General features: G+C 67.4%; 52 protein-coding genes (1 of these 52 running past the window's edge). 42 read left to right on the top strand and 10 right to left on the bottom strand.

The window, feature by feature from the left end; all coding sequences use genetic code 11:
• Position 1 precedes the first annotated feature (1 nt).
• Positions 2-88, top strand: coding sequence for an IS3 family transposase (locus tag ACI3KU_RS07045; RefSeq protein WP_404921683.1), 87 nt, complete (start codon positions 2-4; stop codon positions 86-88).
• Between the two features lie 66 nt (positions 89-154).
• On the opposite strand, the gene pknB is transcribed toward ACI3KU_RS07045, so the two are convergent.
• Positions 155-2,320 carry a Stk1 family PASTA domain-containing Ser/Thr kinase gene (gene pknB / locus ACI3KU_RS07050; RefSeq protein WP_404921594.1) on the bottom strand — a complete coding sequence of 722 codons (2,166 nt, stop codon included), beginning with the start codon at positions 2,318-2,320 and terminating at the stop codon, positions 155-157.
• Positions 2,321-2,391: 71 nt separating this feature from the next.
• Between pknB and ACI3KU_RS07055 the strand changes: the two genes are divergently transcribed.
• Complete coding sequence (locus ACI3KU_RS07055) at positions 2,392-2,742, top strand: Rv2175c family DNA-binding protein (RefSeq protein ID WP_404921595.1); 351 nt, start codon at positions 2,392-2,394, stop codon at positions 2,740-2,742.
• A gap of 23 nt (positions 2,743-2,765) precedes the next feature.
• Here ACI3KU_RS07055 and ACI3KU_RS07060 read toward each other — a convergent pair whose 3' ends face one another.
• Positions 2,766-3,455 carry a helix-turn-helix transcriptional regulator gene (locus ACI3KU_RS07060; protein WP_404921596.1) on the bottom strand — a complete coding sequence of 230 codons (690 nt, stop codon included), beginning with the start codon at positions 3,453-3,455 and terminating at the stop codon, positions 2,766-2,768.
• 73 nt (positions 3,456-3,528) lie between these two features.
• Here ACI3KU_RS07060 and ACI3KU_RS07065 point away from each other — a divergent pair, with 73 nt between their 5' ends.
• Complete coding sequence (locus tag ACI3KU_RS07065) at positions 3,529-4,254, top strand: alpha/beta fold hydrolase (RefSeq protein WP_404921597.1); 726 nt, start codon at positions 3,529-3,531, stop codon at positions 4,252-4,254.
• A 24-nt stretch (positions 4,255-4,278) separates the two neighbouring features.
• On the opposite strand, the gene ACI3KU_RS07070 is transcribed toward ACI3KU_RS07065, so the two are convergent.
• On the bottom strand, positions 4,279-5,352 hold the full coding sequence (locus ACI3KU_RS07070) for a polyprenyl synthetase family protein (RefSeq protein WP_404921598.1): 1,074 nt from the start codon (positions 5,350-5,352) through the stop codon (positions 4,279-4,281).
• Positions 5,353-5,446: 94 nt separating this feature from the next.
• Here ACI3KU_RS07070 and ACI3KU_RS07075 point away from each other — a divergent pair, with 94 nt between their 5' ends.
• The 10 genes from ACI3KU_RS07075 (at position 5,447) to ACI3KU_RS07120 (ending at position 16,638) form a co-directional block, all read left to right on the top strand.
• A complete protein-coding gene (locus ACI3KU_RS07075) occupies positions 5,447-5,860 on the top strand; it encodes a DUF3040 domain-containing protein (RefSeq protein WP_404921599.1) in 414 nt (137 codons plus the stop codon).
• A gap of 345 nt (positions 5,861-6,205) precedes the next feature.
• Positions 6,206-6,637, top strand: a complete 432-nt coding sequence (gene mraZ, locus ACI3KU_RS07080; RefSeq protein ID WP_404921600.1) for a division/cell wall cluster transcriptional repressor MraZ — start codon at positions 6,206-6,208, stop codon at positions 6,635-6,637.
• A 100-nt stretch (positions 6,638-6,737) separates the two neighbouring features.
• Positions 6,738-7,691 (top strand): 16S rRNA (cytosine(1402)-N(4))-methyltransferase RsmH, encoded by a 954-nt coding sequence (rsmH, locus tag ACI3KU_RS07085; protein ID WP_404921601.1) that lies wholly within the window; start codon positions 6,738-6,740, stop codon positions 7,689-7,691.
• On the top strand, positions 7,688-8,347 hold the full coding sequence (locus ACI3KU_RS07090) for a hypothetical protein (RefSeq protein WP_404921602.1): 660 nt from the start codon (positions 7,688-7,690) through the stop codon (positions 8,345-8,347). Before rsmH ends, ACI3KU_RS07090 begins: the two co-directional genes overlap by 4 nt.
• Before the next feature lie 41 nt (positions 8,348-8,388).
• A complete protein-coding gene (locus ACI3KU_RS07095; protein ID WP_404921603.1) occupies positions 8,389-10,197 on the top strand; it encodes a peptidoglycan D,D-transpeptidase FtsI family protein in 1,809 nt (602 codons plus the stop codon).
• A 30-nt stretch (positions 10,198-10,227) separates the two neighbouring features.
• Positions 10,228-11,640, top strand: a complete 1,413-nt coding sequence (murF, locus tag ACI3KU_RS07100; protein WP_404921604.1) for a UDP-N-acetylmuramoyl-tripeptide--D-alanyl-D-alanine ligase — start codon at positions 10,228-10,230, stop codon at positions 11,638-11,640.
• Positions 11,637-12,770, top strand: a complete 1,134-nt coding sequence (mraY, locus tag ACI3KU_RS07105; RefSeq protein ID WP_404921605.1) for a phospho-N-acetylmuramoyl-pentapeptide-transferase — start codon at positions 11,637-11,639, stop codon at positions 12,768-12,770. Before murF ends, mraY begins: the two co-directional genes overlap by 4 nt.
• Positions 12,767-14,269, top strand: a complete 1,503-nt coding sequence (murD, locus tag ACI3KU_RS07110; protein WP_404921606.1) for a UDP-N-acetylmuramoyl-L-alanine--D-glutamate ligase — start codon at positions 12,767-12,769, stop codon at positions 14,267-14,269. Before mraY ends, murD begins: the two co-directional genes overlap by 4 nt.
• A 20-nt stretch (positions 14,270-14,289) precedes the next feature.
• Positions 14,290-15,522, top strand: coding sequence for an FtsW/RodA/SpoVE family cell cycle protein (locus tag ACI3KU_RS07115; protein ID WP_404921607.1), 1,233 nt, complete (start codon positions 14,290-14,292; stop codon positions 15,520-15,522).
• Between the two features lie 42 nt (positions 15,523-15,564).
• Positions 15,565-16,638, top strand: coding sequence for a UDP-N-acetylglucosamine--N-acetylmuramyl-(pentapeptide) pyrophosphoryl-undecaprenol N-acetylglucosamine transferase (locus ACI3KU_RS07120; protein ID WP_404921608.1), 1,074 nt, complete (start codon positions 15,565-15,567; stop codon positions 16,636-16,638).
• A gap of 1 nt (position 16,639) precedes the next feature.
• Here the strand turns inward: ACI3KU_RS07120 and ACI3KU_RS07125 are convergent, their stop codons facing one another.
• Positions 16,640-16,993 (bottom strand): GntR family transcriptional regulator, encoded by a 354-nt coding sequence (locus ACI3KU_RS07125; protein ID WP_404921609.1) that lies wholly within the window; start codon positions 16,991-16,993, stop codon positions 16,640-16,642.
• Between the two features lie 121 nt (positions 16,994-17,114).
• On the opposite strand from ACI3KU_RS07125, the gene murC reads away from it, so the two are divergent.
• From murC to ACI3KU_RS07195, 14 genes are all read left to right on the top strand, one after another.
• Positions 17,115-18,515 carry a UDP-N-acetylmuramate--L-alanine ligase gene (gene murC / locus ACI3KU_RS07130; RefSeq protein WP_404921610.1) on the top strand — a complete coding sequence of 467 codons (1,401 nt, stop codon included), beginning with the start codon at positions 17,115-17,117 and terminating at the stop codon, positions 18,513-18,515.
• 2 nt (positions 18,516-18,517) lie between these two features.
• Entirely contained in the window at positions 18,518-19,726 is a 1,209-nt protein-coding gene (locus tag ACI3KU_RS07135; RefSeq protein WP_404921611.1) for an FtsQ-type POTRA domain-containing protein, read from the top strand.
• Between the two features lie 185 nt (positions 19,727-19,911).
• A complete protein-coding gene (gene ftsZ, locus ACI3KU_RS07140) occupies positions 19,912-21,066 on the top strand; it encodes a cell division protein FtsZ (protein ID WP_404921612.1) in 1,155 nt (384 codons plus the stop codon).
• Entirely contained in the window at positions 21,063-21,749 is a 687-nt protein-coding gene (locus ACI3KU_RS07145) for a YggS family pyridoxal phosphate-dependent enzyme (protein ID WP_404921613.1), read from the top strand. Before ftsZ ends, ACI3KU_RS07145 begins: the two co-directional genes overlap by 4 nt.
• A gap of 35 nt (positions 21,750-21,784) precedes the next feature.
• Positions 21,785-22,270, top strand: a complete 486-nt coding sequence (locus tag ACI3KU_RS07150) for a cell division protein SepF (protein ID WP_404921614.1) — start codon at positions 21,785-21,787, stop codon at positions 22,268-22,270.
• A gap of 7 nt (positions 22,271-22,277) precedes the next feature.
• Complete coding sequence (locus ACI3KU_RS07155) at positions 22,278-22,592, top strand: YggT family protein (RefSeq protein ID WP_404921615.1); 315 nt, start codon at positions 22,278-22,280, stop codon at positions 22,590-22,592.
• Positions 22,593-22,683: 91 nt separating this feature from the next.
• A complete protein-coding gene (locus tag ACI3KU_RS07160) occupies positions 22,684-23,313 on the top strand; it encodes a DivIVA domain-containing protein (RefSeq protein ID WP_404921616.1) in 630 nt (209 codons plus the stop codon).
• A gap of 10 nt (positions 23,314-23,323) precedes the next feature.
• On the top strand, positions 23,324-24,154 hold the full coding sequence (gene lspA / locus ACI3KU_RS07165; protein ID WP_404921617.1) for a signal peptidase II: 831 nt from the start codon (positions 23,324-23,326) through the stop codon (positions 24,152-24,154).
• A gap of 2 nt (positions 24,155-24,156) precedes the next feature.
• The gene (locus ACI3KU_RS07170; RefSeq protein ID WP_404921684.1) at positions 24,157-25,077 is read left to right on the top strand and encodes an RluA family pseudouridine synthase; all 921 of its coding nucleotides are present in this window, start codon (positions 24,157-24,159) and stop codon (positions 25,075-25,077) included.
• Positions 25,078-25,187: 110 nt separating this feature from the next.
• A complete protein-coding gene (gene dnaE / locus ACI3KU_RS07175; RefSeq protein ID WP_404921685.1) occupies positions 25,188-28,658 on the top strand; it encodes a DNA polymerase III subunit alpha in 3,471 nt (1,156 codons plus the stop codon).
• Positions 28,659-28,665: 7 nt separating this feature from the next.
• The gene (locus ACI3KU_RS07180; protein ID WP_404921618.1) at positions 28,666-30,045 is read left to right on the top strand and encodes a hypothetical protein; all 1,380 of its coding nucleotides are present in this window, start codon (positions 28,666-28,668) and stop codon (positions 30,043-30,045) included.
• Positions 30,042-31,346 (top strand): histidinol dehydrogenase, encoded by a 1,305-nt coding sequence (gene hisD, locus ACI3KU_RS07185; RefSeq protein ID WP_404921686.1) that lies wholly within the window; start codon positions 30,042-30,044, stop codon positions 31,344-31,346. The genes ACI3KU_RS07180 and hisD overlap by 4 nt, the downstream gene beginning before the upstream one ends.
• An 80-nt stretch (positions 31,347-31,426) precedes the next feature.
• Complete coding sequence (gene nrdR / locus ACI3KU_RS07190; RefSeq protein ID WP_404921619.1) at positions 31,427-31,897, top strand: transcriptional regulator NrdR; 471 nt, start codon at positions 31,427-31,429, stop codon at positions 31,895-31,897.
• A 52-nt stretch (positions 31,898-31,949) separates the two neighbouring features.
• The gene (locus ACI3KU_RS07195; RefSeq protein WP_404921620.1) at positions 31,950-32,972 is read left to right on the top strand and encodes a quinone-dependent dihydroorotate dehydrogenase; all 1,023 of its coding nucleotides are present in this window, start codon (positions 31,950-31,952) and stop codon (positions 32,970-32,972) included.
• Between the two features lie 53 nt (positions 32,973-33,025).
• On the opposite strand, the gene ACI3KU_RS07200 is transcribed toward ACI3KU_RS07195, so the two are convergent.
• Complete coding sequence (locus ACI3KU_RS07200; protein ID WP_404921621.1) at positions 33,026-33,589, bottom strand: DUF3043 domain-containing protein; 564 nt, start codon at positions 33,587-33,589, stop codon at positions 33,026-33,028.
• 45 nt (positions 33,590-33,634) lie between these two features.
• Between ACI3KU_RS07200 and ACI3KU_RS07205 the strand changes: the two genes are divergently transcribed.
• The 5 genes from ACI3KU_RS07205 (at position 33,635) to ACI3KU_RS07225 (ending at position 38,830) form a co-directional block, all read left to right on the top strand.
• Positions 33,635-35,053, top strand: coding sequence for a dipeptidase (locus ACI3KU_RS07205; RefSeq protein WP_404921622.1), 1,419 nt, complete (start codon positions 33,635-33,637; stop codon positions 35,051-35,053).
• Between the two features lie 72 nt (positions 35,054-35,125).
• On the top strand, positions 35,126-35,485 hold the full coding sequence (gene erpA / locus ACI3KU_RS07210) for an iron-sulfur cluster insertion protein ErpA (protein ID WP_404921623.1): 360 nt from the start codon (positions 35,126-35,128) through the stop codon (positions 35,483-35,485).
• Between the two features lie 274 nt (positions 35,486-35,759).
• A complete protein-coding gene (gene coxB, locus ACI3KU_RS07215) occupies positions 35,760-36,671 on the top strand; it encodes a cytochrome c oxidase subunit II (protein WP_404921624.1) in 912 nt (303 codons plus the stop codon).
• Between the two features lies 1 nt (position 36,672).
• On the top strand, positions 36,673-38,412 hold the full coding sequence (ctaD, locus tag ACI3KU_RS07220; RefSeq protein ID WP_404921625.1) for a cytochrome c oxidase subunit I: 1,740 nt from the start codon (positions 36,673-36,675) through the stop codon (positions 38,410-38,412).
• Between the two features lies 1 nt (position 38,413).
• Positions 38,414-38,830: a cytochrome c oxidase subunit 4 gene (locus ACI3KU_RS07225; protein WP_404921626.1), complete on the top strand. Its 417-nt coding sequence runs from the start codon at positions 38,414-38,416 to the stop codon at positions 38,828-38,830.
• Positions 38,831-38,896: 66 nt separating this feature from the next.
• Here the strand turns inward: ACI3KU_RS07225 and ACI3KU_RS07230 are convergent, their stop codons facing one another.
• The 3 genes from ACI3KU_RS07230 to ACI3KU_RS07240 form a co-directional block, all read right to left on the bottom strand.
• Entirely contained in the window at positions 38,897-39,610 is a 714-nt protein-coding gene (locus ACI3KU_RS07230; protein WP_404921627.1) for an SOS response-associated peptidase, read from the bottom strand.
• Between the two features lie 127 nt (positions 39,611-39,737).
• Positions 39,738-40,763, bottom strand: a complete 1,026-nt coding sequence (locus tag ACI3KU_RS07235; protein ID WP_404921628.1) for an App1 family protein — start codon at positions 40,761-40,763, stop codon at positions 39,738-39,740.
• A 50-nt stretch (positions 40,764-40,813) separates the two neighbouring features.
• Positions 40,814-41,479, bottom strand: coding sequence for a DedA family protein (locus ACI3KU_RS07240; RefSeq protein ID WP_404921629.1), 666 nt, complete (start codon positions 41,477-41,479; stop codon positions 40,814-40,816).
• Between the two features lie 68 nt (positions 41,480-41,547).
• Here ACI3KU_RS07240 and ACI3KU_RS07245 point away from each other — a divergent pair, with 68 nt between their 5' ends.
• The gene (locus tag ACI3KU_RS07245; RefSeq protein ID WP_404921630.1) at positions 41,548-42,786 is read left to right on the top strand and encodes an anthranilate synthase component I family protein; all 1,239 of its coding nucleotides are present in this window, start codon (positions 41,548-41,550) and stop codon (positions 42,784-42,786) included.
• Between the two features lie 80 nt (positions 42,787-42,866).
• Positions 42,867-45,422 carry a leucine--tRNA ligase gene (gene leuS / locus ACI3KU_RS07250; RefSeq protein WP_404921631.1) on the top strand — a complete coding sequence of 852 codons (2,556 nt, stop codon included), beginning with the start codon at positions 42,867-42,869 and terminating at the stop codon, positions 45,420-45,422.
• Positions 45,423-45,489: 67 nt separating this feature from the next.
• Here leuS and ACI3KU_RS07255 read toward each other — a convergent pair whose 3' ends face one another.
• Positions 45,490-46,188: a response regulator gene (locus ACI3KU_RS07255; RefSeq protein ID WP_404921632.1), complete on the bottom strand. Its 699-nt coding sequence runs from the start codon at positions 46,186-46,188 to the stop codon at positions 45,490-45,492.
• Positions 46,188-48,518: a sensor histidine kinase gene (locus tag ACI3KU_RS07260; protein WP_404921633.1), complete on the bottom strand. Its 2,331-nt coding sequence runs from the start codon at positions 48,516-48,518 to the stop codon at positions 46,188-46,190. The genes ACI3KU_RS07255 and ACI3KU_RS07260 overlap by 1 nt, the downstream gene beginning before the upstream one ends.
• 669 nt (positions 48,519-49,187) lie before the next feature.
• On the opposite strand from ACI3KU_RS07260, the gene ACI3KU_RS07265 reads away from it, so the two are divergent.
• From ACI3KU_RS07265 to araA, 8 genes are all read left to right on the top strand, one after another.
• On the top strand, positions 49,188-49,793 hold the full coding sequence (locus tag ACI3KU_RS07265; RefSeq protein ID WP_404921634.1) for a ComEA family DNA-binding protein: 606 nt from the start codon (positions 49,188-49,190) through the stop codon (positions 49,791-49,793).
• Positions 49,790-52,102, top strand: coding sequence for a ComEC/Rec2 family competence protein (locus ACI3KU_RS07270; protein ID WP_404921635.1), 2,313 nt, complete (start codon positions 49,790-49,792; stop codon positions 52,100-52,102). The genes ACI3KU_RS07265 and ACI3KU_RS07270 overlap by 4 nt, the downstream gene beginning before the upstream one ends.
• 54 nt (positions 52,103-52,156) lie before the next feature.
• The gene (gene holA / locus ACI3KU_RS07275) at positions 52,157-53,203 is read left to right on the top strand and encodes a DNA polymerase III subunit delta (protein ID WP_404921636.1); all 1,047 of its coding nucleotides are present in this window, start codon (positions 52,157-52,159) and stop codon (positions 53,201-53,203) included.
• 128 nt (positions 53,204-53,331) lie between these two features.
• A complete protein-coding gene (locus tag ACI3KU_RS07280) occupies positions 53,332-54,030 on the top strand; it encodes an isocitrate lyase/phosphoenolpyruvate mutase family protein (RefSeq protein WP_404921637.1) in 699 nt (232 codons plus the stop codon).
• A 133-nt stretch (positions 54,031-54,163) separates the two neighbouring features.
• Positions 54,164-55,171, top strand: a complete 1,008-nt coding sequence (locus ACI3KU_RS07285; protein ID WP_404921638.1) for a LacI family DNA-binding transcriptional regulator — start codon at positions 54,164-54,166, stop codon at positions 55,169-55,171.
• A gap of 96 nt (positions 55,172-55,267) precedes the next feature.
• Positions 55,268-55,987, top strand: a complete 720-nt coding sequence (locus tag ACI3KU_RS07290; RefSeq protein ID WP_404921639.1) for an L-ribulose-5-phosphate 4-epimerase — start codon at positions 55,268-55,270, stop codon at positions 55,985-55,987.
• A gap of 10 nt (positions 55,988-55,997) precedes the next feature.
• Positions 55,998-57,584, top strand: a complete 1,587-nt coding sequence (locus ACI3KU_RS07295; RefSeq protein WP_404921640.1) for a xylulokinase — start codon at positions 55,998-56,000, stop codon at positions 57,582-57,584.
• Positions 57,585-57,601: 17 nt separating this feature from the next.
• Positions 57,602-57,671 carry the start of an L-arabinose isomerase gene (gene araA / locus ACI3KU_RS07300; RefSeq protein ID WP_404921641.1) on the top strand. The gene runs 1,454 nt beyond the window's last position, so only the first 70 of its 1,524 coding nucleotides appear in the window; it begins with the start codon at positions 57,602-57,604; its stop codon lies off the right edge, out of view.

Below are 57,671 nucleotides of genomic sequence, written 5' to 3' on the forward strand. Positions count from 1 at the left end.
CATCCGCTGGTACAACAACGACCGCATCACAGAACGACTCGAGGGCCTGAGCCCGGTGCAATACCGGATCCAGACCCTCGCCGCCTAGGCTTTACCTAAACCAGTCCAACAAACACGGACCAGTTCACAGGTGTCCGCACCCCCTCTTCTCTTCTCAGAGAACCGTGCGGATGGTGATCGTGATGTCGGTGCCCTTGGGGCGCATCTCGCCGGCGCCCGGCGTCGTGGCGACCGCCTCGGTGGAACCGTCCGGGAGCAGGTTCAGCAGGCCGTTGTAGACCGGGTTGAAGCCGTAGTCGCGCAGCTCCTGGGCAGCCTCGTCGCGTGTCATGCCTGCGACATCGGGGATCGCGAACAGCTCCGGGCCCTTCGACGTCACCAGGGTCACGGTGTCGTTGACACGCCAGTGGCCCTCTTCGCCGCGATCCTCGATGCGGATGACATCACCCTTGGCGATGCTGCTCGAGTACTCCTCGACCGTCGTCGGCGCCACGAGAAGGCCGACCCCCGACAGCGTCTCCGTGGCCTTGCTGACGGACATGCCCTCGACATCGGGGATGAGTCCGGCCGAAACGATCAGGGTGACCGTCTCGTCCGGCTGCCAGTTGCCACCACCATCGCGGTCCATGATGCCCACCACGATCGAGGGCTGCTGCTCGTCGGTGAAGATCTTCACCTGGTCGGCGCTGACCTTCAGGCCTGTATCGGTGAACGCTTTCGTCGCGGCGTCCACCGTCATGCCCGCCACAGCGGGAACGGGGCCCTTCGAGACGAGAAGTGTCGCAGCATCGCCCTCGAAGGCATCGCACCCGGTGAAGCAGTCGTAGGGATCGCCGGCCGTCGGAACCACGGTGAGGTTCATCAGCTGACCCGCCGCAGGGGTATCGGTGAACTGATAGTTCACCGTCGACACCGTGATGTTCTTATTGCCCAGGATCTCTCGCGCACTGGCCTCGTTCGCACCGGACAGATCCTCGATCTGGGTGGGAGCGGGCCCGCTGGAGATGATGAGGTCCACGGAGCTGCCCTTGTCCACGTGATCACCGCCGGCCGGGTCGGTGCCGATCGCGCTCCCTGCCGGAACCGTAAGGCTCGCCTGCTGTGAGCTGGTGACCACGATGTCCTGCGTCGCGAGGACGTCGCGGGCGTCCTGCTCGGGGAGGCCGGCGACCTCGGCGATCACGACCTGTGATCCGGGACCCGATCCGAAGTACCAGCCGATCCCGCCGGCGACGGCTGCGATGAGCAGGGTGATGAGCAGCAGCCATCCACCCTTGCGGCGGTTGCGGCGGGTGACCGTGCGCAGGCGTGCGGAGTTGTCGACAGGAGCGAGCGAGTCGGTCGCGGGTAGGGGGAGCACAGGAGCGGAGTCGCGGGGGAGAACCGCGGTGAGCCCACCGCTGGCGGCGTGATCCTCCGGGATCGCCAGCCCCGCGGTGAACGCGGGCTCGCTGCGCGTGATGACCGGGGTGATCCCGAGGTCTCGCTCGATCTCCCGCAGCCGGTCGAGCATGACCTGCGCATCGAGGGGACGATCATCCGGCGCCCGCTCGGTCGACCAGAGCACCAGCTCATCCAGCTGCTCCGGGACTCCGGGGTTGCGAACGCTCGGGCGTGGCACCGATTCCGTCGCGTGCTGGAAAGCGATCTGCATCGGCTGCTCGCCGCGGAACGGCTGTTCGCCCACGAGCATCTCGTAGAGCATGATGCCCAGGGCATAGATATCACTGCGGGCATCCGCGGTGCCGCGGGTGACGAGTTCCGGCGCCAGGTAGGCGATGGTTCCCATCAGCTGCTGGCCGGTCGCCGTGTTCGCCGTGGTGGCGCGAGCGAGGCCGAAGTCACCGATCTTGATGCGTCCGTCTTCGGCGAGCAGCACGTTCTCCGGCTTGACATCGCGATGCACGATGCCCGCGCGGTGTGCGGCGGCAAGCCCGCTCAGCACGCCATCCATGATGGTGACGGCCTGCGAGATGCTCAGCCGGCGCTGCTCCTTCAGCAGTTCGCGCAGCGTGATTCCCGGGAGGTACTCCATCACCAGGTAGGCGAGCTCGCCGTCCTGACCCTGGTCGAAGACGTTGACCACGTTGGGATCGGCGAGTCGAGCCGCGGCGCGAGCCTCCTGGATGAATCGACTCTGGAAGACCGAGTCATCGCTCAGATGACTGTGCATGACCTTCAGTGCGATCCGACGCTCAAGACGCAGATCCGTGGCCACGTATACGGTGGCCATGCCGCCACGCGCGATGCGCGCACGAACCCGATACCGACCGTCGACAAGCCGCCCGATCAGCGGGTCTGCGGTCTGGTGAGAGGTCACCTATCGAGTCTACGGAGCAATTCTGCTCAAGCCCGGGAGCGCCGCGCCTCCGCGGATGAGAGACTGGAGGGGTGACTGCCACAGGCGAATTCCCCGTTTCCACCGACTGGCTGGCGATGCCCGACCTCGTCGAGGCGCTCGACGAGTCCCTCAGCCGGGTTCGTCGACTCATCGACGAGCGCTCCCTCATCGGCAGCAAGCGCAATGGCGTATTCCAGGTGCCGTCGATCTTCGTTGTCGACGGCCGCCCGCTGTCGTCGCTGCGCGGCACGATCATCGTGCTCGGTGACGCCGGATTCTCCGACGACGAGATCATCGACTGGCTCCTGAACGAGGAGCCCACCATCGGCGACGCGCCGATCAATTCACTGCTCGCCGGTCGCAAGAGCGAGGTCCGTCGGGTCGCGGTCGGCCTCGGCTGAACTCACTACCCCTCGCGGCTCCGTCAGCGGTGCACCGATCGGGCGTTCTGCGGTGGTTCTCCGACCTCCTCGACGGTGTGGCCCCTGCACGGTATCCGGGTGACGCTCGCCCGCTCGATGCGCGACACGGCGAACCACCGCATCGCGTCGCGCAGGTGACACCACCCGACCAGATACCAGCGTCCGCCGGTGGAGGCGAACAGCACCGGCTCGACGTCGCGAGTGGTGGTGTTCCCCTCCGCGGATGTGTAGCGGATACGAAGGACGCGTTGCTCGCTCAGGGCCTCCTCGAGCGCCGAGCGAACCGCGCGTGACGACGACGGAGCCGCATCGATCCAGATGCGATCGGCCAGTTCGTCGGCCCGGGCTCGCGTGCCGGGATCGAGCACGTCCACGATCTTGCGGATACCGGCGGCCGCCAGATCGGCGTACGGAGCATCGGATGCGGCGGATGCCGCGGCCATGAGCGCCACGGCCTGCGCCGGGGACAGCGTGATCGGCGGCAGCGACGCACTCGGCGCGAGCCCATACCCGCCATTCGGACCCGGTCGTGACCAGACCGGCGCGCCGCTGTTCGCCAACCCGGCGAGGTCTCGCTTGATGGTGCGAACCGAGACCTCGAACTCTCGCGCCAGCCGTTCGGCGGAGACGCCGTGAGTGCCGCTTCGCCGCAGCATCTCGGAGACGGCGTGCAGCCGTTCGGAACGTCTCATCGGTCGAATCCGTTGAAATTCATGTCAGAAATAGTGACACACACGTGTCCGCCCCGGCGGCGAGAGTGGACAGATGACAACGACAACCACCGCTCCGACCGTCCTTCTGATCGCCGGGCACTGGCTGGGCGCGTGGGCCTGGCATGACGTCCAGGAACACCTCGAGGCGGAGAACACGATCGCGATCACACTCCCGGGTCTCGACGCGGATGATCCTCGCCGTGCGGAGGCAACGCTCGATGATCAGGCTGCGGCCATCCGCGAGGTCATCGCGCAGTGCGGCGATCACCCCGTCGTCCTCGTCGCGCACAGTGGCGCGAATGGCCCGGTCAGCCTGGTCCTCGACCGGCATCCCGAGCTCGTCTCACGAATGGTCTGGGTGGATTCGGGACCGCTCACAGACGGCAGCGCTTTTGACCCCGATCTTGCGGCCGACGTCGATGAGCTTCCCCTGCCGTCCTTCGACGTGCTCGGAGCACAGGCGAGTCTTGACGGCCTGAGCGCCGATGTCCTGGACAGATTTCGTGCGCGGGCCGTGCCGGAGCCGGCACCGGTCGTACGGCAGCGTGTGGAGCTCGTCAACGAGGCTCGGCGCGACGTCAGGACCACCGCGGTGTGCTGCTCCCTGTCGAGCGCTCAGCTGATGGAGCTGGCGCGGGCGGGTCACCCGATGTTCGCCGAGATGGCGACCCTGCGACACCTGGAGCTCATCGACCTGCCCACCGGTCACTGGCCGATGTGGAGCCGGCCCGCGGAGCTCGCTCAGATCATTCGAACGATGACGCTCCCGGCGGAGTGAGCCGCGCCCGGAGGGGGTGCGAGCTCAGAAGGTGCGCGCCGTGGCCGCGTGAGCGAGCGCGCTCAGATCGGCCACGGCGTCCGCCGCCAACACGCCCGAGGTGAGTGCCGCATCTGCCTGCGATGTGAACGCCGTGATGCGCTGTTCGACCCTGTCCCGTGCTCCGGTGGCGATGATGGCCGCCTGCAGCCTCGCCACATCGGCTTCATCGAGATCGGGGCGGCCGAGATCAGCGTCGAGCGCGGCACGGGAAGCGGCGTCCATCCGCTCGCGGGCATACGCGATCAGGAGGGTGCGCTTTCCTTCGCGGAGGTCGTCCCCGCTGGGCTTCCCGGTGACGGCCGCGTCGCCGAACACGCCCAGCAGGTCATCGCGGAGTTGGAAGGCCAGGCCGATCGGGAGGCCGAACCCGCGTAGCGCTTCGAGCTGCTCATCGCTCGCTCCGCCGATGCACGCCCCGATCACCAGCGGTTGCACCACGCTGTACCGGGCCGATTTCAGAGAGGCCACCTCGAGAGCGCGGTCCGCGTGCTCCTCGTCGGGCTGGGTGACCCAGGCCGACTCCTGCGCGATATCCAGGAACTGGCCGAGCGTCACGTCTCGTCGCATGCGCGCATACTCATGACGGGCCGAACGTGGAGCGGGGTGCGCGAGCAGCGCCTCCTCGAACAGATCGTCACTCCAGGCCACCAGCAGGTCGCCGAGCAGGATCGCGGCGGAACGGCCGAACGCCGCGGCGTCCCCGGTCCACCCGCGCGCGGCGTGCATCGCCTCCAGCCCGCGGTGCGCTGCGGGGCGACCGCGACGGGTATCGGAGTTGTCGATGATGTCGTCATGGACGAGCGCGGCCGCCTGGAAGATCTCCAACGACGCGGCGGCGTCGATGATGATGTCCGAGCCGATCGCGGGGGAGACCGCGCGCCAGCCGGCCTCACAGAACCGTGCCCGCAGTCGCTTTCCGCCGGTGAGAGCTGACGCCGCCGCATCGATCACCAGCGCTGCCTCCGGGCTGTCCGCCAGCGCTGCCTCGCGGTGCGTTGCCACGAAGCTCAGCAGACGCTGGGAAACGGCCTCGGGAACGGAGTGCGAAGAGGTCACGGACCTAGCCTAGTTCCGGCGGACGGGCGTAGACTCGTGAGTCAGGCGAAGCACAACATCTGGCCCGCCTTCAGGACGACGCAAGGGGGGCACAATGCCACTCTCCGAACAGGAGCAACGACTGCTCGACGAGATGGAGCGCAACCTGCTCCACAATGACGCTGACGTGGTCAGCGCCGAGTCCGCCGGTCGTCCGTTTACTTACCGCAATCTGGTCTTCGGCGCACTTCTCGTCGTCGCCGGCCTGGGCGCGCTGATCGCGGGGGTCTCTCTCTTCCGCGACCTCGCCTTCGTCGGGATCATCATCGGCGTCGTGGGCGTCGCGCTCATGTTCGTCGGCATCATGGTGGGCGCACGTCGCGGTGAGCCGACGCTGGAGTTCGACGAGGAGGAACTGCGCCGGGAGTCCTCGCGTCCATCCGGCCCTCGTTCCACGACGGGTGGCAACGCCGGATTCATGGACCGCATGAACGAGCGCTGGGAACGTCGCCAGGATTCAGACGACTAAAACACGCCGCAGTCTTCGGGCGCCGACCTTCGGGTCGGCGCCTTTTTTGTGCCCTCGGAGGCGATCCCCACTTCGCTCCCCGTCATCCCTCCACTCTCCTCCCCGAGTGCGTGAGTGCCGGAAAACCCGCGGAATCCCGGCTGCGCAGCCCGGACTGCTCACCGTGTGACGTCGCGAAATTCCCGGCCATCGCCAAGTCCCCTCCACCGCGCTCAGCCCCGGAATTTCGGGGTTCTCTCAGCAGAATCCCGGACTCCTGCGTCAGAAGCTCTAGGGAAGTGGAGGGAAGTGGAGTAATGTGGAGCCAACTTCTGACGGGCCGGACGACAGAGGGGGTGACGGCCGATGTTGCTGGGTACGCACACACCAAAGCTCGACGACAAAGGACGCATCATCCTGCCCGCCAAGTTCCGCGAAGATCTGGCGGGCGGTGTCGTCATCACCCGTGGTCAAGAGCGCTGCCTCTACGTGTTCTCCACCGCGGAGTTCGAGTCGGTGCACGAGCGGATCAGGCAAGCCCCGCTCAGCAACAAGCAAGCGCGTGACTTCCTGCGCATGTTCCTCTCCGGCGCCAGCGCCGAGATGCCCGACAGTCAGAACCGCATCACCGTCCCGCAGAGCCTGCGCGCATACGCGGGCCTGGAGAAGGAACTGGTCGTCACCGGAGTCGGCGCACACGCCGAGATCTGGAACGCCCAGGCCTGGAACGACTTCGTCGAGGCCAATGAGTCCAGTTACGCCGATATGGAGCAGGAGGTGATTCCGGGATTGTTCTGAGCCTGTGTTCCGACTCCCAGCTGACTCGCCCTGACGCCACTTCCCCGGTGGCAGGTCGGGTCGGAGGGGAATCAGAGCCCAGGCCCTACCCGAAGAGATCATGAGCATCGAAGACATCCACATCCCCGTTCTTCTCGAACGCTGCGTCGAGCTGCTGGCTCCGGCGCTTGCGCACCCGGGAGCCGTCCTCGTCGACGCCACCACCGGCATGGGCGGTCACTCCTCGGCGCTTCTGGGGCGCTTCCCCGACGTCGAGCTGGTCGGACTTGACCGTGACACCGACGCCCTCCGCATCGCGGGGGAGCGCCTCGCACCGCACGCCGCCCGCGTTCACCTGGTCCACACCGTCTACGACGGCATCACCGACGCGGTCTACGACAGCGGATTCGACCACGCCGACGGCATCCTGTTCGACCTCGGCGTCTCCTCGCTGCAGCTGGACGAGGCGGAACGTGGCTTCGCCTACTCCAAGGACGCGCCCCTGGACATGCGGATGGATCAGACCGCAGGGCGCACGGCAGCGGACATCATCGCGACCTACAGCGAGGGGGAGATGCGCCGGATCTTCGAGATCTATGGCGAGGAGAAGCTCGCGGGTCGATACGCCCGATTCATCATCGCCGCACGACAGGAGGCCCCGATCGAGACCTCCGGACGGCTGGTGGAGATCCTCACCGCTGCCACGCCCGCCGCCGCACAGCGGACGGGTCACCCGGCCAAGCGGGTCTTCCAGGCGCTGCGGGTCGAGGTCAACAGCGAGCTGTCGGTGCTCAGCTCCGCCATTCCTGCGGCGCTCGATCTGCTGCCCGTTGGCGGGCGGCTTGTCGTGATGTCGTATCAGTCGCTGGAGGATCGCATCATCAAGCGCGCCTTCGCTGCCGCCACCGCCTCGACCGCTCCACGCGGGCTGCCGGTGGAGCTGGAAGAGCACGCTCCCCGGTTCCGCACCCTGACGAAGGGGGCCGAGCTCGCCTCGGAGGAGGAGCGGGAGCGCAACCCCCGTGCCACTCCGGTGCGTCTGCGCGCCGTCGAACGAATCCGGGAGTCGGTATGAGCGCCACGTCGGCACTGAGCGCGGCGCCCCGCGTCCAGCCGCGCCCCGCGCGCGGGGCTGGCGCACCGCGCACGTATCTGCGTCCGGTCGATGCTCCCGCTCGTCGTCGTCGACCCCAGACCGTCTACGGTCTGACGGCGATCATCGGTGTGGTGCTGATCGTGGCCGCCCAGCTGTTCTTCTCCATTGCATCGACCCAGACGACGCACCGGATCGTCGACCTCACCGAGCAGCAGCGTTCGCTCACGGTCGACGCCCAGGCGCTGTTCGACCAGGTGGCAGGGCTGAGCTCTCCGCAGTACCTCGCGGCGAACGCGACGGCCGCGGGGATGATCAACGCGGGTTCGCCCAGCTACCTGCGGCTGAGCGACGCCGCGCTGCTGGGGTCTCCCTCCGCGGCGTCGGCGTCCAGCATCGACGCGAAGGGCCGAGCGGCGGTCGGCAACGAGCTGATTAAGGACACGCCGCTCGTCACGGAACCGGGGTCGACTCTGACCGGGCAGACTGCCCCCGTGACGGCACCGGAAGCATCGACCGAGCAAGCCGGTGGCGCGGCTACCGAACTGGCGACTCCCGAGTCCACGGCCACGCAGCCCGAACTGCCCCAGCAGCCGCCCGCCATCAGCCAGGGACTGCCCACCCCCGAGACCCACTGACCGCCATCCACCCCGCCAACGACGCGAGCAGACGAGGCAGCATGACCCCCCAGGACACACGGATCCGTCGGCGACGCACGGTGGCGGTCTTCGGCACGGTGAGCGTGCTCATGGTCGCCTTCAGCGTGCGCTTGGTGGACATCCAGGTGGTCAACGCGGCGGAGTACGTGGCCGAATCGAAGCTGAGCACCCAGCAGTCCAAGCCGATCGCCGGCACGCGCGGGGAGATCGTCGACTCCTCCGGGGCGGTCCTCGCCATCAGCAACGTCACGTATGACGCGGTCATCGATCCGCATTACCTCAACACCATCGAGCGTCTGGACAAGGACGGCAACAAGATTCCGTTGAAGGAGGAGTGGAACGGGGTCGCCGACAAGATCGCGGCGATCATCGGCCTCACGGCAGACGAGATCCGCACGATCGTCGCCGACAACGCCGCCGCCAACCCGGCGAGCCAGTACGCGCTCCTGACCACGGGCCTGTCCACGGCGCAGATGGAGAAGCTGAAGGCGCTGCAGATCCCGTACCTGGCCATGCCGTCGCACGAGTCGCGCACGTACCCCGACGGAGCGGTGGCGGGAAGCATCATCGGCTTCACGGGAACCGACCCGGAGAAAGGCACGGTGTTCGCGCAGGCCGGCGTCGAGGCGATGGAGGATGCGTGCCTCACGCCCACCGCGGGATCGCAGACCTTCGAGCGCGGCTCGCGCGGGGAGATCATCCCGGGATCCATGTCGGAGACGCCCGCCGTGAACGGCGGAACGGTGCAGCTCACGATCGATCGTGACCTGAACTGGTACCTGCAGCAGATGATCGCCGAAGAGGTCCAGAACAAGGGTGCCCAGCGCGGCAGCGTGACCGTCGTCGAGGTCGGGACCGGAAAGATCCGCGCCGCGGCGGAATGGCCGACGGTCGACCCGAACAACATCGACGGGTCCGACCCCAACGACTGGTACGGCCACATCTTCAAGGACCTGTTCGAGCCAGGCTCGACGTTCAAGGCCGCCACGGCCGCGATGCTGCTGGAGTCGGGGACGGCAACCCCGATGTCGACCATGCCGGCCGCCGGGTGGGAGGAGTTCCCGAACGGGGCTGAGGTGGGGGATTCGTTCTCCCACGACACCTATAACTACACGCTGGCCGGCGCGCTCATCGACTCCTCGAACGTGGCGCTGTCCAAGTTCGGCGACCTGATGACTCCCGAGGCCCGTCACGACTTCCTCGCGAAGTTCGGTGTCGGCTCCAAGACCAACGTGAACTTTGATGGCGAGCAGGCGGGTGTTCTGCACCCGGCTGCCGACTGGGACAACCAGACGCGCTACGCGACCACCTTCGGTCAGGCGTTCCAGGTGACGGCCCCGCAGGTGGCGAGCTTCTACCAGATGATCGCCAACCACGGCGTGAAGAAGCCGCTGCAGCTCGTGGAGAGCTGCACGTCCGCCGACGGAACCATCACCACGCCGAAGACCGCGCCCGACGAGCGACTGCTCAGCGAGCAGAACGCGGCTCAGATGAGCACGATGATCGAGAACGTCGCCGAGCAGGGCGGTGTGGCCGACCTCATCAAGATCCCCGGCTACCGCATCGCCGCCAAAACCGGAACCGCGCAGACCTATGACGCGCAGACGCAGTCGTACAAGTCGAACCTGTATGACGTGTCCGTGGTCGGCTACGCACCCGCGGATGACCCGAAGTACGTCGTGATCGTCACGCTCAAGGAGCCCACGACGGTAAGATCGTCTACGGCCGCTGCGCCCGCATTCCAGAAGGCGATGACCCAGGTTCTCAAGCACTACCGGGTCATGCCGTCTCAGACGCCGTTCACCGATCTTCTTCCCAAGTTCGGTTGAGCCGCTCCGCCACTCGGAGACCTCTTTCACATGATCGCACTCACGCTTGCGGAGATCGCCCACGCCATCGGCGCCGCTCTCCACCTTCACGGTGAGCACACCGAAGCCACCGTCGTCTCGGGAGCGGTCGACACCGACTCCCGGCTGATCACCGCGGGCGGCATCTTCGTCGCCAAGCCCGGTGAGCAGACCGACGGGCACCACTTCGTCGGAGCGGCCCGGGCAAACGGCGCCGCCGTCGCCATCGTCGACCACCTCGTCGACGAGGAGATCACCCAGCTTGTCGTCGCCGACGTGGTCATCGCCCTCGCCGATCTGGCACGCGAAGTGGTCGCGCGTGTGCGCGCGCACGGCGATCTGCGCATCGTCGGGATCACCGGATCCAACGGCAAGACGACGACCAAGAATCTGCTCGCTCGCATCCTCATCGACGAGGGCGAGACCGTCGCGCCGATCGCATCGTTCAACAACGAGGTGGGCGCGCCACTGACCATGCTGCGCGTACGCGACACCACCCGCTTCCTGGTGAGCGAGTTCGGCGCCTCCGGCCCGGGCGAGATCGCGCGTCTGGCGGGTCTGGTGAACCCCGATGTCGGCGTGGTGCTGATGGTGGGCATGGCCCACGCCGGCGGCTTCGGCGGTATCGAGCACACGGTGTACGAGAAGGGTCGCCTGATCGCGGCCGTGCGTGCCGGCGGCACCGCGGTGCTGAACATCGACGACGCCCGTGTGGCCACCATGGCGACGATCGCCGCGGAGAACGACGAGCGCGTCGTCTGGTTCGGTCACGCCGCCGACGCTGAACTGCGTGCCTCTGAGGTCGAGGTCACCGCGAACGGCACCGACTTCGCGGTCACGGTCGATGGCGAGCAGCACCATGTGCACCTGCAGGTGCTCGGTGCCCATCACGTGATGAACGCTGTGGCGGCGATCGCGGCAGCCCGTGCGCTGGGCGTCGCCGTCGCCGACGCGATCTCCCGGGTCGAGACGGTGACCATCGCGGAACGGTGGCGGATGCAGCCGATGGGCAGCGACCGCGTTCGCATCATCAACGACGCCTACAACGCGAGCCCGGATTCGATGGCTGCCGCGCTGCGCACTCTGGCGCAGATCACCGAGCCCGGTCAGCGCAAGGTCGCCGTGCTCGGAGCCATGAGCGAGCTCGGGGAGTTCGCCGGTGACGCGCACGATGAGGTGGGACTCCTCGCCGTTCGACTGCGCTTCGAGCGCATCGTCGTAGTGGGCCGCGACGCCCGCCGTCTGTACCTCTCCGCGATCGCCGAAGGCTCGTGGGACGGGGAGGCGGTGTTCTTCGAAACCGCCGATGAGGCGTACAACTACCTCCGCGGTGAGCTCCGCGACGGAGATCGCGTGCTGGTCAAGTCCTCCAACTCGGCGGGACTGCGTTTCCTGGGCGACCGCATGGGAGAATTGTTCTCGTGAGGTCACTGCTCTCTGCCGCCGCCATCTCGATGGCGTTCACGCTGCTGCTGACGCCAGTGTTCCTCAAGTGGTACGAGCGCTGGGGGTGGGGTCAGGTCATCCGCACGCCGGAGGCCATGAACAACCCGCAGCACGCGGCCAAGCGCGGCACGATGTCGATGGGCGGACTCATCTTCATCCTCGGCACCCTGGTGGGCTACTTCGTCGGCAGCTACGCCGGTGACTTCCCACCCACCCCGTCGAGTCTGCTCGTGCTGTGGATGATGGTGGGCTTCGGCGCAGTCGGATTCATCGACGACTACCTGAAAGTCAAACGACAGAACAGCCTGGGGCTGTCCGGCTGGCGCAAGATCGCGGCCCAGCTGCTCGTCGCCGTCGTCTTCGCCGTCGGAGCTCTGAACTTCCCGAACAGCCGCGGGGTCACGCCTGGCTCCAGTGCGGTTTCGCTCTTCCGCGACCTGCCGCTGCTCGATCCGTTCTCGCTCGGTACCTGGCTTCCGGTCCTGGGGATCGGCATCGCACTCGGCTGGATCATCTACCTGCTGTGGATCTCCGTCATTGGCATCGCCATGTCCAACTCCGCGAACCTCGCCGATGGCCTCGATGGCCTCGCCGCCGGTTCCGGAATCTTCGTGGTGGGCGCCTACAGCCTCATCGCCTTCTGGCAGGCGCGTCAGAGCTGTGTGGCTGAACTCGATCCGGCGTCCTACCCGGGGTGCTACAACACGCGTGACCCGATGGAGCTGGCTATCGTGTCGGCGGCATTCATCGGGGCGCTCGCCGGCTTCCTCTGGTGGAACGCGCCCAAGGCCAAGGTCTTCATGGGCGACACCGGGTCGATGGCCATCGGCGGTGTCGTGGCCGCGATGGCGGTGCTCACGCACACGGAGCTGCTGTCGATCCTCATCGCCGGCGTCTATGTGCTCGCCTCCGGCTCGGTCATCCTGCAGCGCGTGTACTTCAAGCTCACGCGCGGCAAACGTCTCTTCCTCAACAGCCCGTTCCACCACCATCTCGAGTTCCGCGGATGGCCTGAGGCCACCATCGTGGTGCGGATGTGGATCATCGCGGGTGTGCTCGCGGTGTCGGGCATCGGTCTCTTCTACGTCGAATGGTTGTCTCGCACATGAGTCGTCTGGATTCCCTCACCAGTTGGTACGCGGACTGGAAGGGACTCCGGGTGGCGGTGCTCGGCCTGTCGGACACGGGCTTCTCCGTCGCCGACACACTCACCGAACTCGGTGCCGACGTCCTCGTCGTCACCGAGGCTGCGGCCGAGGAGTATGCCCGGCTGGTTCCCGTCATTGGCGCACGCCTGCAGGTCGGGTCTCTGGAGACGCCGCCGGCGGAGCTCGTCGACTTCGCGCCCGAGGTGGTCATCGCCTCACCGGGCTTCCCCCCGCACCACCCCGTGATTCGCTGGACGCAGGAGAGCGGCATCGCGCTGTGGGGCGACATCGAGCTCGCCTGGCGTGTGCGGGACAAGGTCACGCGCGACGGCGGGATCCCGGCCGACTGGGTGTTCATCACGGGCACCAACGGCAAGACGACCACCACGCGGATGACCGCGACGATGCTCGTGGCCGGGGGACTGCGGGCCGCACCGTGCGGCAATATCGGCACACCGATCCTCGATGCCGTGCGCGACCCCTCCGGCTTCGATGTGCTTGTGGTGGAGCTTTCGAGCCACCAGCTCTGGTACCTCGGCCTCAACGAGGGTGTCGGTGCTCCCGTGCCCCACGCCTCGGTGTGCCTGAACCTGGCCGATGATCACCTGCAGTGGCACGGCTCCTTCGCGGCGTATCGCGCCGCGAAGGCGGTCGTCTACCGCAACACGCGCGTCGCGTGCGTCTACAACAAGGCGGACGTGGTCACGCGGGAGATGGTGGAGGACGCCGATGTGTTCGAGGGAGCGCGGGCGGTCGGCTTCGATCTCGGCGTTCCCGGGCTGAGCGATCTGGGCGTGGTGGACGGGATCCTCGTCGATCGCGCCTTCACCGATGAGCGTCGTCACGCGGCGCTGGAGCTCGCGACTGTTCCCGAACTCGCTGCGCACGACCTCGGCGCGCCGCACATCGTCGCCAACGCGCTCGCCGCCGCAGCACTGGCTCGATCGCTGGGCGTGACGCCGGAGCAGGTGCACGATGCCCTCCTGTCGTTCCGCCTCGACCCGCACCGCATCGAAGTGGTCGCCCGCGTCGATGGCGTGACCTGGGTGGACGATTCCAAGGCCACGAACCCGCATGCGGCGGCGTCATCGCTGGCGGCCTACCCCGGCGCGGTCTGGGTGCTGGGCGGGCTGCTCAAGGGCGTCGACATCGGCGAGCTGGTCGCGCTGCGCGGTCCTGCTGCTGCCGCTGCCGTGGTGATCGGTGCCGATCGGTCCGAGATCGTGGCGGCGTTCGCACGACACGCGCCCGACGTGCCCGTGTTCGAAGTCGACGAGACGGACACTGAGAGGGTCATGCCGCGCGCGGTGGAACTGGCAGCGGGGGTGGTCGAGGAGGGCGGAACCGTCCTGCTCGCTCCCGCAGCGGCCAGCTTCGATCAGTTCAGCGGTTACGACGACCGTGGCGCGAAGTTCGCCACCGCGGTGCGAAACCGCCTCGGAATCACCGACAGCTTGTAGACGAAGACCAGGAGGAGCGCATGGCGACCACTCGGCTGCCGCAGGCGCCCTCGCCGGATTCGCCTCGTGGTCTGTCGGCACGTGTGAGGCTCGGACGGATCTTCCAGCCGGTGGCGACCGAGTTCGTGCTCATCGCCGCGGTGTCGCTGTTCCTGGCCGTCTTCGGCTGGGTGATGGTGCTCTCGGCCACCAGCGCCGGCAGCGGGGAGAAGGATCTCGACACCGCGCTCAAACAGGGGCTGTTCGCCGTCGTCGGCATCCCGCTGATGTTCGTTCTCAGTCGTTTTCCGGTGGTGTTCTGGAAGCGCATGGCGTGGCCGATCCTCATCGCTGCCGTCGCCTTTCAGATGCTCATCTTCACTCCGATGGGCGTTCATGCCGACGGCAACACCAACTGGGTCAATCTCGGCTTCGTGCAGGCGCAGCCCTCGGAGTTTCTGAAGCTCGCGACCGCTCTGTGGCTCGGCTTCATCCTGGCGCGCAAGCACACCCTGCTGAACCGGTGGTCGCACTTCTTCATTCCGCTGGTTCCGGTCGTCGTTCTGGTCCTGGCAAGCGTGCTCGGTGGCGACGACCTCGGTACGGCCATGGTGATCATGATGGTCGTTCTGGGGGCGCTCTACTTCGCCGGGGTGAAGTTGCGGATCCTGATCATTCCGGTGCTGGTTGCTGCGGCCGGCGTGGCGGCGCTTTCCATCATCAAGCCCGACCGGATCAACCGCATCACCTCGTTCCTCGATCCCACGTGCGGGGTGGACAACCCTCTCTGCTACCAGCAGGTCCACGGACTCTGGGCGCTGGCAAACGGGGGGTTCTTCGGCGTGGGTCTGGGTAACTCGACTGAGAAGTACGGATGGCTCCCAGCGAAGGAGAACGACTTCATCTTCGCGATCGTGGGGGAGGAGCTCGGACTGCTCGGCTGCATCGTGGTGCTCGTGCTGTTCGGCATTCTCACGTTCGCGGTCATCAGCCTGATCCGCCGTACGGATGACATGTTCATCCGCATCGTCGCTGGCGCCGTGATCGTCTGGATCACGGGGCAGGCGCTCGTCAACATCGCCGTGGTGCTCCGACTCGGGCCCGCCCTCGGCGTCCCGCTGCCGTTCCTGTCGCAGGGCGGCACGTCGCTGCTGTCCGTGCTGATCGCGTGTGGCGTGCTGCTGAGCTTCGCCCGAACCCTTCCGCTGCGGGGAGCCGCCGCCGCAACGCGGCCCGCGCGTGGGCGTCGCACCCCGGTGCAGCGCCTGGACTGACACCGCACGAGTTCGTCCAGCGCGCCATGGGAGGATCGGAGCATGACGACGTACCTCCTTGCCGGCGGCGGCACCGCCGGACACGTGAACCCGCTTCTCGCCGTTGCCGATGGCCTGCGTGCTCGCGACCCGCAGGCCGAGGTGCTGGTGCTGGGGACCAGGGAGGGACTGGAATCCCGACTCGTTCCGCAGCGCGGCTACGAGCTGCTGATCGTCGACAAGGTACCGTTTCCGCGCCGCCCAAACGCTGCCGCGCTGAGGTTTCCCGGACGGTTCCGTCGTGCTGTCGCTCAGGTGCGCTCGCACATTCGCGAGCACGGCGTTGATGTGGTGGTGGGGTTCGGCGGCTACGCGTCCGCGCCGGCCTATGTCGCCGCCCGTCGTGCGGGTGTGCCGTTCATCGTGCACGAGGCGAACGCCAAGCCGGGCCTCGCGAACGTATTGGGCGCACGGCGTGCTGCCGGCGTCGGCGTGGCATTCGAGGGCACGCCCCTGAAGCGTGGTGCGCTCGTCGGGATGCCGCTGCGTCGCGAGGTGGTGGAGCTGGACCGCGTCGCAGCCCGCGCGCAGGCGGCGGAGTACTTCGGTCTCGATGCCGAGAAGCCGACTCTCCTGGTGTTCGGTGGTTCGCTGGGTGCCCTCCAGCTGAACGCCGCCATCGAGGGTGCGTGGCAGTCGGTCCTCGATGCCGGCTGGCAGCTGTTGCACGCCACCGGCGAGGGGAAGACCTTCGAAGACCCGCAGGCCCCCGGTTACGTGCTCGTTCCCTATCTCGATCGCATGGATCTTGCCTTCGCACTGGCCGATTTCATCGTGTCGCGCTCGGGGGCGGCCACCGTGAGCGAGGTCAGCGCCCTGGGCATTCCGGCGGCCTACGTGCCGTATGCGGTCGGCAACGGCGAGCAGCGTCTCAACGCGGCGTCGGCTGTGTCTGCGGGCGCCGCCATCCTGATCGAGAACGCCGAGTTCACCCCCGAGGCGGTGCGTTCTCGCATCGTGCCGCTGCTGCAGGATGATGCCGCCCGCGCGCGTATGGTGGCCGCAGCCGAGATGGTGGGCACGCGCTCGGGCACGGAGAACGTCATCGAGCTGATCGACGCCGCGCTGGCTCCCTGAATCAGACGTGCAACGCGCGCTTGACCAGCTCAAGCGCTTCCGCAGGGTCAACACGCAGCTCTCGAACCTCAGCGGCGAAACCTGCGGCCGCTTTCTGCGCCTGCTGCATCCGGACATCGCCCTGAGCCCGGACAAACGTGCCGTTGCGCCCGCGGGTCTCGATCAGGCCGGACGCCTCCAGCTCGCGATACGCGCGCGCGACGGTGCCCGGCGCGATCTCCAGCTCGGCCGCCAGGCGGCGCACGGTGGGCAGCTTCTCGCCTGCGGGGAGGTCGCCCGAGGCGATGGCGTCGATGATCTGCACGCGCAGCTGCTCGAAGGGCGGCGTGCTGGCACCGGGGTCAATGCTGATCATCTGAGGCTCCAACGAAAACGGGGACGGTGAGGACGTCCGTATCTGTGTCAATACAATACCTCCTGGCACGGGTGTGCCGTTCAGCCCGCGTGGGGAAGGGCGAATCTAGACTGGGACGGAAATGATTCGACCCGATCTCAGCCTTCCCATCCCGGATGACATCCGTGCCGCGCACTTCATCGGCATCGGCGGATCCGGCATGAGCGGATTGGCACGCATGTTCCTCGCCCGCGGCATCCGCGTCTCCGGTTCCGACCGCGCCGACAGCCCCGGACTCCGAGCCCTGGAGGCCGCGGGTGCGACGGTGTATGTCGGCCACGATGCCGCCAACCTCGCCGACGACATCGACACCGTCGTGCACACCGGCGCCATCTGGCCCGAGAACCCCGAGTTCCTGCTGGCCAAGGAGCGGGGGCTCCACGTGATCCACCGCTCGCAGGCGCTGCACTGGCTCATCGGCGGGCGCCGGCTGGTCTCGATCGCCGGAGCGCACGGAAAGACGACGTCCACGGGCATGGTGGTCACCGCGCTGCAGACGCTGGGGGAGGACCCCGCCTTCGTCAACGGCGGCGTGATCGCTCAGCTGGGCGTCTCCAGCGGCAGCGGTGCGGATGAGCTCTTCGTGATCGAGGCTGACGAATCCGACGGCACATTCCTGCTCTACGACACCTCCGTGGCCCTCATCACGAACGTCGATCCCGACCACCTCGACCACTATGGTTCCCGCGCTGCCTTCGACGACGCGTTCGTGCGCTTCGCGGATGAGGCTCGCGAGGCCGTCGTGATCTCCTCGGATGACCCTGGAGCGGTCGCCGTGCGTGCGCGCGTGAGCCACCCACGGATCCTGACGTTCGGATTCGCCGACGACGCGGACTTCCGCATCTCCGACATAGACACGACGCAGGGCGTGGCGTTCACCATCACCCACGCCGGCGAGACCGTACCGGTGCGCCTGGCGGTCACCGGCGCCCACAACGCCATCAACGCCACGGGCGCCGTCGCCGTCCTCGTGGCGCTGGGGCAGGGGTTCGCCGGCGCGGCACACGCGATGGAGGGATTCCAGGGAACAGCGCGTCGCTTCGAGCTGCACGACACCGTGCGCGGGGTTCGCGTCTTCGACGACTACGCACACCACCCGACCGAGGTGGATGCCGCACTCGCCGGCGCCCGCACCGTGGTGGGATCCGGACGGGTCATCGCTCTGCACCAGCCGCACACCTACAGCCGCACCCAGCTGATGTTCGCCGAGTTCGCCGACGTGCTGGAGAGCCGCGCCGACCTGACCGTCGTGCTGGACGTGTACGGCGCGCGCGAGGACCCCGTACCCGGGGTGACCGGCGCGCTCGTCAGCGACGCCTTCCACGATCCCGCACACGTGCACTACGAGCCGGACTGGCAGCGCGCCGCGGATTACATCGGCGAGATCGCGCGCGAGGACGACATCGTCGTGACCCTCGGCTGCGGCAACGTCAACCTGATCATTCCGCAGGTGCTGGAGTCCCTCGCCCGGAACACGGACTGAGCGTGCGTCGACCGCAGCAGCCGCCGAGACCGCCGCGTCGCGAGCCGGAGCGCCCCACCGCGCCCGACGACGACGAGGCGGTCGTGGTGGCGGTGCGGTCGCCGGCCGACGTGTCCGCAAGCCCGGACGACGTGGACACCGCCGTCGATTACGAGGACGTGCGGCGGTGGGTGAGTCTCGATGATGGGGCCCCCATTCCGCACGAGTCCTCGACGCCGCCTGCCGCTGATGAACAGGTGACACAGGAGCTGGACGATCTGGCGTCTGACGAGCTCACGGGTTTCGGCACCGGGGCTGCGCGTCGCTTCGGGCAGGCCCCGGTGATCGAGATCGACGCCGCTCGGCCGGAGGCGGTGGAGGCCGAGACCGACGAGCAGCCTCGGGGCCGGTTCGGCCGCCGCCGCGCGCGGCGCCTGGCGTCGGATGAATCCTCCGACGACGCGGGCGGAGGTCGCTGGCGTGATGTCTGGCGTGCCACGCGGGCGCGCCGCCGCGCCCTGCGCACGGAGATGCGTCGGTTCACGGTACGTAGCCGGCGACGCCGTCTCGCGTGGATCATCTCGCTCGCGGTCCTGGTCGTGGTGGCCGGCGGGTCGTACGCCGCGGCGTACAGCCCGCTGTTCGCTATCCAGAAGGTGACCGTCGTCGGAGCCAGCGCGGTGGATCCCGCTGCGCTGGAGCAGTCGCTGCAGTCCCAGCTCGGCCGTCCCCTCGCCGCGATCGACACCAGCGAGGTGAAGGCCGCGCTGGTCGGCTTCCCGATGGTGGAGACCTACTCCATCGAAGCCCGCCCCCCGCACGAGATGGTGCTGCGAATCGTGGAGCGGACGCCGGTGGGCGTCATCGCCTCCGATGCGGGGTTCACTCTGGTGGATGCCGCCGGTGTCGCGCTGTCGACGACGCCAGAAGTCCCGGTGGGTCAGCCCGTGATCTCCGCAACCGGGGGCGCCGGCTCAGACGCGTTCATCGCGGCCGGCCTCGTGATCCGCTCGCTGCCGGACACGATCCGACCGGCGGTCACCGCCGTATCTGCGACCACCGCGCAGGATGTCACCCTCACCCTTGCTGACTCCGGTGTGACCGTGATCTGGGGCAGCAGCGAGAAGTCGGTCGAGAAGGCGCAGGTGCTGGCCGCGGCCATGATCGCGAGTCCGCCGGGCCCGGTGTCGACCTACGACGTCTCCACGCCCAGCGCCGTCGTGGTGCGCTGACCTCTCCGACACGGCTCGCGTCAGCGCGTGTCGCCGGCGTTCTGGCCGACACACGGCGTGGCATCGCGGCAACACGGGTGTCGGGCGCATACCGTCAGGACTGGTAAATGTATACCCAGCAACACTTTAACCTTCTACCTGAGGGTGAAGGTTTAACCCAGGGTTCACACGACACGGAGGCCGGCATGAGCCAGAACCAGAACTACCTCGCCGTGATCAAGGTCGTCGGCGTCGGCGGTGGTGGCGTCAACGCCGTCAACCGCATGATCGACCTCGGCCTGCGCGGCGTGGAGTTCATCGCGGTCAACACAGACGCACAGGCGCTGCTGATGAGCGATGCCGACGTCAAGCTGGACGTGGGGCGCGAGCTCACCCGCGGCCTGGGTGCCGGTGCCGACCCCGAGGTGGGCCGTCGCGCCGCCGAGGACCACTCCGATGAGATCGAAGAGGCCCTGCGCGGCGCCGACATGGTCTTCGTGACCGCCGGTGAGGGTGGTGGCACCGGTACCGGTGGCGCACCCGTCGTCGCCAAGATCGCGAAGTCGATCGGTGCCCTGACCGTCGGTGTGGTCACGAAGCCGTTCTCGTTCGAGGGGCGTCGTCGCCAGCAGCAGGCCGAGCAGGGCGTCGCGCGCCTCAAGGAGGAGGTGGACACCCTCATCGTGGTGCCCAACGACCGCCTCCTGGAGATCAGCGACCGCGGCATCTCGATGATCGAGGCCTTCGCCACGGCAGACCAGGCGCTCCTTGCCGGTGTGCAGGGCATCACGGACCTCATCACCACGCCGGGTCTCATCAACGTCGACTTCGCCGACGTCAAGAGCGTCATGCAGGGCGCTGGCTCCGCCCTCATGGGAATCGGATCCGCTCGCGGTGCCGACCGCGCCATCAAGGCCGCCGAGCTCGCGGTGGAGTCGCCTCTGCTGGAGGCATCGATCGAAGGTGCTCACGGCGTGCTGCTGTCCATCCAAGGTGGCTCGAACCTCGGAATCTTCGAGATCAACGATGCAGCGCAGCTGGTCAAGGAGGCCGCGCACCCCGAGGCCAACATCATCTTCGGAACGGTCATCGACGACACTCTCGGCGACGAGGTGCGCGTCACGGTGATCGCGGCCGGCTTCGATGCCGGCGAGCCCACGCCTCGCCTCGAGCCGACGGTCGCGCAGCGTCCGGCGGCGGAGGAGGAGAAGGCTCCGGCCGCGGAGGAGAAGAAGGCTCCGGCTGAGTCGGCACCCGCAGCGGCGACCACGGCGCCGGCAGCTCCTGTCCTGCCCGACCTCGGCGGCTTCGACTCGGCGTTCGACGACAGCGACATCGACATCCCCGACTTCCTCAAGTGAGCACGCTGCAGTCACGACTCGCGGACGTCGATCGGCAGATCGTCGCCGCGATTCGTGACGCCGGTCGGCAGGAATCGGAGGTCACCCGGATCGTGGTGACCAAGTTCCATCCGGCCGCTCTCGTTCGTGACCTTGCGGGACTCGGCGTTCGTGACGTGGGGGAGAACCGCCAGCAGGAGCTCACCGCAAAACGGGACGAGGTCGCGGATCTCAGCGATCTGCGCTGGCACTTCATCGGACAGGCGCAGACGAACAAGGCACGCCAGGTGCGCGCTGCGTCGTGCGTCGTTCACTCCGTGGATCGCCCCCGTCTCGCGGACGCGCTCCATGCCGCCGCCCCTGTCGAAGATGACGTGCTGGACGTGCTGGTCCAGGTGAATCTCACCGACGATCCCGGTCGGGGTGGCGTCGCGCCAGCGGAGCTGGATGCTCTCACGGAGCACCTGCTCACCCTCGACTCGCTGCGCCTGCGCGGCATCATGGCGGTTGCGCCGCTCGATGAAGCACCAGCCTCCGCCTTCACCCGCCTCGCCGGGTACGCGGAGCGGGTTCGCGCGATCGAGCCGACGGCGAACTGGATCTCCGCTGGGATGAGTCACGACTTCGCCGAGGCCATCGCCTGCGGCGCGACACACCTGCGGATCGGTTCCGCAATCACGGGCGAGCGACCCGCCCGGGGATAACCTGCAACAAGACGAGCACAATCACGGAGGACGCGATGTCGAACCCGCTCAAGAAGACGATGGTCTACCTCGGTCTTGCCGACGAGGAAGAAGTCTACGAGGCGCCCGCAGCGGAGGCGCCCGCGCGTCAGCAGCGTCCGCGTGAGGTCGTCCGGGAGGAAACCGTGGAAGAGTCAGGCGTCACCGCACCCGTCACTCCGCTTCGTCGTCCGGCCGTGGTGCGCCAGCCCGCTGCCGGTCCGGTCAGCGAGATCCTGACCGTGCACCCCAAGGCCTACAAGGATGTGCAGGGAATCGCCGAGAGCTTCCGCGACGGCGTCCCGGTCATCATGAACCTGTCGCAGATGTCCGATGCCGAGGCTCGTCGTCTCATCGACTTCGCCAGCGGCCTGGCCAGCGGTCTGTACGGGCGCATTGAGCGCGTGACCAACAAGGTCTTCCTGCTCTCCCCGGAGAACATCGCGATCTCGGGCGACGGCGGCATCGCGCATGCCGACGCCGACGCCTTCTCGCAGTCCTGAGCTCGTAGTGGGTTTCGCGGTCTCTCTCATCGCGAAGATCATCGTCTTCGCCTTGAATCTGTACCTGCTGGCGCTGCTCGCGCGCATCGTGCTGGATCTCATCCCGAGCTTCAACCGGGAATGGCGTCCGCAAGGGTTCGGGCTCGTGCTGGCGGAGATCGTCTATACGATCACCGATCCGCCGCTGAAGTTCTTCCGTCGATTCATTCCGCCGCTGCGTCTGGGCCCCGTCGCCATCGACCTCTCCTTCACCGTCACCTTCATCCTCTGCCTGGTGCTGATCACCTTCGTCGGCGTGCTCGGGGATGTCTTGGCTGGTTGACGGGTGAGGGAGCTATGCTGAATTCTCGGAGCGAGCGTCCGATGGATTCGCACCTGGACCTTGACCTTCCTGAAGCGAAAGAGGAGCCATCATGGCATTGACCCCGGATGACGTCGTCACCAAGCAGTTCCAGCACGTCCGGTTCAAAGAGGGCTTCGACCCGGACGAGGTCGACGACTTCCTCGACGAGATCGTCGTCGAGTGGCGCAAGACCATCGAGGAGAACACCGAGCTCAAGGCGAAGCTCGCCCAGTACGAGTCCGGTGAGCTCGCTTCTGCCGCTCCGGCAGAGCCCGCGCCCGTCGCCGCCGCTCCCGTGGTGGAGGAGCCGGCGCCCGTCGTCGAGCCGACCCCCGAGCCCGCGCCCGTCGAGGCGCCTGCTGCCGCTCAGCCCGCCGCGGCCAGCGCCGGCATCATCGAGCTCGCGCAGCGTCTGCACGACGAGCACGTCGCCGAGGGCAAGGCCCAGCGCGACCAGCTCATCTCGGACGCGCAGGCACAGGCCGCGAAGATCGTCGCGGATGCCGAGGAGAAGAGCCGCCAGGAGATCGCGCGCCTCAATGAGGAGAGCAAGACCCTGGAAGGCCGTATCACCGAGCTCCGCGGATTTGAGCGCGACTACCGCTCCAACCTGCGCAAGTACATCGAGGGCCAGCTGAAGGACCTCGACACCTCCGGCAGCGCTTCCGGCACCACGCCGGTGTCCGCCGTCGGCCTCTGATTCTGAACGGATGACCGTCAGGAAGCCACTTCCTCGGGCGGCGGCCAGTGCCATCATCGCGAGTATCGCGCTGGTGGCCCTGGCCGCTGACCAGTTCACCAAGCACCTCGTCCTGCAGAACCTGCAGGAGGGGGTGTGGGTCAACGTCATCGGAGAGTTCCTTCGTTTCACGCTGACCTTCAACCCTGGCGCGGCGTTCTCGATGGGCGAGGGCGTCACCTGGATCTTCTCCCTCGCACTCGCAGGCGTTGCCATCGCGATCGTCGTGCTGATGCTCACCCGCGTGAAATCCCGTCTCTGGGCCGTGGTCCTCGGTGCTCTGCTCGGCGGTGTGCTGGGCAACCTCACCGACCGCCTGTTCCGCGCGCCCGGTTTCCTCGTGGGGCATGTGGTCGACTTCATCAACACGCCATGGATGATGCCGGCCATCTACAACGTGGCCGACATGTTCATCGTCACGAGCATGATCTCGATCGCCATCATCGTGCTGGTCGGCATCCGCATGGACGGGTCCCGCGAGGCCAAGGTGGAAGCGACATCCGCGACCGCGGAGGTTGCCGCTGCTGGGGTGGTGCTCGGAGCGATCGACGACGAGGATCGCTATGAGAGTCGACGCGAGCGCCGTGACCGCCTGGCCGCGCAGTCGTCATCGGAAGGGAGCACGCAGGACATGACGAATCACCGTCGCGAAGAGGCCGCAGCCGAAGCCCTGGCCGAGACGCAGGCCGCTGTCGCCCAGGAGCTGTCGGACGCCGACGCTCAGGACGTGGATGCTGCGGACGCCGCGGCAGAGCGCGCCCCCGAGAACCCGGACACCCTTCCGGCCCGCCACGACGCGTGAGTGTGGAGTCACGCTCGTTCGTCATCGACGGCCAGGACGCGGGGTCACGCGTCGACGCGGTGCTGGCACGTTTGATCGACGTGTCTCGCACGTTCGCTGCGGAGATAGCCGAATCCGGCGGTGTGTTCCAGAACGGTCGTCCGGTTGGGAAATCGGATCGCGTCCTCGATGGCGCTCGCCTCGACGTCGCCTGGGAGCCGAAGCGCGACCTGGAGGTCGTGCCAACGGCAGTTCCGGAGCTGGGGATCATCCACGACGATGACGACATCGTCGTGGTGGACAAACCCGCCGGCGTGGCCGCGCACCCTTCGCTGGGGTGGGATGGGCCGACGGTTGTGGGGGCGCTGGCCGCTGCCGGCTTCCGCATCGCCACGTCCGGCGCGGCGGAGCGCCAGGGCGTTGTCCACCGTCTCGACGCCGGAACCAGCGGGCTGATGGTCGTCGCCAAATCGGAGCGCGCCTACACGCTGCTGAAGCGCGCTTTCAAGGACCGCACGGTCGAGAAGATCTACCACGCCATCGCGCAGGGATACCTCGACCCGCTCGCGGGAACCATCGACGCTCCGATCGGTCGGCACCCCGCCCACTCCTGGAAGTTCGCGGTTCGCCCGGAGGGCAAGGACTCCGTCACGCACTACGAGACGCTTGAGGCGTTCGTCGGCGCTTCGCTGTTGGAGATCCACTTGGAGACCGGGCGCACGCACCAGATCCGCGTCCACCTGGCGGCGATGAAGCACCCGCTCGTCGGGGATCCGCTGTACGGCGGCGATCCGAAGCTCGCCACGCGGCTCGGCCTCACCCGGCAGTGGCTGCACGCGCATCGCCTGGCGTTCGAGCACCCGGGCAGCGGTGAGTGGGTCACGTTCGAATCGCCGTATCCCGCGGATCTGCAGCACGCACTGGACGTCCTCGCCACCTCCTGATGTCGCCGCGCGCACCGCCCGGCCCGACCTCTGATGTCGGTGGTGACGGGTAGGCTCGGAGGGTGACAAGCGACTCCTTCGTGCACCTCCACGTCCACAGCGAATACTCCATGCTGGACGGGGCGGCGCGCCTCGGTGCGATGGTCGCGGAAGCCGAGAAACAGGGCATGCCGGCCATCGCCGTCACCGACCACGGCAACACTTTCGGAGCCTTCGAGTTCTACAAGACGGCGAAGGCCGGCGGTGTGAAGCCGATCATCGGCATCGAGGCGTACGTCACTCCGGGCACGCACCGCAGCGATAAGACGCGAATCCGCTGGGGTACCGCCGACCAGCAGTCCGACGACGTGTCCGGATCGGGTGCATACACGCACATGACGATCTGGGCAGAGAACAACACCGGTATGCACAATCTCTTCCGGTTGAGCTCGCTGGCCAGCATCGAGGGTTACTACTTCAAGCCCCGCATGGATCGGGACCTGCTGAACACGTACCACGACGGTCTCATCGCCACGACGGGATGCCCATCAGGCGAGATCCAGACCCGACTCCGACTCGGCCAGTACAAGGAGGCGCGAGCGGCAGCGGCGGAGTTCCAGGACCTGTTCGGCAAGGAGAACTACTTCGCCGAGATCATGGATCACGGACTCGACATCGAGCGCCGGATCATGGGCGATCTGTTGAAGATCGCGAAGGATCTCAGCATTCCCCTCGTCGGCACCAACGACCTGCACTACACGCACCAGCACGACGCCGATGCCCACGCCGCTCTGCTGTGCGTGCAGTCCGGCTCCACGCTGGATGACCCGAAGCGGTTCAAGTTCGACGGTGACGGCTACTACCTCAAGTCCGCGGCCGAGATGCGCGACCTCTTCCGCGATTACCCGCAGGCGGTCGAGAGCACGCTGCTCATCGCCGAGCGCTGCAACGTGGAGTTCGACACCGAGGCGAACTACATGCCCCGCTTCCCGGTTCCCGAGGGGGAGACCGAGGAGAGCTGGTTCATCAAGGAAGTCGAGAAGGGGCTGCACTACCGCTACCCGAACGGCATCCCCGATGACGTGCGCAAGCAGGCTGACTACGAGGTCGGCATCATCACCCAGATGAAGTTCCCCGGATACTTCCTCGTGGTCGCCGACTTCATCAACTGGGCCAAGGACAACGGCATCCGCGTCGGGCCGGGGCGTGGTTCCGGAGCAGGCTCCATGGCCGCGTACGCCATGCGCATCACGGACCTGGACCCCCTGCCGCACGGTCTCATCTTCGAGCGATTCCTCAATCCGGATCGTGTGTCGATGCCCGACTTCGACGTCGACTTCGATGACCGTCGCCGCACCGAGGTGATCAACTACGTCACCGAGAAGTACGGCGATGCCCGCGTGGCGCAGATCGTCACCTACGGCACGATCAAGGCCAAGCAGGCGCTGAAGGACGCCGGCCGGGTGCTGGGCTTCCCGTTCAGCATGGGGGAGAAGCTCACCAAGGCGATGCCGCCGGCGGTGATGGGCAAGGACATGCCGCTCACCGGCATGTATGACCCAGAACACCCCCGCTTCAAGGAGGCGAGCGAGTTCCGCGCAGTCGTCGACAGCGATCCGGACGCCAAGACCGTGTTCGACACGGCGCTCGGGATCGAGAACCTCAAGCGCCAGTGGGGTGTGCACGCTGCCGGCGTGATCATGTCGTCGGACCCCCTGATCGACATCATCCCGATCATGAAGCGCGAGCAGGACGGCCAGATCGTCACGCAGTTCGACTACCCGGCGTGTGAGTCCCTCGGCCTGATCAAGATGGACTTCCTCGGGCTGCGAAACCTCACGATCATCTCCGACGCGCTCGACAACATCACGGCCAACCGCGGTGAGACTCTCGATCTGGAACAGCTGCCGCTGGATGACCAGCCCTCCTACGATCTGCTGGCGCGCGGTGACACCCTGGGGGTGTTCCAGCTCGATGGTGGTCCGATGCGATCACTGCTGCGCCTGATGAAGCCGGACAACTTCGAAGACGTCTCCGCCGTGATCGCGCTGTACCGGCCGGGCCCGATGGGCGCCAACTCCCACACGAACTACGCCCTGCGCAAGAACGGCCTGCAGCCGGTGACTCCGATCCATCCGGAGCTGGAGGAACCGCTGCGGGACATCCTGGACATCAGCTACGGCCTGATCATCTACCAGGAGCAGGTCATGGCCATCGCCCAGCGCGTGGCCGGCTTCTCGCTCGGACAAGCAGACATCCTCCGTCGAGCGATGGGCAAGAAGAAGAAGTCGGAGCTGGACAAGCAGTACGAGGGCTTCCACGACGGCATGATCGAGCGCGGCTTCGGCGAGGCAGCCATCAAGTCGCTCTGGGACATCCTGCTGCCCTTCTCTGACTACGCCTTCAACAAAGCGCACTCCGCCGCCTATGGTCTGGTGTCGTACTGGACGGCATATCTCAAGGCGCACTATCCCGCCGAGTACATGGCCGCACTGCTCACCAGCGTCGGCGACTCCAAGGACAAGATGGCGCTGTACCTGAACGAGTGCCGCCGCATGGGCATCAAGGTGCTGCCGCCGGACGTGTCGCAGTCCATCAAGTACTTCGCCGCCGTCGGTGAAGACATCCGCTTCGGACTCGGCGCGGTGCGCAACGTCGGATCCAATGTGGTGGACGGCATCGTCGAGGCACGAGCCGAGGGGCCGTACCTCTCGTTCCACGAATTCCTCAAGCGCGTGCCCGCCCACGTCGCGAACAAGCGCACCGTGGAATCGCTCATCAAGGCCGGCGCCTTCGACTCCATGGGTGACACGCGTCGTGCGCTCATGGAGATCCACGAGGACGCGGTCGATGCCGCGGTGGGCGATAAGCGCAAAGCCGCCACCGGTGCTATCGGCTTCGACTTTGACAGCCTGCTCGGCGAGGACGAGACCTCCACCACGTCCTTCGTTCCGGATCGGCCGGAGTGGACGAAGAAGGACAAGCTGGCGTTCGAGCGTGAGATGCTCGGCCTCTACGTCTCCGACCACCCGCTTGCCGGCCTGGAAATGGCACTCGCCAAGCATGCGTCGACCGGCATCGAGAACCTGCTCAGCAGCGAAGAGATCAACGACGGAGATCAGGTCACCGTGGCCGGTCTCGTCACCAGCGTGCAGCACCGCGTGGCCAAGGCCAGCGGAAACCCGTACGGCATGATCACGGTGGAGGACTTCTCCGGTGAGATCACCGTCATGTTCATGGGCAAGACGTATCTGGAGTTCCAGCACGCGCTGCAGCCCGACTCGATCCTCGCGGTCCGCGGTCGTGTCTCCCGTCGCGACGACGGCATGAACATTCATGCGCAGTCGGCGATGACCCCCGACGTCGGCTCGCTGGATGCCAGCACGGAGCTCACGCTGGTGCTCTCGGAAGCGCGGGCCACGGAGCGCGCGATGGTGGAGCTCGCCGAGATCCTGCGGCGAAACGCGGGGGACACGGACGTCATTCTCAAGATGCACCGTGGCCGCAGCGCCAAGGTGTTCGACCTGCCATACTCCGTCGGTCTCACCGCAGAGCTGTTCGGCGAACTGAAGTCACTGCTCGGCCCGCAGTGCCTGGGGTGATCCCACGATGACCGAGTCCTCCGAGGCGGAGTTCCGCAACCCCTATGCGCCCCTGCCGCAATCAACACCGGCAGACCCGTCCGCGCCGACAGACGCATCTGTGCCGCGCCCGTCAGCCAACGCAGACACCGGGGCAGGCGAACGGTCGAGTACACGACGCGACGCTTCGTCGGCACGAGCCGATCAGCCGAGCCCGCGGCGGCGGGCCAGATCGCTGACACGGCGCGAGGAAGCGGAACCGCAACGGGCGGGTACGTCGAGCGGCGGATTGCCCGGGGGCGCGGAGGCCACGGCCACAGCCCTGCCCGGCGACCCCTGGCAGGACCTCGTCGCGCTCGGTGGCGCGGCTCCGGCCGTGACACGGCAGCCGCTGTGGGTCGGCGTGTTCACGCTTCGCGAGGTGCTCATCGTGATCCTCGGCCTCGCTCAGCTCGCGGCCGGATTCATCTCCGTCTCGCCCGGGGCCTATCACCCCGTCGTCGCGCTCGCGGCGCTGTGGGTCATGATCATCGCGATCCCCGCAATCGCCGTCATCGTCGCCGTCGTGCGTCGTTGCTGGGCGCCGCACCTGCGGGTCGGCATGTTCAGTGTCGATGCGTTCATCGCGGCCGCCTCGGTGAGCGCGCTGCTCGGGTGGCTCAACGTGATGGCGCTCGGCGCGGTCGCCTGGTTCGGCTGCCTGCTCGCTGTCGGATTCGTGGTGGTCGGCCTGGCAGGATCCCTCATTCCCGGACTTCGAGAAGACTTCACCTCTCGCCCCGCTGCCCTGGCTCATCCATCGGACCGACCCCTGCACCCACGGGCAGGGGAGAGGGCCATCGCCGCAACCGATGCCGTGCTGATCAGCGCGGCGGACGCGGTGCGCTCCGCCGTGCGGCCGGTGCGTGCTGCGACGATGTTCCCTGCCGCTGGCCCCTTCCGTCACCCGGTGCCGCGAGTGAGCGGAACCGCTGAACGTGAGACGTCCGCCGCGACGATCGACGATGCAACGGAGGTCGGTCACGGTCTCGTTCCTGCCTTCGGCTCCGCGTCGGCCGATGACGCCCGTCGCGAGGACGCACCGCACGACGTGGATAGCATGGGAGCGGTCGCCTCGACCGCCGAATCTCCGGTGGATGCCCTCGCACCAGCTGCGGGCGCTGATCCGGAACCGGCGGCCGATGATGACCGGGCGGGAAGCGGATCCGAAACGCCGGCACACCGGGGATTCTGGATTCTGGTTCCCGAGGTGCGCATTGCGGTCGACCCCCTGGGCCGGCCCATGTTCCCCGTGGAGCCGTCCGCCTGGACCCTCGCCCTCGAAGATCGCGGGGACCGCCTGCTGGTCCGCTCCACGGACGGGCGGGTGGGTTTCCTCACCAACCTGACCGGAGTGATCAGAAACTGATGCGCACCATCGACCTGCGCGGGCAGCAGCTCTCGCCCGCAGAACTTCTCGCCATCGTCCCTCGAGGCGCCGACGCGCACGCGAACGCACAGGTCGTCGCGGCGGAGATCGTCGCCGATGTGCGAGCGCGTGGCGAGGAGGCACTGCGCGAGCAGGCTGCTCGCTTCGACGGTGCCGAAGGACACGCGATCCGGGTGCCGCGCGAGCAGCTGGAGGAGGCCCTCGCGAGCGTCGACCCCGCCGTGCGGGCGGCACTCGAAGAGTCCATTCGGCGGGTTCGACTGGCCTCTGCGGCACAGGTTCCGCAGCCGCAGGTCACGCAGCTCGCCGAAGGAGCTCGCGTCACGCAACGCTGGCAGCCGGTCAACCGTGTCGGTGTCTACGTCCCCGGCGGGAAGGCGGCCCTGTCGTCCAGCGTCGTCATGAACGTGGTCCCCGCGCAGATCGCCGGTGTCGCCTCGGTCGCGCTGGCATCACCGCCGCAGCGCGACTACAACGGCCGAGTCCACCCGACGATCCTGGCCGCGGCCGCGCTCCTCGGCATCGACGAGGTGTATGCGATCGGCGGCGCCGGTGCCATCGGCGCCCTCGCTCACGGCGTTGCCTCCCTCGGCCTGGACCCCGTCGATGTGGTGACGGGGCCCGGCAACAACTTCGTCGCGGCAGCCAAGCGCGTGGTCTCCGGCACGGTCGGCATCGACGCGGAGGCCGGCGCCACCGAGATCCTCGTGGTTGCCGACGATTCTGCCGACGCCGCCCTGGTCGCCGCAGACCTGGTGAGCCAGGCCGAGCACGACGAGCAGGCCGGTGCCGTGCTGGTCACCGATTCGCCAGCCCTCGCAGACGCCGTGGCGGCTGCCATCGACGTCCGTGTCGGCGAGACGAAGCACGCGACCCGCGTCCGCGCCGCCCTCGCCGGTCCGCAGTCGGCGATCGTCCTGGTCGACTCGCCACAAGCAGCGCGGGACGTCAGCAACGCGTACGGACCTGAGCACCTCGAGCTGCACATCCGTGGAGCTGCGGAGGCAGCCGCGGGCTACACCAACGCGGGTGCCCTCTTCATCGGTCCGTCCTCGCCCGTGAGCCTGGGGGATTACCTCGCCGGCTCGAACCACGTGCTGCCGACCGCGGGTTCGTCGCGATTCGCCGCGGGCCTCGGTGCGCACACCTTCCTGCGGCCGCAGCAGATCATCGAGTACTCCCGTGATGCTCTGGAGGCGGTGCACTCGGAGATCGTCGCCCTGGCGAACGCCGAGGATCTACCGGCCCACGGCGAGGCGGTCACCGCGCGCTTCGCCTGACACACGGATCCTGGCAGTTCCATGCGCGCCGTCCCTGCTGGGACGGCGCGCATGCGCGTGTGCCGTATCCTGTGGAGGCCATGCATTGCCCGTTCTGCCGCCATTCCGATTCCCGTGTGATCGACTCGCGTACCAGCGATGACGGTCTCTCGATCCGCCGTCGTCGCCAGTGTCCGGAGTGCGGAGGCCGCTTCTCCACTCTGGAGACCGCCAGCCTCGGCGTGATCAAACGCTCCGGCGCCATCGAGCCGTTCAGTCGTGACAAGGTCGTGTCCGGTGTACGCAAGGCCTGCCAGGGGCGTCCCGTCACCGACGCCGATCTCGCACTCCTTGCTCAGCGCGTCGAGGAATCCGTGCGCCAGACCGGGCAGAGCCAGATCGACGCGAACGAGATCGGTCTGTCCATCCTCCAGCCGCTCCGCGAGCTCGACGAGGTGGCCTACCTCCGCTTCGCCAGCGTCTACCAAGCATTCGAGTCTCTCGAGGATTTCGAAGCGGCCATCACGGATCTGCGAGCCGACCACCGTCAACCAGCCCGCGCCGCCGACTGACCGAGTTCCCGTGGCGGGGGAGCGGTACTGCTGCCCGGTACTCTGGAACACGATGTATGCCTTCGTCTTCCGTGTGCTCTTCTCGAAAATCGACCCCGAGACGGTGCACCATCTCGTCGTCTGGGTCATTCGCCTGATTGGCGTGCCGCCGTTCTCCTGGATCGCTCGGGCCCTCACCCGCCCCGCCGCGTCGATCCGGACGAAGGCCGTCGGCCTATGGTTCCCGTCCCCGTTCGGCATGGCTGCGGGCTTCGACAAGGACGTGCGGATGGTGCGGGGACTCGCCGCGCTCGGCTTCGGCCACGTCGAAGTGGGAACGGTCACCGCGATCCCGCAGGACGGCAACCCGCGACCGCGCCTGTTCCGCCTGATCCCGGACCGCGCGATCGTGAACCGGATGGGCTTCAACAACCGCGGTGCTGAAGCTGCCGCGGTCCAGCTCGCGAAGCTGCGCCGGAACGCCCCCGACATCGTGATCGGCGCCAACATCGGCAAGAGCCGCGTGGTTGAGGTCGAAGACGCCACCGCCGACTACGTTCGCAGCGCGAGCCTCGTCGCACCTCTTGCCGACTACCTCGCCGTCAACGTGTCCTCGCCCAACACTCCGGGCCTCCGCGGGCTTCAAGCCGTCGAGACGCTCGCGCCCCTGCTGCAAGCGGTCCGCGAAGCCGCCGGCGAGACTCCCGTCCTGGTGAAGATCGCCCCGGATCTCAGCGACGAGGAGATCACCGGGATCGCCCAGCTCGCCGTGCGCGAGGGGCTGGCCGGCATCATCGCCACGAATACGACGATCTCCCGCGAGGGGCTGCGCACCGATCCCGCGGTGGTCGAGGCCGCGGGTGCGGGTGGGCTGTCCGGTGCGCCGCTCAAGGCGCGCTCGCTGGAGGTGTTGCAGACGGTGCGATCGGCCGTCCCCGAGGACTTCTGCGTGATCTCCGTCGGCGGCATCGAGACGGGTGCCGATGCGCAGGCGCGACTGGACGCCGGTGCCACGCTCGTACAGGGCTACAGCGGCTTCATCTTCGAGGGGCCGTTCTGGGCACGCAAACTCAACCGGGCACTCGCGGCTCGCTGACGGAATGACGAATGGCCCCGATCCGCGGATCGGGGCCATTCTCGTGTCGTGGGTTACGCGGGGTACTGACCGCGCTTCGCCTGCGGTTTCGGCAGACGGATGAAACGCATCTGCATGGACCGCATGGCGGAATACCAGCCGAGACCACGCTCGAGGCGGTCGGCGCCGTACTTCGCTGTGAGCTTCTTCTTCACGTTGCGGGCCAGGATCAGCATGTCGCCGATCATGAGCAGCACGTAGACGAAGAGCACCATGAACGCGATGTAGTAGACCTCGGTCACCGGGATCATGGAGGTCAGCAGCACCAGGATCATGATCGGCATCACGAACTCGCCGAGGTGGAATCCGGCATCCACGTAGTCACGCGCCCAGCGCTTCTGCGGGCCCTTGTCACGCGCCGGGAGGTATTTCTCCTCGCCGTTGGCCATGCCGTCGCGGGCGCGGTTGCGCTGTTCGTTGAGGCGGGAACGCGCTGCGGCCTTGGCCTCCTTGGTGTCCGGTGCCAGCGGGCGGCGGCGGGCGGCCTCCTGCTCGGCGCGGGACGGCGTCGCGCGCCCCTTGCCGACGGCGGGCGTCGCTGCCTCGTCAGGGGTGGGAGTTTCGGCTTTCTGCGCCACGGATGACCTCTCGTCGTCGTCGGGAACCCTTCTAAGATTACCCGCATGACCTCTGAGCAGCATCCGCACCCAGAAACGCTGTCCGACTCCGATTCCGCCATCCTCGCCGCAGCGCGCGCGGGGGTGCCCGCGGCGCTCGCCGATCTCGGTGGGCTGGTCCGGATTCCCTCCATCGCGTGGCCCGCCTTCGACCAGACGCAACTGCAGCGCAGCGCCGAGGCCGTTGCCGCACTCGCGGAGGGAACGGGCGTGTTCGATTCGGTTCGCGTCACGACGGCGGCGATCCCGGGCACCGACGAGCACGGTCAGCCGGCGGTGCTGGCGACGCGCGCAGCGCGCAATGGCAAGCCGACGATCCTGCTCTACGCCCACCACGACGTGCAGCCTCCGGGAGATGAGGCGCTGTGGGACACCCCGCCGTTCGAGCCCACCGTGCGCGACGGTCGTCTGCACGGTCGCGGCGCTGCCGACGACAAGGCCGGAATCATGGCGCACATCGCGGCCATTCGAGCACTGGTGGAAGCGGCGGGAGAGGACTTCGACCTCGGCATCGCGATGTTCATCGAGGGCGAGGAGGAGTACGGCTCGCGCTCGTTCGCCCAGTTCCTGCAGGACAACGCCGATGCGCTGCGCGCTGACGTGATCGTGGTGGCCGATTCCGGAAACTGGGATTCACGCACCCCGGCGCTGACCGTCTCGTTGCGTGGCAACGCCCGCTTCACGCTGACTGTCCGCACGCTCGAGCACGCCTCGCACTCCGGCATGTTCGGGGGAGCGGTGCCCGACGCGATGCTTGCCACCATCAAGCTGCTCGCCACCCTGTGGGACGAGAACGGCGCGGTCGCGGTCGAGGGTCTCGCCGTCCGCGATGCCGAGACGCCGGAGTACTCCGAGGAGACGCTGCGCGACGAGGCAGGGCTCCTGCCGGGCGTGTCACCGATCGGCGAGGGCACGATCCTCAGCCGCATCTGGAACAAGCCGTCGGTCACCGTGACGGGCGTCGACTTCACCTCGGTCGCCAACGCGTCCAACACGATCTCGCCCGAGGTCACCGTGGTGATCTCCTCCCGCGTGGCCCCCGGGCAGCGCGCGCAGGATGCCTACGCCGCTCTCGAGGCGCACCTGCGTGCGCACGCCCCCTTCGGCGCCGAGCTCACGTTCAGCGACATCGACTGCGGTGACGGGTTCCTCGTCGATACCAGCGGGTACGCCGTCGACATCGCTCGCGGCGCGATGCACGACGGCTACGGCGCGGCTCCCGTGGACTTCGGCGTGGGCGGCTCGATCCCCTTCATCGCCGACCTCGTGCGCGACTTCCCCGACGCGCAGATCCTGGTGACCGGCGTCGAGGACCCGCACGCTCGTGCGCACAGCCCGAACGAGTCGCTGCACCTGGAGACCTTCGGCAACGCGATCGCCACCGAGGCGCTGCTGCTGAACCGTCTGAACGAACGCAGCGCCTGAATCGACCCGCAGTCGCGGACGCGACGGTAGAATCGACAGAGCCTGAACGCGGCGACACGCTTTGGAGGAACCATGACGGACACCACCCTGGACACGCAGGCGCCGGCGCACGGCGTCACCCTCACCACGGCGGCCTCCGCCAAGGTGAAGAGCCTGCTGGAGCAGGAGGGGCGCGACGACCTTCGTCTGCGCGTCGCTGTCCAGCCCGGCGGATGCTCCGGCCTGATCTACCAGCTCTACTTCGATGAGCGCTACCTCGAGGGCGACGAGACCGTGGACTTCGAGGGCGTCGAGGTCATCGTGGACAACATGTCGGTGCCCTACCTGGACGGTGCAGCCATCGACTTCAAGGACACGATCAGCGAGCAGGGATTCACGATCGACAACCCCAACGCGGCCGGCAGCTGCGCCTGTGGCGACAGCTTCCACTGATCCGCGCTTCTGAGATCGGCGCCGGCCCCGTACAGGGTCGGCGCCGATCGTCATTTCGTGCACGGGAGCGCGTTATCCGATCGTGACGGGATGGCCGATTCTGCGGGCGCACGGGGCCGACTCACGCGACGCGCCGGGGGAGCGCACGCCGATCCGCGCGAAACACGCCGACAGGATGTCGGCAAAACGGCGAACCGCTGGATGGATGGCCTGAACAGCGTGTGAGGTTGCTCTAGACTGAGAGTTGACTGATTAGCGATCCGAAAGGTGCATCGTGCCGTCCAAACGTCACCTCCGCTGGGCCGCCCTCCCCGTCGGGCTGGGCGCAGGCGCCCTCGTTCTTGCCGGCTGCACGCCGCAGGAGCTCAACGGCTTCCTGCCCGGCTTCATGGACGACAGCGGTAATGCGCTGCCTCCTGCCACCAACCACACCGAGATGGTGTCCGGTCTCTGGACCACCTCATGGATCGTCCTGCTCGTGGTCGGTGCGATCACGTGGGCGCTCATGCTCTTCGCCGCTGTGGCGTACCGCCGTCGCAAGGGCCAGACCGGCCTGCCGGTGCAGATGCGCTACAACATGCCGATGGAGATCTTCTACACGATCGTCCCGTTGATTCTGGTCGTCGGCTTCTTCTTCTTCACGGCACGCGACCAGGTCATCCTGGAGACGCAGTACGAAGACCCGGATGTCTCGGTCATCGCCACCGGGAAGCAGTGGGCCTGGGACTTCGAGTACCAGGGTGGGGCCGCCGATGGTTCGGACGATGTCTGGAGCATGGGCGTTCAGGCCCAGCCCGACAAGGACGGCAACGTCAACCAGGATGCGCTTCCCACGCTGTACCTCCCGGTCAACAAGACGGTGAAGATCCAGCTGGAGTCGCGCGATGTCGCCCACTCCTTCTGGATCATTGACTTCCTGTACAAGAAGGACCTTTACATCGGTCGCGACAACTTCTGGTCGTTCACGCCCACGCGTGAGGGAACGTACCAGGGCAAGTGCGCCGAGCTCTGCGGTGAGTACCACTCGATGATGCTGTTCAACGTGAAGGTCGTCAGCGACGCCGAGTACGAGGACTACCTCGCGACTCTGAAGGCGAAGGGCCAGACCGGCTCCATCCAGGACGAGTACGACCGCCTCTCCAACCTCCCCGGCACCGGGGCGCACTCCAGCGAGGAGGAACACTGACATGACGACGACCGTCGAGCCCACGCCGGCTGAGAGCGTCCGTCCCACCACGATGCCGCCTCGTCAGGCAGCACTGATGAGCAGCACCCGGGTGGAGCAGAAGGGCAACATCTTCGTCAAGTGGATCACGTCCACTGACCACAAGACGATCGGGTACATGTACCTCATCGCCTCGGTGATCTTCTTCCTCCTCGGCGGTGTGATGGCCCTCATCATCCGTGCCGAGCTGTTCGCTCCGGGTATGCAGATCGTGCCCACCAAGGAGCAGTACAACCAGCTCTTCACGATGCACGGCACGATCATGCTGCTGATGTTCGCGACGCCGCTGTTCGCGGGCTTCGCAAACGCGATCCTGCCGCTGCAGCTGGGAGCGCCCGATGTGGCCTTCCCCCGTCTGAACGCCTTCGCCCTGTGGCTGTTCCTGTTCGGTTCGATCATCGCGGTCGCCGGCTTCCTCACCCCGCAGGGTGCTGCCTCCTTCGGATGGTTCGCCTATCAGCCGCTCGCGAACGCTTCGTTCTCGCCCGGCGCCGGAGGAAACCTCTGGATGGTCGGCCTCGGTATGAGCGGTTTCGGCACCATCCTCGGTGCTGTGAACTTCATCACCACGATCATCACGATGCGCGCCCCGGGTATGACCATGTGGCGCATGTCGATCTTCTCGTGGAACACGCTGGTCACCAGCCTGCTGATCCTGATGGCGTTCCCAGTGCTGGCTGCGGCCATGTTCGCCGCTGCTGCGGACCGCATCCTCGGCTCTCACATCTACGACCCGGCCAACGGCGGCGTACTGCTCTGGCAGCACCTGTTCTGGTTCTTCGGCCACCCCGAGGTGTACATCATCGCGCTGCCGTTCTTCGGCATCGTCTCCGAGATCTTCCCGGTCTTCAGCCGCAAGCCGATCTTCGGGTACAAGACGCTGATCTACGCCACCATCGCGATCGCCGCGCTCTCCGTCGCTGTGTGGGCTCACCACATGTATGTGACGGGTGCCGTGCTGCTGCCGTTCTTCGCTCTGATGACCATGCTCATCGCGGTGCCGACGGGTGTGAAGATCTTCAACTGGATCGGAACGATGTGGCGAGGCTCGATCACCTTCGAGACACCCATGGTGTTCGCCCTCGGCTTCCTGGTCTCCTTCGTCTTCGGTGGTCTCACCGGTGTCATCCTGGCCTCGCCACCGCTGGACTTCGCGCTCAGTGACTCCTACTTCGTGGTGGCTCACTTCCACTACGTGGTGTTCGGAACCGTGGTGTTCGCCATGTTCGCCGGCTTCTACTTCTGGTGGCCCAAGTGGACCGGGCGCATGCTCAACGAGCGTCTCGGCTACGTCCACTTCTGGATGCTGTTCATCGGTTTCCACATGACGTTCCTCATCCAGCACTGGCTGGGTGTCGATGGCATGCCGCGACGCTACGCCGACTACTCGGACTTCGACGGCTGGACCTGGCAGAACCAGGTGTCCACCATCGGTGCCGTCATCCTCGGCGCTTCGATGATCCCGTTCTTCCTGAACGTCTGGATCACCGCTCGCAAGGCTCCGAAGGTCACTGTCAACGACCCGTGGGGCTACGGTGGATCGCTCGAGTGGGCGACGTCGTGCCCGCCCCCGCGTCACAACTTCACGTCGATCCCGCGCATCCGTTCGGAGCGTCCGGCATTCGATCTGAACCACCCCGAGGCGGCCGAGGGCTTCGTCCCCACGGCTACCGACGCGGTCACCGACGGAGAGGCGAAGTAACGTGCGATCCAACGTCAACCTCTGGTACATCCTCGGCGTCTTCTTCCTGGTCGTTGCCGGTACCTACACGGTCTGGAACGTCCTGGACCATGGCGGTGTGGAGTGGGTCGGCACTGTCGGTCTCCTCTTCGCGTTCTTCATGGCCGTGATGGTCGCCTGGTATCTCGGCCGCGTCGACAAGTCCACGGGTGGCCTGCTGCCCGAGGACTCGCTCACTGCCGATATCGATGACGGTGACCCGGAGCTCGGTGAGTTCAGCCCGTGGTCGTGGTGGCCGCTGGTCCTGGCTTCCTCTGCCGGTATCTTCATGGTCGGTCTCGCGGTGGGTCAGTTCCTGCTGCCCGTCGGCGTCGCGATCTTCGCGATCGCTATCGTCGGCTGGGTCTACGAGTACTACCGCGGTTACTTCGCTCGCTGAGCCGATAGCGACACGACAAAGGGCCGCCCTTCGGGGCGGCCCTTTGTCGTGTCGCTAGTTCCGCGCTCAGGAGGGCAGCGGAAGGATGAGCGAGGGCGAGTCGTTGCGGACGTTGCCGACGGCGGACCCGACGGGACGGATCTCGAACGTGTCGGACAGCTCGGGCGCCGCATCGTAGGCAGCTTGGAGCACATCGCGCTGGTAGTCGACGGTGGGATCCAGCCAGGCGTCGGCGTAGTCGATGTCGAGCACCACGGGCATGCGGTCGTGGATGTCGGCGAGCGGACCGGCGGATGCCCGCGTGAGGATGGTGAAGCTCAGCAGCCAGCGCGTCGGGTCGTCGTCGGCCTTGGACTTGTCACGCCACCACTCGTACAGTCCCGCGAAGAACAGGGGCTGATCGTCGGCGGGGTGGATGTAGTGGGGCTGCTTGCCGTCGGGCGTGGTGTGCCATTCGTAGTAGCCGCTGGCCGGGATGACAGCGCGGCGGTTCTCGAAGGCGCTGCGGAACATCGGCTTGTCTTCCAGTTCCTCGGAGCGGGCGTTGAACGCGCGCGCCCCCACGGAGGGATCCTTGGCCCAGGACGGGACCAGACCCCAGCGCGCGCTCTCCAGGCGGCGCGTGGGCGGCTCGGTCTTCACCGAATCCAGGACGATGGCCGCCTGCGCGGTGGGAGCCACATTCCAGGACGGCGTCGGGAGGCTTTCGGCCACGAGATCGACGCGGAGCACCGAGACGAGCTCGGATCCGACTTCAGCTACGACGAAACGTCCGCACATGCTCTCAGCCTACGGCCGGCCACCGACATCGCGCCCCATGGCCCGCGAGGCTTCCGTCTGTGGGTGAGAATCCGCGCAACGCGGCGATTGTCGCCCACAGATGCAAGTCTCGCGGTGATGGGGTGAGTCAGGAGATGATGCCGTGTTCGCGCACCTGCTGGAGCAGACCCGCGCCGTCGGACGCGCTGATCCACGGGATCGTGGAATGATCGTCGACGAGGGTGCGGCCACCCGCCAGGACGGCCTCGGTTGCCGACAAGCGGCGGATGGCGACGGCCGCAACGTTCTCGGGATGTTCCTTCGCGAACGCGGTGTAGATCGCGTCATCGTGCTGACCGTCGTCGCCGATCAGCAGCCAGCGGATGTGGGGGAACTCGCGTGCCAGACGTTCCAGGTTGTCGCGCTTGTGCTGTTGGCCGCTGCGGAACATGCGATCGTGCGTGGGACCCCAGTCGGTGAGCAGCATCGATCCGCGCGGGAAAAGGTGACGCTTCTGGAATCGCGCGAGCATGGGCGCGATGTTCCAGGCTCCGGTCGACAGGTAGATCATCGGCGCCCCGGGGTGCGTCCTGATGAGTCGCTCCAGCATCACCGCCATGCCGGGCACCGGCAGACGCGCGTGCTCGTTCACGACGAACGAGTTCCACGCGGCCACCAGCGGACGCGGCAGAGCCGTCACCATGACCGTGTCATCGACATCCGACACCACACCGAAGTCGGTGTCGGGTGACACGATGAAAGCCGTGGCATCGACGGCGGCACCGCCCTCGACCCACATCTGGAATCGCTGCCAGCCGGGCTCGAGATCGGCGGGGATCACGACGTCCACGACACCACCGCGATCGGTCACGATTTCGTGGGTGACGCCGCCGATCGTGATGCGCACCTGGGCGAAACCCACCGGAATTCCCGCGAAGCTGCGCCATCCGCGCACGCTCGCGAACTCGCCGGAGTCACTCGGACGCTTCTGAGGGAGGATCAGCACGCGTCCGAGGACGCGCACCCATCCGGAGCCGCCGTATCCCGGAAAAGGCGTGATGGTCGCCCGCAGGCCTCGCTCACGCGCCCGCCGCTCACGCCACGCGTGGTAGCGGTACTCGACACGCGCGAAGGGGTGGATCTTCGCGGGCAGGTCGGATTCGGGGGAGGCCATCAGTTCCAGTCTGTCACGTCGTCGCGCCGCGGACAGGTGTGCGCGCTGGATCAGTCCTGGTCAGACGGTGTGGCGCCGTCGTCCTGCAGGTGACGGCGCTCGTTGCGCTCGATCACCTTCTTCGCGACGAACACGATGATGAGGAAGACGACGATGATCGCCACGAAGATGTACCCCGCACCGTGGATGCGATCACTGAGTCCCTTGTACGTCTCGGTGGCGACTGCCGTGATCGTGACGTACAGCGTCGACCAGATCGCACAGGCGGGAAGCGTCCAGGCGAGGAAGCGCCGATAGCCGAAGCCGCTCATGCCCGCGGTGAGCGGGACGAGGGAGTGCAGCACAGGGAGGAAACGACTGAGCAGCACCGCAGGACCGCCACGGCGATTGAGGTAGCGCTCCGCGCGCATCCAGTTCTTCTCGCCGAGCTTGCGTCCCACCCACGACTGGCGGATCTTCGGTCCGAGCCAGTGTCCGAGCGCGTACCCGACGCTCTCACCGATCAGGGCTCCGACGATGATGACCAATGTCAGGATCACGCGCTCGCCCAGGCCCGTGGTCGCGGAGGCGGCGACGATCACGATCGTGTCGCCCGGGACGATCAGCCCGACCAGGACGCTGGTCTCCAGCATGATCGCGATGCCCGCGATGACGGTGCGCAGGACGGGATCAACCGACTGCACCCACTCCAGGATCGCGGAGACGACGTCGTTCACAGAGGAAGCCTAGAACACCCAGGCTGAAGACTCGCAGACGAACCTTCCCCAGCGCTTAGGGTGGAGCGGTGACGCAACCGTGGATCGATCCTGAGGCGGCGTTCGCCGACCTCGCGAGCGACCAGGCTGACCTCTTCTGGCTCGATGCGGGGCCCGACGCGGCGAGCGGTAGATCGGTGCTCGGGCGAGGCGTCCCGGTGACCTGGGACGAGGTCGCGCGAACGCAGATCGACGTCGATGTCGCATCGGACGTTCCCGCCTGGGTCGGGGCGCTGGACTACGAGTCTGGAGCGCGGTGGGCGGGCGTGCCGAACGTCGTCGCCGAGCAGGGGCCGCTGTGGCTGCGCGTGACGGACGCGGTCATCTTCGATCACGAACACCGCACGATGCGCTTCCACGGTGGCGCCGACTTCCGCGCGCGGGTGCTGAGCGCGCTACCCGTGGCGTCGGCCCCCGAAGCCGAGAGCGTCGGGATGGCTCAGGCCCGCACCACGCCCGAACGGTACGCGAACCTCGTCGCCCAGTGCCGGGAGTCAATCCGCCTCGGTGACGCCTACCAGCTCTGCCTCACCACGCGCTTCGATGTGCCCGGCCACCACGATGCCGTTGCCGTTCATCGGCGTCTCCGGCGCGCCGCGGCCTCGCACCACGGTGGTTTTCTCCGAGTAGGGGAGACGAGTCTCGTGAGCATCTCCCCGGAAAAGTTCCTCGGCGTCGACGCGGGAGTCATCACGACCCGACCGATCAAGGGAACGCGTCCGCGCGGTGTGGATGCGGATCACGACGCGCGCCTCGCCGCTGAACTGCATGCCTCGGAGAAGGAGCGCGCGGAGAACGTCATGATCGTCGACCTCATGCGCAACGATCTGTCGCGCGTGTGCCAGACGGGCAGTGTGCGCGTGAGCGGCCTCTGGGAGATCGAGAGCTATCCGACGGTGCACCAGCTCGTCAGCACGGTGCAGGGGCGACTGCGACCTGAGCTGACCGTCGGGGAGGTGCTGGCGGCGGTGTTCCCCGCGGGTTCGATGACGGGTGCTCCGAAGCTCTCCGCCATGACGATCCTCGCTGGCCTCGAGCGACAGCCGCGCGGCATGTATGCGGGATGTTTCGGTTGGATCGGTGCCAACGGATCGCTGGAGCTGGCGATGACGATCCGCACGGTCGTGGTCGGCCCCGCGAGTGCGTCCGTGGGAGCCGGCGGCGGGATCACCTGGGGGTCGATCATCGCCGACGAAGTCGCCGAGGTGGGCATCAAGGCGCGCACCCCGCTGGCGGCGCTCGGTGCAGCACTTCCCGCGGGCTGGTGAGGGGAGGGAGCAGCCGCCCGGCGCGGTAACCTGGATGGATGCGCACATCGCGCAGAATCCCATTCAGTGAGGTGTCATCCGTGTCCCAGGTCACGCAGTCCGATTCTCCCGACGCCAGCGGTTTCGACCCGCACGCGCTTCAGGCGAAGTGGCAGGCGCTCTGGGACCAGCACGACCCGTTCCGCGCCGGTGGCGATGAGGACACGCGTCCGAAGAAGTACATCCTGGCGATGTTCCCGTACCCGTCGGGTGACCTGCACATGGGACACGCAGAGAACTACCTGTACTCCGACATCGTCGCGCGATTCTGGCGCCACCGCGGCCACAACGTGCTGAACCCGATCGGATGGGACTCGTTCGGTCTGCCGGCGGAGAACGCCGCGATCAAGCGGGGTGCTGACCCGCTGGAGTGGACCTACGCCAACATCGACCAGCAGCGGGATGCCTTCCGCCAGTACGGCATGTCCTTCGACTGGAGCCGCGAGCTGCACACGTCGGATCCCGAGTACTACCACTGGAACCAGTGGATCTTCCAGCAGCTGTTCGACCGGGGTCTGGCGTATCGCAAGGAGTCGCCGGTCAACTGGTGCCCCAACGATCAGACCGTGCTCGCCAACGAACAGGTGGTGGATGGTCGGTGCGAGCGCTGCGGCGCGGTCGTGGTCAAGAAGAAGCTGACGCAGTGGTACTTCAAGATCACCGAGTACGCCGACCGGCTGCTGGATGACCTGAACCAGCTCGAGGGTGCGTGGCCGAGCAAGGTGCTGCAGATGCAGCGCAACTGGATCGGCCGCTCCCGGGGCGCGGACATCGACTTCGAGATCGAAGGCCGTGAGGAGAAGGTCACGGTCTTCTCCACGCGCCCCGACACCCTGCACGGCGCGACCTTCATGGTGGTGGCTCCAGACGCCGATCTGGCCGCCGAACTGGTCGCAGGAGCATCGAGCGAGGCTCGTATGCGCTTCCAGGCATATCTCGAAGAAGTGGGTCGTTCGACGGAGATCGAGCGTCAGGCCACCGACCGCGAGAAGACCGGCGTCTTCCTGGAACGCTATGCCGTCAATCCGGTGAACGGCGAGCGGCTGCCCATCTGGGCGGCCGACTACGTCCTGGCCGACTACGGCCACGGCGCGGTGATGGCTGTGCCCGCGCACGATCAGCGGGACCTGGATTTCGCACGGAAGTTCGGCCTGCCGATCTCCGTGGTGGTCGACACCACTGCCTCCGCCACTGGTGTGATCGAGGTCGTCGACCCCGAAGCCGAGATGGTCGAGCTGGCCTCCATCGATCCGGCGCAGACCGGCATCGCTCTGACGGGCGAGGGGCGCATGATCAACTCCGGTTCGCTGAACGGACTGAGCAAGAAGCACGCGATCGAGCGCGTCACCGCCGAGCTCGAGGCCACGGGCCGGGGCCGCGCGACCACGACCTTCCGCCTGCGCGACTGGCTGATCTCGCGTCAGCGTTTCTGGGGCACTCCGATCCCGATGATCCACACCGAAGACGGACGGATCGTGAAGGTCCCCGCCGACCAGCTCCCGGTTCGCCTGCCGTCGGCGGAGGGTCTGGACCTCAAGCCCAAGGGCTCGTCGCCGTTGGGTGCCGCCACGGACTGGGTCACCACGACCGACCCGGAGACCGGTGCGCCCGCGCTCCGGGACCCGGACACAATGGACACCTTCGTGGACAGCTCCTGGTACTTCCTGCGCTTCCTCGACCCGAAGAGCGACATCCAGGCCTTCCCGAGTCTGGCGGCCAGCGCCTGGGCGCCCGTGGACAGCTACATCGGTGGCGTCGAGCACGCGATTCTGCACCTGCTGTACGCGCGCTTCCTCACCAAGGTCTTCTACGACATGGGGCTGATCGACTTCACGGAGCCGTTCTCCCGACTGATCAACCAGGGCATGGTGCTGCTGGATGGATCCAAGATGAGCAAGTCCAAGGGCAACCTGGTGCTGTTCAACGAGGAGCTCGGACAGCATGGTCCCGACGTCGTCCGCACGGCTCTGGCGTTCGCAGGTCCGGTGGAGGACGACAAGGACTGGAACGACGTATCCACCACCGGTGCGTACAAGTTCCTCTCCCGAGCGCTGCGCCTGGCGCATGATGTGGCGAGCCCGGTCGACGTCGTCTTCGCGGGCGGCGACACGGCGCTGCGCCGCGCCACCCACAAGCTGTGGGCCGAGGTTCCCGGTCTGGTCGATCACACCAAGTTCAATGTCGTGGTGGCGCGCCTGATGGAACTGGTGAACATCACGCGCAAGACCATCGACTCGGGCGCTGGCGGCGCGGACCCCGCCGTCCGCGAGGCTACCGAAGCGGTCGCGCTCGTGCTGGATCTCGTCGCCCCGTACGTCGCCGAGGAGATGTGGTCCGTCCTGGGTCATGACTCATTCGTCGGTCTCGCCTCGTGGCGTGACGCTGATCCCGCGCTGCTGGTGGAGGACGAGGTCACGGCCGTGGTGCAGATCGATGGCAAGGTGCGCAGCACCCTCTCGGTGTCCGCCAAGATCAGCGCGGAGGGGCTCGAGGCGCTGGCTCGCGCCGACGAGAAGGTTCAGCGCGCTCTCGATGGTCGCGATGTCGTTCGTGCCATCGTGCGCGCCCCCAAGGTGGTGAGCTTCGCCACCAAGTGAGGCGAAGTCACACACGTCGAAGTCCCTCCCGGATCAATACGGGAGGGACTTGGACGTTGCTACGACGCTAGGAAACGGGGGCGTCTGTCACGCGCGGATTGTCCGCGGGATCGATGTACCCGTCCGCGACGGCCACCCGGCCCAGATCGACCTTCGTTCGCACGGGAACGCCGGCCGCGGTGTACTTGCTCTTCACGCGGTCCAGATACTGACGGGTGGTCTCCCATCCGATGTTCATCGCTGTGGAGACCTCGGCGATGGTCAGGCCCGATGCGTAGAGGATCAGCGCGCGCTCCTCCTGAATGCTGAGCTTCGGACGGTTCGGGTCGCCGGCGATCACGGCAGCCAGCTCCGTTGTGATCCACTCCTCACCGCGCAGGACCGCGCGGATCGCATCGAGGATGTCCTCTTCGGCGTCACGCTTGCCGACGATTCCGTTCACGCCGGACCGCACGATGCTGCGCACGAGCGGTGGCGAGGCGAGCGCGGAGAGGACCACGATCTTCAGCCCCGCCTGCCGCAGGGATTCCACGACGGCGACATCAACGGAGGGCTCGCGATCCACCATCAGATCCAGCACGAGCAGGTGTGGACGCTGCGAGCGCGGAGCATTCTGAACCCACGCGACGAACTCGGGGGCGGACACCGCGCTGAACACGATCTCGAACTCACCCGTATCGTTGAGCAATTGCTCCGTGCGCTTACGCTGCAGCAGGTGATCCTCCACGATGGCGATACGCGCCCGTCGTGTCTTGCTGCTCTCCATTACGAACCTCCAGTACGTGCATCGGCCAGGGCGCGGTCGGATTCGCGGGTGACCATTTCAATGAGACCGTGCGAGACGGTGGTGTCCGTCGGCCAGGGGGATGGCGACGGGGGAACAGACAAGCCTGAGCCCACCAGAGTGAGCTGCAGACCGTCCTGGGTGGGAAAGACTGAAGCGAGGACGCTGCCACCGGCAGGTGTCGTCGCAAGATTGTGGAGCACCATGCGCGACAGCAGTCGCGCCTCGGCTTCGTCGCTGGTGTCGGTGCTCCCCAGTCGGAGGGAAAAGGTGATGCCGCGTTCACGCGCGAACTGCAGCGTGGGCATCATCTCCCGACCCAGGTGGATGAGGTCAGGACTGATCTGCACGAGCTGGCGCAGGTAGCGCTCCTCATCCGCGCACAGACGACGCGTCTCGTCATCAGCAGGGTTGCGGGTGCCGTTCGCGATCTCGCGGAGGAGGGCGATGCCGCCGTCCAGCCCGGCGTTCATCCATCGAAGGTAGTGGGCTTGTGCTGTCGCCGCGACGTCTGAAGCGAGGTTCGCCGCGAACGTCTCCTGACGTGACCTCAGGGAGCGTGCCCCGACACGTTCGACGAGGGTCTGGAAGCGCGCCCAGACCGCGGACAGCCCCAGGGAGACGCAGCCCGCGACCACGATATTCTCAGCCGCTGCGCTGTTCATATCTGCCACGGTCAGAGCGAGGGCGATGACGACCATGATCCCGATGCTCAGACCGGCGACGACGACCCGTAACGAAGGGAACAGCGCGATAGCCATGGCCGTGGCGGCCGTGGGGGCGAGAGCCTGCCAGTGCACCACGCCGACCGAACCGAAGTCCGTTGCAGCCGCGGACAGGAAGAACGTGGTGATCGCGCCGACACCCAGAAGCGCCGCAAGGAATCCACGATGGGCGCGCAGGTGAGTGGAGCGGAACGCCAGCCAGGAAGCCGCCATGACGAGGAGCATCAGAACGAGCGCGCCATACTCGTTGGTGCCGCCCGAGACCAGCAGCAGCACGCCGATGCCGGTGGCACCGAGCGCCCAGAGGCCGGCGGCGTGCAGACGGGCCGACTCGAGGAAGTTCACAATGTCGGTATCGACAATGATCTGGGGCACATCCGGTTCGACGTCGAGCGGTGCCGACAACGTGATTCGCGTTCCTTCGCCGACAGCGCTTCGGATTTCCGCGGTGATGCCCGCATCGGCCGCTCGTGCAATCACCGAGCTGGCAAGGCCACGATGACGGCTGCGAGCGGCATCGAGGTCGAAGCCCACCCCGTCGTCGGAGACGGTCAGGATGAGACTCTCAGCGTCGACCATGAGGACGATCCCGACGCTGTCGGCGCCCGAGTGCTTCGTGGCGTTGGTGACAGCCTCCCGCACGCAGCCGAGCAGCGCCGTGATGACGGGTCGCGGAAGACGAGCATTCAGCTGTTCGATCTGTTCGTCCGAGATGCCGCCTCGGCGGGCAGGAAGCCCCGGTTGGCGGAAGACATCTGCCAGCGACGCGGGCTCAGGCATCGGTCGGTCGGTACGCAATGCAGCGACCAGACGGATATCACGTGCGCATTGCTCCCGAACTCGCTGCGCATCGGTGATGCCGGCACCGCCGTTGGCGATGGCACCGAGCGTGTTGATGGCGGTGTCGTGGAGCACGCGCGACTCTTCTGAGATGCGGGCGCTCGTCTCGTGCGCGACGACGGCACGCCGAACGGCGTCCTCGGCGGCGTCCGGTGTCGCGTCCGCCTCGGTACCGATGCGCAACAGAGAAGGGAAGAGCAGACGGATCGCGATGATGATGGCGGCCTGGGTGATCGGGATGGAGATGGGGAACTGCTGGTTCCACTCCGGTCGCACCGTGAGGACGACGATCATGGCGATCGTCGCATAGCCGAGGACGAGCGCGATGATCCGCCGATCTCGGATCAGAAGGCCGGCAATACATGTCGCGAAGTTGATCTGCCAGCAGGCTGCAAGAGTGAGCGGGGAGTCGACATCGGGCGCGATGACGTAGCACCACACTCCTGTGGCAGCCATCAGGGTGGGGGCCAGCACCCCGGGCGCGGGAACACGGAGGGAGGGAATCGCGAGGACGGCGATGAGGACGAATCCCGACATCAGACCCCATCCGGACCAACCCACCGTCACTGTGGCTGTCACGAGCATGACTGCCTGCCATGCAGCTGCACTCAGCAGGACCACCATGCGAATGGAGGCGAGAAGGCTCTCGGAAGCCCACCCGGGCGCGGAAGCGGTCGCCGTGGCGAACACACGCGCCACCAGGCGCATCGCAGTAGACGGCAGCTGCGCAGACTCTGTTGTGATCACAGCGATCCGCCTCGTACTCGGGGGGAAGTAGAGATCTCGAACCAACAGTTTACCGTTCTCCGGTCATATGAGGGAGGCCGACGAGCGAGTTCATGACGAGCGGCGATGGTGCCGGGGAAAGGAGGGCAGCCAATGCCGCTCGCCAGCTCTCAGCGCGCGCACCTCGGCGGCGTTGCGCGAGCGCGCATCAGCAGCGTGATCTTCGTCCGATTCCGTGTATCTCGGGTGCTCACGGTCGTCTCTTCTCCCCTCAGGCGGGGGCGGATGCTCGGGAAGCACTGCAAGTCCCCACCACGAGGAGACTATTCGCCGCGCTGCTCGGGGCGCGGAGCGAACCCGGGAATGACCCCCACAGTGGGGTCACTCTGCGGACAGGGGTTCTTCCTCGCCACGGCGAGGGATAACCTCGCTGCTGATCGTCGAGCAGCCGAGTCGGGAAGTCGTGCTGTCTCGGTCTTGCTGGTGTGTCGGATGCCCGTGAGATCCGTCGAGCAATCGACGAGTTCGATCTGCCCTTCGGGGCGGGCGTGCGGCTTGCGCCGGGGGGTGTTGGCCGCACGCCAAAAATCTGTCCGCCATGATTCCTCCCCAGCCCGCGCCGACGGCGAACCTCTTCGACGACGAGGGTGCAGACATTCGTGGGGACCGCCGTGGATCTAGCCTCGCGGGATGACCGAAGGCTATGCGCGCGATGAACCGCGCCGACGTCGTTGGCGGATCGGGCTCACCGCCGCAGCGGGCGTTGCCATTCTCGCTGTCGCCGCCACCGTGGCCACCGGGGTGCTGCAACAAGCGGGCACCGTGCAGGACGTTGCTGCGCCGAGCCCGTCGAGCTCCGGGATCGCGCCGCAGGAAGGACTTCTGACGGTCCATGTATCCGGCGCGGTCGCGGTTGCCGGGGTCTATGTGCTGCCGCCGGGATCGCGCGTGATGGACGCCGTGGCGGCCGCCGGGGGCTTCGCCGGGGAGGCGGCTGTGGATGGCCTCAACCTTGCCCGACTGCTGGCTGACGGGGAACAGATCGTCGTGTCGGCCGAGGGCGAAGCACCGGTCGCGTCCGCCGGGGGCGCGGCGACTGCCGGCGGTCTCATCGACCTCAATACGGCCACTGCGGCAGAACTGGAGACACTCCCGCGCATCGGCCCGGCGCTCGCGCAGCGCATCCTCGACTGGAGAGCCGACAATGGTCGCTTCTCCGCGGTGGAAGATCTGCTGGATGTCACCGGCATCGGGGAGAAGATGTTCGCAGCCATCGAATCGATGGTGCGCGTATGAGCCAGCGGGCCGAGCGGATCGGGACGCCGACGGATGGCGGGGAAGCATCCGGTGGGCTGTCCCTCCGCCCGCGTGATCTGCGCCTCGTGCCGGTTGTCGCCGGGGTGTGGGTAGCCGCCGGCGTGGTGACGACAGTGGTCGATCTCGCGCTGCCCGTCACGATCATCGCGTGGGTGCTGGTGCTCGTCGGCGTCGTCCTCGCCGCGCGTCGTGGACTTGCCGTGCCGGTGCTCATCGCTGCCGCCATAGCGGTGGCGAGTATGCACGTCACCCTGCAGGCACCGTTGCGTGCCGCCGTCGCAGAGCTGCCCGCTCGCGTCAGCGGACCGTTCACCGTGCTGTCGAAACTCACCCCCGCGTGGGAGGGCGCCTGGAGGTTGAGCGGAACGGTCACCACGGATGGCCTCGCCATCCCTGCCGAGGTGCTGTTCAGCGGAGAGCGCCCGGCGGGGGCTGACCTCGGTGCGGTGCTGTGGGTGACAGGGCGGGTGGAGAGTGCAGGACCCGGCGATCGCGCACTAGTCGCGCTGCGTTCGTCGCGACCTCCTGACGTCATCGCGGCGCCGAACGGGGCGCTCGCGGTCGCTGCACAGCTGCGGCAGGGGCTCCTCGAACGCGCCGGCCGATTCCCGGGAGACGGCGCGCAGCTCATCCCGGGGATGGCTGTGGGCGACACCAGCGGTGTGGATGTCGATCTGGATCAGGCGATGAAGACGAGCAGCCTGGCACACCTTCTGGCCGTCTCAGGCTCCAACTGCCTCCTCGTGGTCGGAGCGGGATTCGCGCTCGCGGCGGCTTGTGGACTGCCCCGCGCAGCGCGGGTCCTGATGGCGGTCGGGGCGCTCGCAGCATTCGTGATCCTGGTCACGCCGGAGCCGAGCGTGGTGCGCGCCGCCGCGATGTCCACCGTCTCGATGCTCGCGGTACTTCTGGGGCGCGCGAAGATCGGGTTGCACGTGCTGAGCGTCGCGGTGATCGTGCTGCTGTGCAGCGATCCGTGGCTCGCCTCCGAGGTCGGCTTCGCGCTCTCCGTCGCCGCGACCGCGGCCCTCCTCGTGCTGGGCCCGCCGGCGGCGCGGACGGTGGCGGGCTTCTTGCCGATGTGGATGGCGCTGCCGCTGGCGGCACCGATCGTCGCTCAACTGGCGTGCGCGCCGATTCTCGTGTTGATCAGCCCGGCGGTGTCGCTGTCCGGCGTACTGGCGAACGTGCTTGCTGCCCCGGCGGCCCCCGTGGCGACCCTGGCCGGGATGCTCGGCTGCTTCTTCGCCGCGGTGCCGGTGCTGGGCGACGCGTTGATCTCGATCGCGTGGGTGCCGGCGCAGTGGGTAGGCAGCACAGCGCGCCTGACGGCGTCCCTGCCGCAGAGCGTGCTGCCGTGGCAGGAGGGGCTGCTGGGTGCGGTGACGCTCGGCGTGGTCTGTGCGGCTCTCGCGGTCTTGCTCGTCCGCGCTCGGTCGCCGATGGTGCGTCGCGGGGCCGCCGCCGTCGCGTTGGCCAGCATCGGGATCGGTGTCGGAGCGTGGTTGGTGCGCTCCACCGTGGTGCCCCTGTTGACGCCGAGTACCTGGTCCGTGGCGATGTGCGACGTGGGTCAGGGGGATGCCACGGTGCTGCGGTCGGCGGGAATCGTCGCCCTCGTCGACACCGGGCCGGATCCTGCCCTGCTGGATGGCTGCCTTCAGCGACTCGGTATCGCACGGGTGGATCTGCTCCTTCTGACCCATTTCGATCTGGACCACGTCGGTGGTGCCGCGGCGGTGATAGGCCGGGTGGGAGTGCTGCTGCACGGCCCCACAGACGGAGACGCCGATGCCGCGTTGGTGGATCGACTCCACGCCCAGGGAGCACGTGTGGTGGATGCTCGACGTGGACTGAGCGGGGATCTCGGCGATGCCCGATGGCGCGTGCTGTGGCCCACGTCGGGTCGGGTCACGGGCAATCCCGCGAGCGTTGTGCTGGAGGTGACTGGTGACGGTTTTCCCGCCACGCTGCTGCTCGGAGATCTGGATGCCGAAGCACAACGCGGCCTCTTACGTGCCGGGGGCCTTCGATCCACGTACGACATCGTCAAGGTGAGTCACCACGGCAGCGCCGATCAGGAGCCGCGCCTGTATGCGGCACTGCATCCGCGCCTCGCGTTGATCGGCGTGGGGCGCGGGAACGACTACGGCCACCCCCGCGACGACACCCTGAACATGCTCGCGGCGCTCGGCACCGTGATCGCGCGGACGGATGACGAGGGGCTGTTGCTGGCTCAGCTCACGGGCGAAGACCTGCGAGTGTGGCGCGAGCATGCGCCGCCATAGCTCGCGAGGCCGTCGGCGCGGGTCGACGTCGGAGGCGGTGGCTAGGCTGGAACCATGGCATCCACGGCACGTCGAGCACCCGCGAAGAAGGCGTCTTCGACCATCCGGCAGGTGCCCTGGCGAGATCCACATCCGGCGCCGATCGTGCTGGTGTCCGGACCCGAGGAGGTGTGCGCGGAGCGGGCCATCGCCGGAGTGCGCAGCTACCTCAAGGCGGAGGATCCGTCGCTGGAGGTGTCCGACGTCCGCGCTGACGACTATGCCGCCGGCACGCTGCTGGCACTCACCTCGCCATCCCTGTTCGGCGAGCCGCGCCTCATCCGGGTGTCCGGGGTGGAGAAGTGCTCGGACGCGTTCCTCAGCGAGGCCATCGCATATCTCAACAACCCGCAGGAGGGCGCCACCCTCGTTCTTCGCCACACGGGCGCGAGCGTCCGGGGCAAGAAGCTTCTCGACGCGATTCGCTCCGGTTCCGGGGGTGGCATCGAGATCGCCTGCCCGGCGGTGAAGCGCGACTCCGACCGATTCGACTTCGCGGCGGGAGAGTTCAAGGCGGCCCGTCGTCGTATTGCGCCGGGCGCGCTGCGAGCCCTGGTGAGCGCGTTCGCCGACGACCTCACCGAGCTGGCGGCCGCATGTCAGCAGCTCATCTCGGACGTCTCGGGGGAGATCACCGACGAGGTCGTCGCTCGCTACTATGGCGGCCGCGTCGAGACCACGGCGTTCACGGTCGCCGACACCGCCATCGCGGGAAAGTATGCCGAAGCCCTGGTGTCCCTCCGGCAGGCACTGGCCTCCGGATCCGACCCGGTGCCCATGGTCGCCGCCATCGCCATGAAGCTGCGCACCATGGCTCGAGTGGCGGGTGCCGGGCGTGAATCCAATCAGGCCATCGCGAGTCGGCTCGGCATGAAGGACTGGCAGGTGGACCGGGCACGGCGTGACCTGGCCGGGTGGAATCAGACCACGCTGGCCATCGCCATCCAGGCCGCGGCCCGCGCAGACGCCGAGGTGAAGGGTGCCTCTCGGGACCCGGTGTTCGCGCTCGAGCGACTGGTCACCGTCATCGCCACCCGTGCACCCTACGCCTCACAGGGCTGACGTCGAAGACCGCCGGCACGGACCTTGGGCAAGGAAGGGACGGCGCGGGAGGCCTGATCTCCCGCTCCTGCTCCCACATCTGGGATCCGACGTCCGCGCGAATCGTGGAGGAGGAGGGCGCTTCAGCGATGGCGACGACCAGCGCCGGCATCGCGTGGTCTGCCGGTCTCGCCGATGGAAACCACCTCCATCGAGACCTGGCGCTTCGTTCCCTGCGGCAGATCGCTCAGGCCGTGGGCGGTCGACTTCCCTTGAGCGCCGACCTCGAAGCCGGTTACGCGACGACCCCGGACGAGGTCGCCGTGACGGTGGCGCGGGCGATCGCCGCGGGCGCGGTCGGCATCAACCTCGAAGACGGTCTCCGACCGATCCCGGAACAGGTCGAGCGAATCGCTGCGGCGCGATCAGCCGCAGAGAGGAGCGGCATTCCCCTCTTCATCAACGCGCGAATCGACACCCACCGCATGGGCGCGGGGCCTGACCTGTGGCGGCGCGAGACAATCGAGCGTGCCCACGCGTACACAGCCGCCGGGGCGGACGGCTTCTTCGTCCTCGGCGCGCTGGCCGAAGACGATGTCGCCACCTTCGCGGCGGCCGTCGACGCACCGTTGAACGTCGCCCTCGATTCCGGCACGTTGACGGTGCCGGAGCTCTCGCGAGCAGGCGCCAGCAGAATCAGCATGGGGTCGTCCGTCGCGGAGGCCGTCCATCGAGCAACGCATGACATCGTCCACGAAGTACGCCAGTTCGGAACGGCCAGCAAGACGATTTCCCGACTGAGCTGGTCCGAGATCAATCGTCTCCATTCACGCCCCACCCCGAACTGACCAGACCGAAGCCATCGCAGGCGGGCGAGGGCGCACGGTCAGGACGCGGACGCAACGAATCTTCATCCGCGCACCTCGCTGTCGCTGCGCGGCACGGGAAGGGAGGCGGTGCATGAGCCATAGACTCGACCGCGTGACTGACACGAAGGGTGCACCGGGACGACGCGTGGGCGTCCGTGACGTCGCGGCGCTCGCAGACGTGTCGCGCCAGACGGTGTCGCGCGTGCTCAACGAGAACCCCGACGTGGCACAGGAGACGCGGGAACGCGTCCAGGCGGCGATGGCCGAGCTGGGATATCGCGTCAACAACGCGGCCCGCGCGCTCGGCACCAGCCGTTCGCACACCATCGGCGTGCTGGCCTCCGACGCGCTCCTGTTCGGGCCGGCTCAGAGCATCGCGGCCATCGAGGCGTCCGCGCGCGAAGCCGGCTACTGGGTGAGTGCCGCGTTTGCCGAGGCGGACGACGCCACCTCCGTGACATCGGCGATCGAGCACCTCCTCGCGCAAGGGGTGGAGAGCATCGTCGTGGTCGCACCGCACGCGGCCACCCTGGACGCCGTCTCCTCGCTCGCCATCGACGTGCCGGTGATCACGCTGCACTCGTCCGGGCAGGGCGAGCACGGGCTGTCGATCGACCAGGCCGCGGGGGCGCGGCTGGCCGTCGCCGCGCTCGCGGAGGCGGGACACACCCGCATCGCACACCTTCGCGGGCCCATTGACTGGTTGGAAGCGCAGTCCCGCGCCGACGGCTACACGGCCGAGCTGACCGCACGCGGGCTCCCGGTCGGGCCGATCGTCGCGGGGGACTGGTCAGCCGGCTCGGGCTACACCGCAGCCCGGACGATCGTCGACTCCGGGGTCACCGCCGTCTTCGCGGCGAACGATCAGATGGCGCTCGGGCTGCTCGGCGGACTCCATGAGGCCGGCGTCGCCGTGCCCGCCGACATCAGCATCGTCGGTTTCGATGACATCCCCGACGCGGCCTACTACTGGCCGAAGCTCACCACGGTGCACCAGGACTTCACGGCCATCGCGCGCCGCGCCGTGGAGTTCCTCGTCGGATCTTCTCCTTCACACCCCCCGGTCGCGCCGGTGATGCCCGTGCTCGTCGTGCGGGACTCCGTCGCGCGCCGCGACTGAACGCGGCCCTCCTTGACGGTGCATTCGCCGGTGTGACACACTTCTGTGACCGGTCACATTTCCGTGACCCGCACACGACGTGACAGCGAGGTACCCGTGAGCAGCACAGAGCCCACTTTCGGCCCGGAGATCGATGCAGCCATCCGCATCGTGCGTGAAGACGTGGCACGTCTGCACGCCGAGCTGGTGCGATACTCCCTGGTGATCTGGACCGGCGGAAACGTCTCGGGCCGTGTTCCGGGCGCGGACCTCTTCGTCATCAAGCCGTCCGGCATCAACTACGACGATCTCACGCCGGAGAACATGATCCTCTGCGACCTCGACGGCGTGGCGATTCCCGGCGCTGCGGGCAGCGAGCGTGCGCCGTCGAGCGACACGGCAGCACACGCGTACGTCTACCGAAACATGCCGGAGGTGGGTGGCGTCGTGCATACCCACTCCACCTACGCCGTGGCCTGGGCCGCGCGCGGGGAGGAGATCCCGTGTGTCATCACCGCGATGGCCGATGAGTTCGGCGGGCCGGTTCCGGTGGGCCCCTTCGCGATCATCGGTGATGACTCCATCGGCCGCGGAATCGTGGAGACGCTCCGCGGCCACCGATCCCGTGCTGTCCTGATGCGCAACCACGGCCCGTTCACCATCGGAGTCAATGCCCGTGACGCGGTCAAGGCAGCCGTGATGGTCGAGGATGTGGCCCGCACCGTCCACCTCGCGCGCGAGGCCGGTCCGCTCATCCCGATCGACCCCGCGGCGATTGACGCCCTCTACAACCGCTATCAGAACGTCTACGGGCAGAACACCGACGCGCGTCGGTGAGAGGGCGAACATGAGCACTGCAGCATCCGATATCACCGCTGCCCGCACCAGCCTCGGCATCGAGCTGGGATCGACCCGCATCAAGGCGTGCCTCGTCGGCTCGGATCCGTCGGACGTGATTGCCGTCGGGTCCTTCGCCTGGGAGAACGAACTGGTCAACGGCCTCTGGAGCTACCGGATCGATGAGGTCTGGCGGGGGGTGCAGGCGGCAGTGGCGGCCCTTCTCGCAGACGCGGAGGAACGTCACGGCGTGCGGCCGGCCCGCTTCGGTGCGATCGGCGTCTCCGCGATGATGCACGGTTACATCGCTCTGGATGTGGCGGGTGGCCCCCTGGTCCCGTTCCGCACCTGGCGCAACACCAACACCTCCGCGGCAGCGGCGGAGCTCACCGACCTGTTCGGCGTGAACATCCCCCTGCGCTGGTCGATCGCGCACCTGCACGAGGCCGTGCTGGCGGGGGAGGAGCACCTTGCCGCGCTGGATCGGATCACCACTCTCGCCGGCTACGTGCACGAGCGCCTGACCGGGCAGCGCGTGCTCGGTGTGGGTGATGCGTCCGGGATGTTCCCGATCGACTCCGCAACCGTCGACTACGACGCCGACATGCTCGCCGCCTATGACCGACTCGCCGCCGGCCGACTGCCGCGCCCGGTGCGCGATCTGCTTCCGCAGGTCCTTCCCGCCGGCGCCGCCGCGGGCACCCTGACGGACGAGGGCGCGCTGCTGCTAGAACCCACGGGTGGACTCAGCAGCGGAACCGCGCTCTGCCCGCCGGAGGGTGACGCGGGCACCGGGATGGTGGCCACCAACTCCGTCGCGCCGCGCACGGGCAACGTCTCCGCCGGCACCAGCATCTTCGCGATGGTCGTGCTGGAGCGCCCGCTCGCATCCGCACACCACGAACTGGATCTGGTCACCACCCCCGCGGGGGATGCCGTGGCGATGGTCCACTGCAACAACGGCGCGAGCGAACTGGCCGCGTGGGCGGGCCTCTTCACGCGATTCGCGGCGGCCACCGGACACCCGGTTGATGAAGACACGGTCTTCGAGGCCCTGTTCCGTGAGGCGCTGGACGGCGAAGCGGACGCCGGTGGCCTGCTGGCGTACAACCACCTCGCCGGTGAGCCGATCGCGGGGCTGACGGAGGGGCGTCCGCTGTTCGTGCGCACGCCGGAGAGCTCCTTCAGCCTCGCCACCTTCATGCGTTCGCAGCTCTACGGGGTGTTCGCGACCCTGGCGCTCGGGATCCGGGTGCTGGACTCGGAGAACGTCCAGCTCGATCGCATGTTCGCCCACGGGGGGATGTTCCGCACCGCCGGTGTCGCGCAGCGCTTCCTCGCGGCCGCGCTGAACGCACCGGTTGCCGTCGGCGAACTCGCCGCCGAGGGCGGCGCGTGGGGGATCGCGGTGCTGGCGTCCTATCTCGATCACGCCGAAGCCACCTCCCTGGGCGACTACCTCAACGACGTCGTGTTCGCCGCAGCCGACACGCGCGTCACCGAACCGGATGCCGGCGACGTCGCCGGCTTCACCACCTACCTCGACCGCTATCGTCGGGGCCTCGCGATCGAGGCCGCCGCCGTGGACGCTCTCTGAACCGCCGGAAGGACATCATGACCCGCACGCCCCTCTCCACCACGCTCGACAGCTACGAGGTCTGGTTCCTTACCGGCAGTCAGCACC

It is taken from the genome of Microbacterium sp. ZW T5_56, from assembly GCF_044987425.1.
Classification (GTDB): domain Bacteria; phylum Actinomycetota; class Actinomycetes; order Actinomycetales; family Microbacteriaceae; genus Microbacterium.

Coding starts and splice junctions, on each gene's coding strand:
- ACI3KU_RS07060 (WP_404921596.1), bottom strand. CDS start 3,455: ATGAGACGTTCCGAACGGCTGCACGCCGTCTCCGAGATGCTGCGGCGA.
- ACI3KU_RS07065 (WP_404921597.1), top strand. CDS start 3,529: ATGACAACGACAACCACCGCTCCGACCGTCCTTCTGATCGCCGGGCAC.
- ACI3KU_RS07075 (WP_404921599.1), top strand. CDS start 5,447: ATGCCACTCTCCGAACAGGAGCAACGACTGCTCGACGAGATGGAGCGC.
- mraZ (WP_404921600.1), top strand. CDS start 6,206: ATGTTGCTGGGTACGCACACACCAAAGCTCGACGACAAAGGACGCATC.
- rsmH (WP_404921601.1), top strand. CDS start 6,738: ATGAGCATCGAAGACATCCACATCCCCGTTCTTCTCGAACGCTGCGTC.
- ACI3KU_RS07090 (WP_404921602.1), top strand. CDS start 7,688: ATGAGCGCCACGTCGGCACTGAGCGCGGCGCCCCGCGTCCAGCCGCGC.
- ACI3KU_RS07095 (WP_404921603.1), top strand. CDS start 8,389: ATGACCCCCCAGGACACACGGATCCGTCGGCGACGCACGGTGGCGGTC.
- murF (WP_404921604.1), top strand. CDS start 10,228: ATGATCGCACTCACGCTTGCGGAGATCGCCCACGCCATCGGCGCCGCT.
- murD (WP_404921606.1), top strand. CDS start 12,767: ATGAGTCGTCTGGATTCCCTCACCAGTTGGTACGCGGACTGGAAGGGA.
- ACI3KU_RS07115 (WP_404921607.1), top strand. CDS start 14,290: ATGGCGACCACTCGGCTGCCGCAGGCGCCCTCGCCGGATTCGCCTCGT.
- ACI3KU_RS07120 (WP_404921608.1), top strand. CDS start 15,565: ATGACGACGTACCTCCTTGCCGGCGGCGGCACCGCCGGACACGTGAAC.
- ACI3KU_RS07125 (WP_404921609.1), bottom strand. CDS start 16,993: ATGATCAGCATTGACCCCGGTGCCAGCACGCCGCCCTTCGAGCAGCTG.
- murC (WP_404921610.1), top strand. CDS start 17,115: ATGATTCGACCCGATCTCAGCCTTCCCATCCCGGATGACATCCGTGCC.
- ftsZ (WP_404921612.1), top strand. CDS start 19,912: ATGAGCCAGAACCAGAACTACCTCGCCGTGATCAAGGTCGTCGGCGTC.
- ACI3KU_RS07150 (WP_404921614.1), top strand. CDS start 21,785: ATGTCGAACCCGCTCAAGAAGACGATGGTCTACCTCGGTCTTGCCGAC.
- ACI3KU_RS07160 (WP_404921616.1), top strand. CDS start 22,684: ATGGCATTGACCCCGGATGACGTCGTCACCAAGCAGTTCCAGCACGTC.
- lspA (WP_404921617.1), top strand. CDS start 23,324: ATGACCGTCAGGAAGCCACTTCCTCGGGCGGCGGCCAGTGCCATCATC.
- dnaE (WP_404921685.1), top strand. CDS start 25,188: ATGCTGGACGGGGCGGCGCGCCTCGGTGCGATGGTCGCGGAAGCCGAG.
- ACI3KU_RS07180 (WP_404921618.1), top strand. CDS start 28,666: ATGACCGAGTCCTCCGAGGCGGAGTTCCGCAACCCCTATGCGCCCCTG.
- nrdR (WP_404921619.1), top strand. CDS start 31,427: ATGCATTGCCCGTTCTGCCGCCATTCCGATTCCCGTGTGATCGACTCG.
- ACI3KU_RS07195 (WP_404921620.1), top strand. CDS start 31,950: ATGTATGCCTTCGTCTTCCGTGTGCTCTTCTCGAAAATCGACCCCGAG.
- ACI3KU_RS07205 (WP_404921622.1), top strand. CDS start 33,635: ATGACCTCTGAGCAGCATCCGCACCCAGAAACGCTGTCCGACTCCGAT.
- erpA (WP_404921623.1), top strand. CDS start 35,126: ATGACGGACACCACCCTGGACACGCAGGCGCCGGCGCACGGCGTCACC.
- ctaD (WP_404921625.1), top strand. CDS start 36,673: ATGACGACGACCGTCGAGCCCACGCCGGCTGAGAGCGTCCGTCCCACC.
- ACI3KU_RS07230 (WP_404921627.1), bottom strand. CDS start 39,610: ATGTGCGGACGTTTCGTCGTAGCTGAAGTCGGATCCGAGCTCGTCTCG.
- ACI3KU_RS07235 (WP_404921628.1), bottom strand. CDS start 40,763: ATGGCCTCCCCCGAATCCGACCTGCCCGCGAAGATCCACCCCTTCGCG.
- ACI3KU_RS07255 (WP_404921632.1), bottom strand. CDS start 46,188: ATGGAGAGCAGCAAGACACGACGGGCGCGTATCGCCATCGTGGAGGAT.
- ACI3KU_RS07265 (WP_404921634.1), top strand. CDS start 49,188: ATGACCGAAGGCTATGCGCGCGATGAACCGCGCCGACGTCGTTGGCGG.
- ACI3KU_RS07270 (WP_404921635.1), top strand. CDS start 49,790: ATGAGCCAGCGGGCCGAGCGGATCGGGACGCCGACGGATGGCGGGGAA.
- holA (WP_404921636.1), top strand. CDS start 52,157: ATGGCATCCACGGCACGTCGAGCACCCGCGAAGAAGGCGTCTTCGACC.
- ACI3KU_RS07280 (WP_404921637.1), top strand. CDS start 53,332: ATGGCGACGACCAGCGCCGGCATCGCGTGGTCTGCCGGTCTCGCCGAT.
- ACI3KU_RS07295 (WP_404921640.1), top strand. CDS start 55,998: ATGAGCACTGCAGCATCCGATATCACCGCTGCCCGCACCAGCCTCGGC.